This is a genomic window from Aeromicrobium jepli (assembly GCF_047246605.1).
Taxonomy (GTDB): Bacteria; Actinomycetota; Actinomycetes; order Propionibacteriales; family Nocardioidaceae; genus Aeromicrobium.
In genome coordinates this window covers 280,185-337,855 of record NZ_JBFOKO010000002.1, presented here as the reverse complement: position 1 = coordinate 337,855, position 57,671 = coordinate 280,185, and the positions used below count along the sequence as shown (strand labels likewise).

Sequence of the window (57,671 nt, the reverse complement as noted above, 5' to 3'; positions counted from 1 at the left end):
CTACTCGATCGAGGATCTCAAGCAGCTGATCCACGACCTCAAGAACGCCAACCCGTCGGCGCGCGTGCACGTCAAGCTCGTGTCCGAGGTCGGCGTGGGCACGGTCGCGGCCGGCGTGTCGAAGGCCAAGGCCGACGTCGTGCTCATCTCGGGCCACGACGGCGGCACCGGCGCCTCGCCGCTGACCAGCCTCAAGCACGCGGGCGGTCCGTGGGAGCTCGGCCTGGCCGAGACCCAGCAGACGCTGCTGCTCAACGGCCTGCGCGATCGCATCGTCGTCCAGGTCGACGGCCAACTCAAGACCGGTCGTGACGTCGTCATCGCGGCGCTGCTCGGCGGCGAGGAGTTCGGCTTCGCCACGGCTCCGCTCGTCGTCTCGGGCTGCATCATGATGCGCGTCTGCCACCTCGACACGTGCCCCGTGGGCGTCGCCACCCAGAACCGCTCGCTGCGCGAGAAGTTCTCGGGCAAGGCCGAGTACGTCGTGAACTTCTTCGAGTTCATCGCCCAGGAGGTGCGCGAGATCCTGGCCGAGCTGGGCTTCCGCAGCATCGACGAGGCGGTCGGCCACGTCGAGTGCCTCGACACGCGCGACGCGGTGGACCACTGGAAGGCCAGCACGCTGGACCTGTCGCCGGTGTTCTACCTGCCGCCGCTGCCCGAGGGCGCGTCGCTGCGGAACACCACGAAGCAGGACCACGGCCTGGACCGGGCGCTCGACGTCGAGCTCATCGAGCTCGCTGCCGACGCGCTGGAGAAGGGCGAGCCCGTCCGCGCGCAGCTCGAGATCCGCAACGTCAACCGCACGGTGGGCACGATGCTCGGTCACGAGGTCACGAAGCGCTACCGCGGCGCGGGCCTGCCCGACGACACGATCGACATCACGTTCGTGGGCTCGGCCGGGCAGTCGTTCGGCGCGTTCGTGCCGCGCGGCATCACGCTGCGCCTCGAGGGCGACGGCAACGACTACGTCGGCAAAGGCCTGTCCGGTGGCCGCATCATCGTGCGGCCGCAGCGCGAGAGCCAGTTCGCGGCCGAGGCGCAGATCGTCGCCGGCAACGTCATCGGCTTCGGCGCCACGGGCGGTGAGCTGTACCTGCGCGGCCGCGTGGGCGAGCGCTTCTGCGTCCGCAACTCCGGCGCGACGGCGGTCGTCGAGGGCGTGGGCGACCACGCGCTCGAGTACATGACCGGCGGCCGGGTCGTCATCCTCGGCCCCACGGGCCGCAACGTGGCGGCCGGCATGAGCGGCGGCTCGGCGTACGTGCTGGACCTCGACCACGACGTGGTCAACCGCGAGATGGTCGAGGTGCGCCCCGTGCCCGAGGCCACCGCCGACGAGCTGCAGGCGATCGTTCGCCGGCACCTCGAGGAGACGGGCTCGGCGGTCGCCGAGGCCCTGTTGGAGGACTGGTCCGCCAGCCTCACCCGATTCAGCGAGATCATGCCGGTCAACTACCGGCTGGTGCTCGAAGCCAAGGCCGCGGCCGAGTCCGAGGGACTCTCCGAGGACGACACGACTGCACGCATGATGGAGGTGGCCGCTCGTGGCTGATCCCCGAGGTTTCATGACCACGCCCCGCCGGACGGCCGAGCGCCGTCCCGTCGAGGAGCGCGTGAACGACTGGAACGAGGTGTACCCCGGTGGCATCGGCCGCGCCCTGCTGCCGATCATCACCGAGCAGGCCGGGCGCTGCATGGACTGCGGCATCCCGTTCTGCCACCAGGGCTGCCCCCTGGGCAACCTCATCCCCGAGTGGAACGACCTCGTCTGGCGCGACGACTGGGACGACGCGATCGATCGCCTGCACGCGACGAACAACTTCCCGGAGTTCACGGGCCGGCTGTGCCCCGCTCCGTGCGAGACCGCCTGCGTCGTGGGCATCAACCGCGACCCGGTGACGATCAAGAACGTCGAGGTCTCGATCATCGACAAGGCGTGGGAGCGCCACAACGTCAAGCCCCAGACGCCCGAGTGGCTGACGGGCAAGACGGTCGCCGTCGTCGGCTCGGGCCCCGCGGGGCTGGCCGTCGCGCAGCAGCTCACGCGCGCCGGTCACACGGTCGCGGTCTACGAGCGTGACGACAAGCCCGGCGGACTGCTGCGCTACGGCATCCCCGAGTTCAAGATGGAGAAGGTCCAGGTCGACCGCCGCATCCAGCAGATGCAGCGTGAGGGCACGGTGTTCCGCACCGGCGTCGCGGTGGGGGAGAGCCTCACCGGGCAGGCCCTGCGCGACCGGTACGACGCGGTCGTCCTCGCGATCGGCTCCACCGTCCGTCGCGACCTGCCCGCCCCGGGCCGTGAGCTCGCCGGCATCCACCAGGCCATGGAGTACCTGCCGCAGGCCAACCGCGTCGCGGTCGGCGAGACGGTCGAGGACCAGATCCTGGCCACCGGCAAGGACGTCGTCATCATCGGCGGCGGCGACACCGGCGCCGACTGCCTCGGCACGGCCATCCGCCAGGGTGCGAAGTCCGTGACCAGCCTGGAGATCATGCCGCGCCCGAGCGAGGAGCGGGCGGAGGCCCACCCGTGGCCGACGTACCCGATGATCTACCGGGTCGCGTCCGCGCACGAGGAGGGCGGCGAGCGCGTCTACGCCGTCTCCACGAAGGAGTTCGTGGGCGACGACGAGGGCCACGTCAGCGGCCTGCGCCTGACCGAGGTCGAGATGGTCGACGGCCGCTTCCAGGAGGTCGAGGGCACCGAGCGCGTCATCCCGGCGCAGCTCGTGCTGTTCGCGATGGGCTTCACCGGCCCCGAGAAGGAGGGCCTGGTCGAGCAGCTCGGCGTCGAGCTCGACGAGCGCGGCAACATCAAGCGCGACCTGGACTACATGTCCAGCGTCGAGGGCGTGTTCGTCGCCGGTGACGCCGGCCGCGGCCAGTCGCTCATCGTGTGGGCGATCGCCGAGGGCCGCGGTGCGGCCGCCGGCGTGGACGCCTGGCTGACGGGCTCGACGACGCTGCCGAAGCCGATCCCGCCGACGGCGCGACCGCTCACGGTCTGATCGGGACGCCCGCGGGCCATGAGGCCCGCGGGCGACTCGCGAGTACGTTCGGGACGGGACTAGGGTGGAACACGTGCGTAGAGCCAAGATCGTCTGCACCCTCGGACCCGCAACAGACACCGCTGAACGCATCCTCGAGCTGGCGATCGCCGGCATGGACGTCGCGCGGCTGAACATGAGCCACGGCGACGCCGACGAGCAGCTGCGCCGCCTCGAGCGCGTGCGCCGCGCCGCGGAGGCGACGGGCAAGGCCATCGCCGTCCTGGCCGACCTGCAGGGCCCCAAGATCCGCCTCGGGCGGTTCACCGACGGGCCGCACGAGCTGACGTTCGGCCACCGCTTCACGATCACCACGCGCGACGTCCCCGGCGACCGCGACGTGTGCTCCACGACGTATGCCGGACTGCCCGGCGACGTCGAGGTGGGCGACGAGATCCTCATCGACGACGGCAAGGTCCGCCTGCGCGCCGTCGAGGTCACCGAGACCGACGTCGTCACGACGGTCGAGGTCCCCGGCGAGGTCAGCAACAACAAGGGCATCAACCTGCCCGGCGTCGACGTCAGCGTCCCCGCGATGAGCGAGAAGGACATCGAGGACCTGCGCTGGGCCCTGCGCAACAACGTCGACTTCATCGCGCTGTCGTTCGTGCGCTCCGCCGCCGACGCCGACGACGTCCGCGCGATCATGGACGAGGAGGGCGTGCACCGCCCGATCATCGCAAAGATCGAGAAGCCGCAGGCCGTGGCGAACCTCGACGAGATCGTCGACGCGTTCGACGGGTTCATGGTCGCCCGCGGCGACCTGGGCGTCGAGCTGCCGCTCGAGGACGTGCCGATCGTGCAGAAGCTCATCATCGAGAAGGCGCGCCGCAATGCCAAGCCGGTCATCGTGGCGACCCAGATGCTGGACTCGATGATCTCGGCCCCGCGCCCCACGCGGGCGGAGGCCAGCGACGTCGCGAACGCCGTCCTCGACGGTGCGGACGCGGTCATGCTCTCGGGCGAGACCAGCGTCGGCCAGTTCCCGATCCAGACGGTGCGGATCATGGCGCGCATCGTGGCCTCGACCGAGGACCACGGCCTGCCGCGCATGGCCGCCTTCACGTGGCAGTCCAAGACCGTCACCGGCATCATCTGCCGGGCCGCCTCGCAGGTGGCCGAGTCCGTCGAGGCGCAGCAGATGATCGCCTTCACCACGACGGGCGACTCCGCTCGCCGGATGGCGCGCTACCGCTCGTCGATCCCGGTCCTGGCGTTCACGCCGCACGAGCTCGTGCGCAACCAGCTCGCCCTGACGTGGGGCGTCGAGACGTTCCTGACGCCCGAGATCAGCCACACCGACCAGATCGCCCTGCAGGTCGATCGCGAGCTGCTCGGCAAGAAGCGCGTCGAGGAGGGCTCGCGCGTCGTCATCGTCGCCGGCGCCCCTCCGGGCATCCCCGGCTCGACCAACGCGGTCCGCGTCCACAAGATGGGCGACGCGATCAACCGCGTCGTGGCCGCCTACGACCCGGACGAGCTCCCGCCGACCATCGCCTGACGGGGACGGATCCTTCGACCTTGCGCCCACCCAAGCGACCGATCTTGTGGCGTTCCGGCCCCGACATGGGCCGGAAGTGCACAGGTTCGGGGCTCGGGGGAGTGGGCCGGAGGTCGAAGGATCCGTCCCTGCGGTGCCGAGAGCGGGACTCGAACCCGCACGCCCTTACGGACAATGGTTTTTGAGACCATCGCGTCTACCATTCCGCCATCCCGGCGCACCTTCGTGCCCGATAACCTTACGGGGTGACCGCTGCACAAGAGCCCACTGCCCCCGCCCCGCGGGTCGTGATCGCCGAGGACGAGGCCCTCATCCGGATGGACCTGGCCGAGATGCTCGCCGAACAGGGATACGAGGTCGTGGGAGAGGCGGCCGAGGGACAGGCCGCCGTCGACCTGGCCCGTGAGCACCGGCCCGACCTGGTGATGATGGACGTGCAGATGCCCGGCGTCGACGGCATCACCGCCGCCTCGCAGATCGCCGCCGAGCGCATCGCCCCGGTCGTCATGCTGACGGCCTTCTCCCAGCGCGAGCTGGTCGAGCGGGCGCGCGACGCCGGCGCGATGGCGTACCTGGTCAAGCCGTTCTCCGCGTCCGACCTGGTGCCGGCGATCGAGATGGCGCGCAGCCGCTACGCCGAGCTGCGCGCGCTCGAGTCCGAGGTCGGCGACCTGCAGGAGCAGCTCGCCACCCGCAAGGTCGTGGAGCAGGCCAAGGCGGTGCTGCAGAAGGCCCTCGGGCTGAGCGAGCCGGACGCCTTCCGCTGGATCCAGAAGACGGCCATGGACGTGCGCATGTCGATGCGTCAGGTGGCCGAGGCCGTCATCGAGAACGGGCCGTCGTTGCAGGGGTGAACGTGGTGCGTCGCGGGTTACAAGTTGGCTACGAAACCCCGATGTGACGCAGGGTGCGAGACGTGGACACATAACCGGACTAGGTTCTTCATCACATCGTGCCGGGCGATCCGTCCCGTGCTCGGATCCCACTCAACGGAGGATTGATGAAGCGCTCCACCACGACGCTCCGTCTGGCCGCCCTGGCCAGTGCCAGCGCGCTCGTCATCGCTGCCTGCGGCGGCGGCGACGAAGGCTCTGACAGCAAGGACAAGGAAGTAGCGAAGGGTGACGGCGAGTTCGTCGTCGGCTCGCTGCTGCCCCAGACCGGCAGCCTGGCCTTCCTCGGCCCGCCGGAGTTCGCCGGCGTCGACCTCGCCGTCAAGGAGATCAACGAGGCCGGCGGCGTCCTGGGCAAGGACGCGCGCCACGTCAAGGGCGACTCGGGCGACACCGACTCCGGCATCGCGCCGACCGAGGCCGACAAGCTGATCAAGGCCAAGTCCGACGTCATCGTCGGCGCCGCCTCCTCGGGCGTGTCGATGACCGTCATCGACAAGATCCTGGGTGCCGGCGTCGTCCAGTACTCGCCGGCCAACACCTCGACCGACTTCGACGAGGGCAAGTACGGCAAGCCGGACCTCTACTTCCGCACCGCTCCGTCCGACGTCCTGCAGGGTGCCGTCATGGCGAACCTGCTGGTCGAGGACGGCCGCCAGAACGTCGCGATCCTGGCCCGCCAGGACTCGTACGGCGAGACGCTGGCCGAGCAGGTCAAGTCCGGCCTCGAGGCCGCCGGCTCCAAGGTCGCGGTCACGTCGTTCTACGGCGAGAAGGCCCCGTCGTACGACGCCCAGGTCGACGAGGTCGCGGCGTCCAAGCCCGACGCGGTCGTCCTGATCGCGTTCGACGAGACCAAGAAGATCGTCCCGCAGCTCGTCGGCAAGGGCGTCGGCCCGCAGGACGTCGCGACGTACTTCGTCGACGGCAACCTGGCCGACTACTCCGGCGACCCGTTCGCGGCCCAGCTCAAGGGCACGAAGGGCACGCTCCCGGGCGCCGAGGCGACGGACGACTTCCGCAAGCGCCTGCTCGAGGTCGACCCGAAGCTGAAGGACTACTCCTACGCGGCGGAGTCCTACGACGCGGTCGTCACGTCGGCCCTGGCCGCCATCAAGGCGGACAACGACTCCGGCGAGGCCATCGCCAAGGAGCTGCCGGGCATCACCAAGGGTGGCGAGAAGTGCACCACCTTCAAGCAGTGCGCCGACCTGCTCAAGGACGGCAAGGACATCGACTACGACGGTGTCTCCGGCCCGATCGAGATGAGCGACACCGGCAGCCCGACGTCGGCGTCGATCGGCATCTACCAGTACGACAACAAGGGCACGTACAAGTCCGTCAAGTACATCGCGGGCGAGATCTGAGTCGACGACCCAGTCGCACGTAGTACTGCGAAGGGCCCGGGGCATCGCCCCGGGCCCTTCGTCGTGCCCGGGGCCCCGAGGCCTCATGCGGCAGACACGACAGCGCCCCGGACCCTGATGGGTCCGGGGCGCTGTCGGTGGTGGGATCAGCCGGCCTGGCGGCCGAGCGTGCCCAGGTACAGCTCGATGACCTTGGGGTCGTTGGCCAGGTCGCGGCCGGTGCCGCTGTAGGCCGTGGTGCCCTGGTCGAGGACGTAGCCGCGGTCGCAGATCTGCAGGCAGCGACGCGCGTTCTGCTCGACCATGATGACCGAGACGCCGGCCTGGTTGATCTTGCGCGTCTGGACGAACACCTCGTCCTGCATGACGGGGGACAGGCCCGCGGAGGGCTCGTCCAGCAGCAGCACCGACGGGTCCATCATGAGCGCACGGCCCATGGCGACCATCTGGCGCTCGCCGCCCGAGAGCGAGCCCGCCCGCTGCTTGGCCCGCTGGCCGAGCGTCGGGAACAGGTCCGTCACGAACGCGAAGCGGTCCTTGAACTTCGACGGGTCCTGGTAGCAGCCCATCTCGAGGTTCTCCTCGATGGTCAGGCTGGGGAACACGTTGTTCGTCTGGGGGACGAAGCCGATGCCCTTGCTGACCAGGACGTCGGCGCGCTTGTTGGTGATCTCCTCACCCTTCAGCGTCACCGTGCCCGAGTGGATCTTCACCAGGCCGAACAGCGCCTTGAGCAGCGTCGACTTGCCGGCGCCGTTGGGGCCGATGATGCCGACCAGCTCGCCGGGCTGGCAGTACAGGTCCGCCCCGTTGAGGATGTTGACGCCCGGGAGGTAGCCGGCGATCAGGTTGTCGGCCCGCACGACGGCGCCTTCGGCACCCTCGCGGTGCTTGATGCGCTCGGACTCCGGCGTGCTGGGCGTGGGGGTGGCGTCGCTCATGAATCGGCCTCCTCGGCCTTGATCTCGGCCTCGACCTCGGCGGCGAGGTCGGACTCGTCGACCTCGCTCAGGTCGGTGTCGTGGTGGGCGCCCAGGTAGGCGTCGATGACGCGCTGGTCGGCCATGACGGCCTCCGGCGTGCCCTCGGCGACGATCTGGCCCTGGGCCATGACGATGACCCAGTCGGAGATGTCGCGGACCATGTCCATGTCGTGCTCGACGAACAGGACCGAGCGGCCCTCGTCGCGCAGCGACTTCACGTGGCCGAGCAGCGACTGCTTGAGGGCGGGGTTCACGCCGGCCATGGGCTCGTCGAGCATGATCAGCTCGGGGTCGACCATGAGGGCGCGCGCCATCTCGAGCAGCTTGCGCTGGCCGCCGGACAGCGAGCCGGCGAAGTCCTCGCGCTTCTTGTCGAGCTTGAACCGGGCGAGCAGCTCGTCGGCGCGCTGCGTGATCTCGTCCTCCTGGCCGCTCCACAGCGACTTCAGGATCGACGGGAAGAACCGCTCGCCGCGCTGGCCCGTGGCGCCCAGGCGCATGTTCTCGATGACCGTGAGCTTGGACAGCACCTTGGTCAGCTGGAACGTGCGCACCATGCCCAGGCGCGCCACCTTGTAGGCGGGCACCTTGGCCAGGGCGTTGTCGTTGAACGACCACTCGCCGGTGTCGGGCACGTCGAAGCCCGTCAGCAGGTTGAACAGCGTGGTCTTGCCCGCGCCGTTCGGCCCGATGAGGGCGGTGATGACGCCGCGCTGGATCTCGACGTGCTCGACGTCGACCGCCTTGAGGCCGCCGAACGTGCGCGTGATGTTGCTGCCCTTGACGATCGGGTCGGGCTTGGGCACGCCCGGGTCGTTGGGCAGGCTGCGGAGTGCCTCGCGGGCACTGGTGATGTCAACGGGCATCGAGCGCGATCTCCCTTCGGTCGCCGAAGATCCCCTGGGGTCGGTAGATCATCAGCAGCATGAGGCCGAGGCCCATGAGGATGTAGCGGATGAGGCTGGCCTGCGTGTCGGTCATGATCGCGGCCGGGATCAGCGGGTCGACACCGCTCGTGGCCTGGCTGAAGAACTCGCCCAGGCCACTGATGAGGAACCAGAAGATCATCGAGCCGACCACCGGGCCGAGCACGCGGGCCGCACCACCGATCAGCAGCGCCGTGTAGGCGAAGAAGGTCAGGTTGGTGCTGTAGTCCGACGGGACGACCGAGGCCTGCTTGAGGGCGTAGAAGATGCCGCCCAGGCCGCCGATCACGCCACCGAGCATGAGCGCCTGCATCTTGTAGAGGAAGACGTTCTTGCCCAGCGAGCGGACGGCGTCCTCGTCCTCGCGGATGGAGCGCAGGACGCGGCCCCACGGGCTGCGCATGAGCGCCCACACGAGCAGGCAGCACAGCGCGACGGTGATCCAGCCGACCGTCATGGCCCACAGGTCGTTGCGGCCCCACGAGGCGATGCCGATGTCGAGGCCGCCCGTGTAGGGGTTGAGGTTGTTCCACGTCTCGGTGAAGCCGTTGAGGCCGTTGGAGCCGCCGAACACCTCCTTGGTCTCGACGGCGCCGAACACGAGGCGCAGGATCTCGGCCGCCGCGATCGTCACGATGGCGAGGTAGTCCGCCCGCAGTCTCAGCGTCGGGACGCCGAGCACGAGGGCGAGCAGCAGCGAGGCGATCAGGCCGATCGCGACGCCGACCACGAGGGGCAGGTCCAGGCGGACCATCGCGACGGCGAGGCCGTACGCGCCGACCGCCATGAAGCCGGCCTGGCCGAAGTTCAGCAGGCCCGTGTAGCCGAAGTGGATGTTCAGGCCGATCGCGGCGAGGGCGAAGACGATCGCCTGCGGGCCGAAGGCGTTGGAGAACGCCGCATCGATGATGTTGCCGATGTCCATGGGTCAGCCGATCCTCTCCGCGCGGCCCAGGATGCCCTGCGGCCTGATGAGCAGGATGAGGATGAGCACGATGAGCGCGCCCACCTCCTTGATGGAGCTCGGAACGCCGAGCAGCGGGCCCACCTCGGTGATGATGCCGATGATGATCGAGCCCAGGACGGCGCCCCAGATGGTGCCGAGGCCGCCGAGGACGGTGGCGGCGAACACCATGAGCAGCAGCTGGTAGCCCATCATGAAGTTGACCTGGCTGTTGACGCCGAGCAGGACGCCGGCGAGCGCCGTGAGCGCCGTGCCGAGGATCCAGACGTTCGAGATGACGCCGTCGACGCGCATGCCGGAGGAGGCCGAGAGGGCCGTGTTGTCCGAGACGGCGCGCATCGCCTTGCCCAGGCGGGTGCGGGACATGATCGTCACCACGACGCCGATCGTCACGGCCGCGATCAGCATGATCACGATCTCCTTGTCCGACAGGTCGAACAGGCCGAAGTCGTGGGCGCGCTGCGAGGTGTACTCGGAGTAGGAGCGGGTGCTGGCGCCGAAGAAGTACTGGAACAGGTTGCGCAGCAGCAGGCCCAGACCGATCGAGACGATCATCATCGCGATGAGGCCGGTGCCGCGGTTGCGCAGCGGCCGCCACAGCCCTCGGTCCTGGACCCAGCCGAACACGCCGCCCGCGAGCACCGCGAGGACGCCGGCCAGGATCAGTGGCATCCCGATCGTGACGTTGAACAGGTAGGCCGCGACGCCGCCGAAGGTGATCAGCTCGCCGTGGGAGAAGTTGGTCAGGCCCGTCGTGCCGAAGATCAGCGAGAGGCCGAGGGCGGCCAGCGCGATGATGAGGCCGTACTTGACGCCCGACACGAGGCTGTCGACGAGCCGCTCGGCGAACGGCGTGGCCTCGACGACCTTGCCGTTCAGCGGAAACGCGACGTTGAGGCCGGACGTGAGGTTCACGTTGACGTCGAGGCTCTTCTTGCCCGTGAGCTTGACGCCCTCGGGAAGGGTCGACTCGTCGATCGAGACCTTGTACTTGCCCTTGCCGGGGATCGCGACGGCGGCGACGCCCTGGTCGTTCGTGACGGCCTCGCCGATCTCGGTGTCCGACTCGTCGGACACGGTCACCGTGACGCCGGGTACGGGGGGCGGGTTGTCGCCGGCCTTGCCGCCCTGCTGGTCGAGCAGGCGCACACGGATGGCGGCACCTGTGACGGGGGCGTCGGAGGCCGGCGCCGAGGCACTGGGTCCGGGGGTGGGGGACGTGGTCTCGGCCATGGCGGGGCTCGCGAGGAACACGAGGCCGGCGAGGATCACCGAGAGCAGCGCCGCTGTTCGCAGTCGCACACCATCTCCTGTCGCTGTCTGCGCGCCGGGTCGGCACGCCAGATTCGATCCCGTTGAGCATAGTCACGCAAAAGCCACCGTGGCGGCCAGATGAGACCCCCGCAGGTAACAGTTCGGTTTCGATTCCGAGTCGTGCGGGGCATACCGCTGGCAATCGTCTCGGGCGTACAGTTGGCCCGTCCCCGTCCGCTCCCCCCGGAGGTCCAGACCCATGGCCTTGCGGCAGCCCGTCGAGATCCGCGATGTCGAGGTCGACGACGCCCAGCAGCTCATCGACCTGTGGGAGGCCTGTGCCCAGGCCGCCGGCGACGAGGGGTCCGAGACCTACACGCAGCCGTCCCTGTGGCGCCGTCCCAGCGAGGAGGAGGCGCGCGCGGCGATCGAGTTCAACGCCAGCTCGCACCACCGCCGGCTGCTCGTGGCGTACGTGGGGGAGCGGCTCGTCGGCGCCGCCGCGGTCGACCTGACCACGCTCAACCCGATCTGCATGTCCAAGGTCGTCATCGTCTCGGACCTGCAGGTCGCGCCGTCGCACCGTCGCCGCTCGATCGCCTCGAACCTGCTCGCCGTGATCGCGGCGTACGCGTCCGAGCAGGACTGCGAGCTCGTGCTCGCCTCGGCCGCCGCCTACGCCAAGGACCCCAACCGCTACCTGACGAAGCTGGGCTTCAACCAGATCGCGGTCCTGCGCGCCATCCCGGTGGGCAAGCTCAACGCCCGCCTGGCCGCCAAGGCGTCCGGCTCGCGGGAGACCGGGCGCCTCATCGCGGTGCGCCGCTCGCTGCGCCGCCGCGCCGCCGTCCGCGGCTGACGTGTCGGACCGGCCCACTAGGGTCGGAGGCGTGACCCGACTCCTGCTGATCGACGGACATTCGGTGGCGTACCGCGCCTTCTTCGCCCTCCCGGTCGAGAACTTCGCGACCACCACGGGACAGAGCACGAACGCGGTGTTCGGCTTCACCTCCATGCTGATCAACGTGCTGCGCGACGAGCAGCCCACCCACGTCTGCGTCGCGTTCGACCTGTCACGCCAGTCCTTCCGCACCGAGGAGTACGCCGAGTACAAGGCGAACCGGTCCAAGTCGCCCGAGGAGTTCTCCGGCCAGGTCGCCCTGGTCAAGGAGGTGCTCGACGCCATGGACATCAAGCACGTCGACAAGGCCGGCTACGAGGCCGACGACATCATCGCCACGCTGGCCACGCGCGCCGAGGCTGCCGGCATGGAGGTCCTGGTGTGCTCCGGCGACCGCGACTCCCTGCAGCTGGTCACCGAGAAGGTCACGGTGCTGTACCCGCGCAAGGGCGTGTCCGACCTCGCGCGCATGACGCCCGAGGCCGTGCAGGAGAAGTACGGCGTCCTGCCCGAGTTCTACCCCGACATCGCCGCGCTGGTCGGCGAGTCCAGCGACAACCTGCCGGGCGTGCCCGGCGTCGGCCCCAAGACCGCGGCCAAGTGGATCAACTCGTACGGCACGCTCGAGGCGCTCGTCGCCGACGTCGACAAGGTCCCCGGCAAGGCGGGCCAGTCGCTGCGCGACCACCTCGACGACGTGCTGCGCAACCGCCGGCTCAACGCGCTCGTGCGCGACCTCGACCTGCCGCTCGGCCCGGCGGACCTCGAGCTCGACCTCGCGTTCGACCGCGAGAAGGTTCACACGGTCTTCGACTCGCTCGAGTTCACCGCCCTGCGCGAGCGGCTGTTCACCACGTTCCCGGGCGCCTCCGAGGAGGTCGAGGCCGAGGCCGGCTTCGACCTCGACGGCCGGGTCCTCGCCCCGGGCGAGGTCGGCGCGTGGCTCGCCGAGCACGCCACGGCGGTCGTCGGCCTGCACGTCCAGGGCTCGTGGGGCCGCGGCGGCGGCGACGTGATCGCGCTCGCGCTGGCCACCGACGAGGCGGCCGCGTGGATCGACGTGGCCACCCTGACGCCCGAGGACGATGCCGCGATCGCGGACTGGCTCGGCGACGCCGACCGCGGCAAGGTGCTGCACGACGCCAAGGGGCCCATGCTGGCGCTGGCCGAGCGCGGCTGGACGCTGCGCGGCCTCGCCGCCGACACGGCGCTGTCCGCGTACCTCGTGCGACCCGACCAGCGGGCGTACGACCTGGCCGACCTGTCGGTGCGGTACCTCAAGCGCGAGCTGCGCGACGACAGCGCCGCCTCGGGCCAGCTGTCGCTCGACACCGACGACGACGCCGAGATCGCGATGCTGCGGGCGCGTGCGGCGCTCGACCTCGCCGCCGCGCTGGCCACCGAGGTCGAGCAGGCGGGCGGCACCGAGCTGCTGGCCACCGTCGAGCTGCCGCTCGTGTCGACGCTCGCGCGCATGGAGCAGGCCGGCATCGCCGTCGACGACGCGGCCCTGCTCGAGCTCGAGTCCGAGTTCGCCGCCCGTGCCCAGGAGGCGGCCGAGGGCGCGTACGCGTCCATCGGTGGCAAGGAGATCAATCTCGGCTCGCCCAAGCAGCTGCAGGTCGTCCTCTTCGAGGACCTCGGCATGCCCAAGACCAAGCGCACCAAGACCGGCTACACGACCGACGCCGACTCGCTGCAGCAGCTGTACGTCAAGACCGGCCACCCCTTCCTGGAGCACCTGCTCGCGCACCGCGACGTCACGAAGCTGCGCCAGACCGTCGAGACGCTGCGCCGCTCGATCTCCGACGACGGCCGCATCCACACCACGTACGCGCAGACCATCGCCGCGACCGGCCGGCTCAGCTCGAACGACCCGAACCTGCAGAACATCCCGATCCGCACCGCCTCGGGCCGGCGCATCCGCGAGGCGTTCACGGTGGGCGAGGGGTACGCCGTCCTGCTCACGGCCGACTACAGCCAGATCGAGATGCGCATCATGGCGCACCTGTCCGAGGACGCCGACCTGATCGAGGCGTTCAACTCCGGCGAGGACTTCCACACGGTCACCGCCGCCAAGGTGTTCGACCGTGATCCCGAGGACATCGGCACCGAGCTGCGCGCCAAGATCAAGGCGATGAACTACGGGCTGGCCTACGGCCTTTCCGCCTACGGCCTGAGCCAGCAGCTGTCGATCTCCACCGGCGAGGCGTCCGCCCTCATGGACGACTACTTCCAGCGGTTCGGCGGCGTGCGCGACTACCTCAACGGGCTCGTCGCCGAGGCACGCCAGACGGGCTTCACCGAGACGATCATGGGCCGGCGCCGCTACCTGCCGGACCTGCAGAGCGACAACCGCCAGCGTCGCGAGATGGCCGAGCGGATGGCGCTCAACGCGCCCATCCAGGGCTCGGCCGCCGACATCATCAAGGTCGCGATGCTCAACGTCGAGCGCGCGATCGACGAGGCCGGGCTGACGTCACGGATGCTGCTGCAGGTGCACGACGAGCTCGTGCTCGAGGCGACGCAGGACGAGCTCGAGGGCCTGACCGGGCTCGTGCGCCGTGAGATGGCGGCCGCCGCCGACCTCTCGGTGCCGCTCGACGTCTCGGTCGGCGTGGGCCGCACGTGGCACGAGGCCGGCCACTGATCAGCTCTCGGGCTCGGTGACCTTGTCGCTCTTCGGGGCGGGGGAGCGGCGCAGCAGCGGCCACGCCAGCAGCAGTGCCGACAGCACGGCCGCGGTGATCGCCATCGTCGTCACGAGGCCGACGATGCCGATCGAGTTCGTGTACGCGACGCCGAAGACCACGGCGGCCGCGAGCCACACGAGGATCGCGACGCCGCCCTCGCGGCGCGCGAGCGCGTCGAACACGAGCAGGTAGACGATCGCCAGGAACGTGCCCGAGACGGCGAACAGCCACAGGTCGCCCTTGATCTCCTCGTACTGCTCGCCGCCCACGAGGATCAGCGCGAGGTCGGGCAGCACGGCCGTGCCGGCGACGACCGCGAGCCCCAGCAGTGCGACGAGACCGGCAGCTCGCAGGCGCGTCCGGTGGCTGGAGTCGCGGGCGAGGCTCGGGAAGAACACGACGCTGACGAACTGGGGCAGGAACAGCGTGGACTTCGTCAGGATCAGGCCCGAGGCGTACAGGCCGCTGTCGTGGGCCTCGAAGCCGCCACGGGCGATGAGCGCGTCGACGTTGCTGAACGCGAAGTAGGCCAGCAGGGTCGCGGCGGAGGTCACGGTCTCGAAGACGAGCGGCCGTCGGCTGTGCGGCTCCTCCTCGGCGTTCGACGTGAGCAGGCCGGCGCCGAGCAGCACGGGCAGCCAGGCTCCGATCGCCAGGCCCGCCATCGCGCTGGTCGCCGAGGCGTCGACGAGCAGGCCGGCGACGCCGCCGATCAGGCGACCGAAGCCGTTGCCGACGAACAGAACGGCCAGGCGCTGCCAGCGGGCCGTGCCCTGAGCGACGCCCATGAGGGCGCCGGTCAGCGTGAGCGGGACGATCATGGCGCCGCAGAGCACGACGGCCCACATCGAGCTGAAGTTGAAGGCGGGGGTCAGGACGACCGTGGTGGCCGCAGCCGCGGCGCCGACGGCCAGCGAGACCGCGAGCGAGACCCGCGAGGCGGTGTGGACGATCGAGAGCGTGTGCTGCGGGGCGACCGAGATGCGCCGGGCGATGGCCGCCTGCAGGGCGAGCGCGACGACGTTCGCCATGAGGATCAGGCTCAGCAGGGCGGTCAGGGCGCCGAACTCCGCGGGGACCAGCAGGCGGGCGGCGACCAGGTTGAAGCCGTACGTGGCGACGTTCATCACCATCATGGCCACGGCGACCACCGACATGCTGGTCATGGCCTTCTGCTGAGTACGCACCCACGGCACAATAGTCGGGAATTCGACTCTGTGACGGAGGGGCCGCTCATGTGTCCATCGCGGCCGCTCGAGGCACGCCGGGCTGCTCTGCGACCCCTGTTGCTGCTGTGGATCGTCGGGCTCGCGGGACTCGCGTTGGGCCCCGCGCTGGCCCCCGGATACGTGCTCAGCTACGACATGGTCTGGGTTCCCGACCTGTCCGTCACCCGTCCCGACACGTGGGGTCTGGGCAGTGGCCTGCCCCGCGCCGTGCCGTCCGACGGGGTCGTCGCGCTGCTGGGCGTCGTCCTGCCGCAGCAACTGGTGCAGAAGGCCCTGCTGATGGCCGCGCTGGTCGGCGCCGGGACCGGTGGCGCGGTCCTCGCGCGCGACCTCGGCCGGCCCGCCCAGTGGGCCGCCGCGACGCTCCTGGTCTGGAACCCGTTCGTCGCCGAGCGGCTCGGGCTCGGCCACTGGCCACTGCTGCTGGCCTACGCCGCCATGCCGTGGCTCGTCGTGGCCGTGCGCGATCGCCGGTTCGCCGCCGGGACGCTGCTGCTCGCGGTGACCGCCATGACACCGGCCTCCGGGGTGATGGCCGTCGTCGCGGTCCTCGTGCTGGGCCGCCTCCGCGACGCCTGGCGCTGGCTGCTGCTCGCGCTGGCCGTGAACGCGCCCTGGATCATCGCGTCACTCGTCTCGACCGCGCCGCTGACGAGCGATCCCGCCGGGGTCGACGTGTTCGCCGCGCGCGGCGGCGGATCCACACCGGTCTGGCTCGAGGTCGCGACCCTGGGGGGCGTCTGGAACGCAGACGTCCGCCCGCCCACGCGCGAGACCCTCGCGGCGACGATGCTGTCCGCACTGTTCCTCACGATGGTCGTCGCCGGCTGGGTCCTGCTGTGGCGGCGCGGTCTCCGCGACGTCCGTCCCGTGCTCGTGCTGGCCGCGATCGGGTTCGGCGTCGCCCTCGTGGGGGCCGCTGTGCCCTCCGCGGTCGGCGCGGTCGTCGAGGTCGTCCCGGGTGCCGGGCTGGTCCGTGACGGCTCGAGGTGGGTCCTGCTCCTGGCGCCGGCCGTCGCCCTCGGCCTGGCCGCGTCGGTGCAGTGGCTGACCGAGCGGTCCGCCACGACGGCCGTCGGCTGGCTGCTCGCGCTCGTGGCGCCGGTCGCGCTCGTGCCTGACCTGGCGTGGGGGCTCGCGGGCCGGCTCGACACGGTGGACTACCCGGCGGAGTGGGACCGCACGGCGGCCGCGCTGGAGCGCGAGGACGGTCCGGGCGACCTGCTGTCGCTGCCCTTCTCGCCGTTCCGGGCCCCGGCGTGGAATGACCACCGTCCCGTGCTGGACCCGGCCGGTCGCTACTTCGACCGCGTGACCGTCACGGACGACACGCTGCGCGTCGGCGACGTCGAGATCGCGGGCGAGGACCCGCGTGCGGCACGGTTGCGGCCTGCCGTCGAGGCGGGGGAGTGGGACGAGGTCGCCGCGGAGGGCGTCGGCTACGTCGTGCTGGACACCTCCGCACCGGGTGCGGACGAGGCGGCCGCGCACCTCGACGGTCTCGACGAGGTTGCCACCGAGGGGACGCTGCGGCTGTATGCGGTGCCCGGCGCGACGGATGACCCCAGCGACGGCGCGCGCGTGGCGGCCGTCGTCGCGGGCTGGGTGCTGGCGGGAGCCGCCGTGCTTGGCGCCGTCGTCGTCGCCGCGCGAAGGGTCAGGCCAGCCCGAGCGAGAACGTGAGCAGCCAGACGGCGGCCACGCCCAGCAGGACGGGGTCGCGCAGGACGACGTCGCAGTCGGCTCCGACATGCTCGGCCGAGATTCTGAGAAGGGTGTACAGCGATGTGATGTCCGCTATACTCGGCAGTAAGTTGAAGTCTGAGAGAGGACACCCCTGTGGGAAGCATCACTGGTGGCATCGCCGCCCTCGCGGTCGGAGTGCTGATGGCCGGCGCGACGGCCTTCGCGGTCGTTCAGACGCAGTCGAGCGCTGGGTCCGAGCCGGTCGAGGCTGCGAACGTCAGCTACGGCAACAACTGATCCAGACGTAAGAGAAGGGGCGCCGACCTGGTCGGCGCCCCTTTCGTCGTGCCCGGGCGGGCTCAGGCGTGCTGGGGGACGACCAGGCCGGTGACCTCGACGAGGGTCGCGAAGTGCCCCATCGCGTTGTCCCAGCTGAACTGGTGCGACATCGCTAGGGCGCCGGCACCGAGGCGCTTGCGCTCATCGTCGTTCTCGACGAGGTCGCGCAGCGCGGCCGTGAACTCCTCGGGCGTGTCGACGAGGACGCCCGAGACGCCGTCCTCGATCGACTCGCGCGGACCGCCGGCGGACCGGTAGGCCACGGTGGGCGTCGAGTGCGCGCCGGCCTCGCCGATGACGATGCCCCAGCCCTCCTTGAGCGAGGGCAGCGCCATGACCCACGAGGCGGCCAGCACCTCGTGCTTGACCTCCTCGGTCACGAAGCCGTGGAAGGTGACGTGGTCGATGACGCCCCGCTCGAGGGCGTAGCCCACGAGGTCGTCGTGCCACCAGCCGTCGCCGACGAGGTCGAGGTGCAGGTCGGGGTGGTCCGGCAGCATCTCGGCCAGCGCGTCGATCGCGTGCTCGACCTGTTTGTGGGGCACGAGGCGGCCCACGACGACGATGCGCGGGGTGCTCGAGCGGCCGGCCGGCACGTACGGCGCGGGGTCGCTGCCGTTGTGCACGATCGCGATGCGCTCGTGGGCGACGCCGAGGGCCACCAGCTCGTCGCGGCTGGCGGTGGAGACGGTGACGTACTGGCAGCGGCGGTACAGCACGGGGGAGAGGCGGCTCTCGATCCACCAGCCGACCTTGCCGATGAGGCCGGGGTAGACGACGGGCCACTGCTCGCGGTGGACGTGGTGCACCAGCAGGATCACGGGGCGTCGCGTGACGAGCCGGGTGAAGAACGGCAGTCCGTTCTGGACGTCGACGACCAGGTCGACCCTCCCGTACCGGCGGAACAGCAGCCGCAGCAGGACCTGCAGGTAGACCCCGAGCTTGGAGCCGCGCCGCACGAAGCGGACGCCGTCGACGACCTCGTCGCGCGGGGCCTGGTCGTGCTCGGCGCAGGCGATCGTGACGCGGTGTCCGCGGGCCACCAGGCCGCGCGCCATCGCCTCGACGTAGCGCTCGGATCCGCCCCCCTCGGGGTTGCGGGTGTCACGCCAGTTGCACATCAGCACATGCACTCGCGGACCCCTCCCTTCCGACATTTTTCGGACCGCATCGGAACAGCCTACCCGTGAGTCACAACACATTGAGTATGTTCTCTCGGGTGACCACCGACCCGAGTGCTCCGACGCTGCGGCGTGCCTGGCGACTGTTCAACGCGTTCCGCGTCGAGCAGACCGATCCGGACCACTTCTACGGCACCCTCGCCGCCGACTCCGTCGCGCAGGTGGGGCAGTTCGCCGACGTCTCGGGTGCGTGGGTGCTGGACGTCGGCGGGGGTCCGGGGTACTTCGCGCAGGGCTTCCGCGAGGCCGGGGCCCGGTACACCGCGCTCGACGCCGACCTCGGCGAGCTCTCGGGGCTGGGCGAGCCCGAGCCCGGCACCGTCCTGGGCAGCGGCATGGAGCTGCCGTTCGCCGACGGCAGCTTCGACATCACCTACTCGTCCAACGTCCTCGAGCACGTGCCCGAGCCGTGGCGCATGGCCGACGAGATGGTGCGCGTCACCAAGCCGGGGGGACTGGTCTTCCTCTCCTACACGCTGTGGTGGGGGCCGTGGGGCGGCCACGAGACGGCGCCGTGGCACTACCTCGGCGGTCACCGCGCCGCGCGCCGCTACGAGCGCACGCACGGTCACCCGCCCAAGAACGTCTTCGGCGAGTCCCTCTTCCCGGTGACGGCCGCCGCCGGGATCGAGTGGGCCCGGCGCCGCCGTGGCGTCGAGGTGCTGGCGGTCATGCCCCGCTACCTCCCGCGCTGGAGCTGGTGGATCCTCAGGGTGCCCGGCCTGAGGGAGGTGCTCACGTGGAACCTGGCGATCGTTCTTCGCCGAGCCACGGACTGAGGCTCCTCGCCGGCTGCGGCCTGCTGACGGCCCTGGCGTTCCTGCAGTCCCCCGGTTGGACGGTCACCGACACGAAGCTGGACCTCGTCGTCCACCCCGGGCGCTTCCTGTCCCGGGCGTTGGAGATGTGGGACCCGGTCGGCTATCTCGGGCAGGTTCAGAACCAGGCGTACGGCTACCTCTTCCCGATGGGGCCGTTCTTCTGGCTGGGCGACGCGATCTCGCTGCCGCCGTGGGTGATCCAGCGCCTGTGGTGGGCGCTGCTGCTGTGCCTGGCGTTCACCGGCTTCGTGGCGCTGGCGCGCGCCCTGCGCATCGGCGGCTCGACCACGGCGCTCATCGGCGGCTTCGTCTACGCGCTGTCGCCGCGCATCCTCACCGTCATCGGTCCCAGCTCGGTCGAGGTCTGGCCCATGGCGCTCGCGCCGTGGGTGCTCGTGCCGCTCGTGCTGGGGATGCGCCAGGGCAGCGCGCGCCGCGCCGCGGTGCTCAGTGCGCTCGCGGTCGCCTGCGTCGGCGGCGTCAACGCGGCCGCCACGTTCGCGGTGATCCCGCTCGCGGGCTTGTGGCTGCTCATGAACAAGGGGCCCCGCCGCACCACGATGCTGCTGTGGTGGCCTCCGCTCGTGCTGCTCGGCACGCTGTGGTGGATCGGGCCGCTGTTCCTCCTCGGCCGCTACAGCCCGCCGTTCCTCGACTTCATCGAGAGCGCCTCCGTCACGACGCGGCTCGCCTCGATCGACGGCGCCCTGCGCGGCGTGACGAACTGGGTGCCGATCGTCTCGGGCCAGGCTCGCGCCGGCGTCGTGTACTTCACCGAGCCGCTCGTCGTCGCGCACGCGGGCATCATCGTGGTCCTGGGCCTCGTCGGCCTGACCCTGCGGGGCCTGCCCGCGCGGCGGTTCCTCGTCGCCGGCATGTTCCTGGGCCTCGTCATGGTCACGCTCGGGCACACCGGTCCGGTGCACGGGCTCTGGGCCCACGACTTCCAGGAGCTCCTCGACGGCGTCCTCGCGCCGCTGCGCAACACGCACAAGTACGACCTTCTGATCCGCATCCCGGTCATGCTGGGCGTCGTCCACGCGCTGCACGTCCTGGCCCGCCGGCTCACGGAGCGCCCCGCCCGCCTGGGGCTCGGCCTCGCCCTCGGGTCGGTCCTCGTCGGTGCGACGTTCCCGGCCTGGGCAGACCGGCTCACCCCGCGCGGCACATTCGACGGAATCCCGCAGTACTGGCAAGAGACGACCGACTGGGTCTCAGACAATGCCGCTCCGGGTCGCGGCGCGTTGCTGTTGCCGTCCTCCGCCTTCCCCGACTATCTCTGGGGCAGCACGGGCGATGAGCCCATCCAGCCGCTGTCGACCGGGAGATGGATCATCCGCAACAGCATCCCGCTGACGCCCGCCGGCACGATCCGCGCGCTCGACGCCATCACCGACAGCGTCTCCACCGGGCGCGCCGACTCCGCGCTCGCGAACAACCTGGCCCGCACCGGCGTCGGCTACGTCGTGGTCCGCAACGACCTGCAGGTACAGATCTCCGAGGGTCGCAACGCGGTCATCCGCGAGTCGCTGCAGCGCTCGCCCGGCATCGAGCTGGTCGCCTCGTTCGGCCCGAAGGTCGGCGGCACCGGCTTTGCGATGATCGACGGCAAGCGCTCGTACGCCCGCGGTGGCTGGGCCAGCCGCGCCCCCGCCGTCGAGATCTACCGCGTCAACACGCGTGCGATCGACCGGGTGCGTCCGGTCACTGTCGCCGGTTCGGCGGCCGATGTGCTTGGACTGCGTTCGATGGGCGTCGTCACCGGCGACACCGTCCTCGCGAACGACCAGGGCGACCAACCGGTCGAGCGGTTCGTGTTGACGGATGGGCTGCGAGAGCAGGAGGCCGCCTTCGGAGCGGTCGACCGTGTTCGCTCCGCGACGAAGCTGCCAGGCCAGAGATGGAGCCTGGATCGCCCGGTCCACGACTACCTCGCGCGGGGACAGGAGGAGTGGCTCACCACCGCGACGCTGGGGGGTGCAACGACGCTGCGCGCGTCCTCGGCGCAGTCGCAGGCCGACGCGCTGCGTCCTCGCCGCACCGACTCATCGCCGTGGGCGGCCTTCGACGGCTCGGAGCTGACGGCGTGGCGCGCTGACGCGAAGCGGGGCTGGATCGAGATCGGCCTCGACCGCGCCCGCACGGTTTCGCAGGTGACGCTGCGTGGAGGCCTTCCAGACGGTGAGTTGCAGACCGCCACGGTCGTGCTCGACGGCGAGCGTCAAGAGGTGACTCTCGAGGGCAACGAGCCGGCCTCCCTGCCACTCGGCCTGGCCAAGACTGTCCGCATCGAGGTGCGTCGTGACGCGGGCGAGGCGCAGCTGTCCGACGTCGATCTGACCGGTGTGCGCATCGAGCGCCGGCTCGAGCTGCCCACGATGCCGGCTGCCTGGTCCGATCCGGACGAGGTCGTGCTGGGGCTGGGGACCGTGCGCCGCCCCGGTTGCGTCGAGTTCAGCGACACCTTGCGCTGTCGCGCCGGCCAGGAGGACCTCTCCGAGGACGCCGGCGGTATCGAGCGCGGCTTCACGCTCCAGGATCGGCACGAGTGGAACGTAAGCGCGTCGATGCGCGCCGTGGCGTCCGAGGGCCTGGAACGCCTTGCGCAGCGTGGCCGCGACGTGCAGGTCACGACCTCGTCGTCCATCACGGGCGACCCGGGTTCGTCGTCTGTGCAGATGCTCGATGGCTCGCCGGACACGGCCTGGACCGCCGACCCCGCCGACACGAATCCGACCATCCGGCTGACCTGGAAGCGCCCAGTCCGGGTCTCGGAGATCGAGCTGGAGACCCCCGTGAGCCAGCCGGCGTCGTCCGCCTCGCGAGTGATCGTGCGCACCGGTGACCTCCGCCTCAGCGCCACGGTGGCGAACGGCGTGGCGACGCTGCCCGAGCCCATCACGACGAGCGAGCTCTCGGTCTCGTTGATCTCCGCCGAGGACGCGCGGGACTTCCGCAGCGACGGGACGTTCGAGACCCTGCCCGTCGGGATCGCCGAGCTGACGATCGGTGACACTGTCCCGCGACTGGACACGGGGGCAACGGTCGACCTGACGTGCGGGTCGAGCTCGCCGCTGTCGATCAACGACGGGCAGGTGCCGGTCGAGGGCCGCACCACGCTCCGTCGCCTGCTCCGCGGCGAGTCCTTCAACGTGACGTCGTGCGATCCCGTCGAGACACCCGCCGGTCGCCAGCAGGTCGACCTGACGCCCCTCGCGTCCGTCGTGCCGGAGTCCGTGCGAATGAGCCGCGCCGACGCGCTCGCCTCGGACGCGCCGTTCAGCCTCGAGGTGACCCGTGGCAACAGCAACCCCGCGTGGTCGGATAACGCCGGAGGAGAGCCGGCCGTGGTGAACGGCTGGCAGCAGGGCTTCTGGACGTCGCAGCGGGCCGAACCCGAGTTCACTGCGTCGCAGACCTACACGGCGGCCTTGGGGGTCGGCGCGGGTGCGGCGGCTCTGCTGCTGGTGACAGCGCTGCTCGCTGGCGGACGCAACCGGATAGCGACGGCCCGCAGCTGGGCTCCGCGATGGGCCGTTGGAGCGCTGCTCCTGCTGACGGGGCTGACGTTCGCTGGGATCGGTGGCTTGGCGGCAGGCACGATCGGCTTCGCGCTCGCGTCGTGTCGTCGGCCATGGGCACCCACCGCCGTCGTGGCGGTGTCCATGGGCGCGTCGGTCGTCGTCGCGGTGACGGACGGAGAGATCGTCTCGACCGGTGCCGCTCAGGCGTTGGCGGCTGTCTGCCTCGGTGCCGTGGCGCGGGCCGCGCTGGCGCGGCGGTGAACGGCGTCGATCACAGGCTTCTCGACGAAGCGGTAGAGGACCTCCGACACCACGAGGCTCACGGCGAGCACGAGGAGGAAGAGCGGCACGACGGGCGCGTTGAACAGCTCGTACCCGACGGCGTTCAGCACGAGCTCGAGCACGATGACGTGGGTGCAGAACAGCGCGTACGACGTGTGGCCGAGGTGGCGGAACCACGGGTGTGACAGCACGCGCGCGGCGCCGTCGTTCGTGGCGAACACGCACGGTGCGACGACGAGCACGGCGATCGCCGCATAGAAGACGTGTCGCAGCACGAGCTCGGACGCCGAGTGCGCCACGAGCAGCGGAGAGCCGCCGATAGGCGTCGAGATGACGAAGAACAGGCCCAGCGCGAGCAGCCAGCACGCCGTGCGGTCGGCGGCCCATCGACGCAGCGCCGCGGTGAACCGGCTCGCGCCGCCGTCGATCTCGACGATCGACAGCGCGATCCCGAGCGCGAACCACAGGAAGTACGACGGCAGCCAGCGGGACGCGAGGCTCTCGCCCTGCGCCGTCGTGACGCCGAGGTAGACGACGCCGAGGACGCCGAGGGCCAGCAGGAGCAGGATCGTCGAGACCGGCCGCCACGTCTGGGCGAGCCAGGCGGCGCCGATCAGGGGCAGCACGATGTAGAAGGAGACCTCGACCGAGAGGCTCCACATCTGCGTGAGGCCGAACGGCAGCTGCGGGTTCACGAAGAAGTCGGTGAGCGTGAGGTTGAGCGCGAAGCGACGCCAGCCCAGTCCGTCGTTCGTGTCGAGCAGCAGGAACGCGGCGACGACGGCGATGAGGTAGACGGGCAGGATGCGCCCGGCGCGCTTGAGCGCGTAGGCGCCGACGGGGTCGGTGGGCGTCCCGTGGCGACTGCGCCGCAGGTGAGAACGAGACAGCAGGAACCCCGAAAGCACAAAGAAGATCGCGACGCCGACCTCGAGTCGCTGCGTCGCCGTGCCCCACGTGCCGCGCGTGTAGACGCCCGCCCAGAAGCAGCAGTGCGTCGCGACGACCATGATGGCCGCGACAGCGCGGATGGAGTCCAGTTGCGCGAAGCGGTTCGTGCTCGTGGTGAGCGGTGTCGTCACGGAGCCACCTCCAACTCGCTGCCGATCCGGACCGCTTCGGGACACGCGGTCGTCGTTCCGCCGATGGAGAGATCGATGCGATCGAACCGCCCCCGCGATCGGAACGTCAAGGCGTGGCGCCCCGCCGGTACTCGCAGCGTGTGTCCTTCGGTTCCGGCGGACACGAAGACGGTAGCCGACGCGTCGAACGTGGCGGTGACGGTCACCCAGAACGGGAAGTCGAACGTCTTGTAGGGCAGGCGGATGCGTCCCGAGCCCGTGATGCACCGCGTGTCCACAAGGTCGACGTCGTTGTCGGCCTTCGGGCGGGCGGGCACGGGGTTGCCCCACGCGTCGAGGATGTCGAGATCCACGCCGGCCTCGACGGCGTCGATGAGCCCGGGCGAGGGCGCGAAGAGGTGTCCAGGGGCGTTGTAGGGATACAGCGTCCCGAGGACGACATTCGGCGGCGCGCTGACGTTCGCGACCGTGAGTGGTGCGCCCGCGGCCTCCGCGTTGCCCACGGCGCCGGTGACGAACTGTCGTGCCGGGAAGTCGGTGTGCCACGGACTGACGTAGGCCAGCGTGCTGGCAAGCGAGGACGCAACGTAGGCGAGTGCGATCGCTGCCACGGCCGTGGGAGGGACGTCCAGCGGTGCGCGATTGCGGCGGCGACGGACCAGCGGCAGTCCCGGGACGGCCATGACGGAGACGGCGAGGGCCAGCACGAAGTAGGGAAGCACGTCACCCCAGTAGCGAGGTTCGAGTCCGACGAGGGAGGAGAAGCGCGAGCTCCGCAGAGAGGCGACCGACGCGAACGTCACTGCTACCGGCGGCGCGAGGAAGATGAGGGGCAACCACGCGTTGCGCCAGCGATGGATCGCGAACGCGAACGCACCGACGACGACCGTGAGCGCGGCGGCCACCGCGAAGTCCGGGGCTCCCGAGAGCTGGCGAGGGAAGCCGCCGAGATCCACCCACGACCAAGGTCCGCCGAGCAGTCCCGGGATCAGGTTGCGAAGGATGAGGCTCTCGAACACTCCGGCGAAGTCCGGCACGCCGGACGACCCGCTCGTGCCGGCGGAGTCCTCGCGCAGGTACGCCCAGACGACGAGCGCCCCGATGGCTACGTAGAGCGCCCAGATCCGCCACCACCCCTTGGCCGCTTCGAGCAACCGGCGACCGGGATGTCCCGGTCCCGTGGCATACGAGGCTGTGAAGAGTCCGAGAACCGCGGTCACGATCAACGACTTGGCGTAGAAGCCGGCGATGAAGATGAGCGCAATGCCGGCGATGACCAGCCAGCGCGTCCTACGGGTACGCAGGTATTCGATGTGGCTGCCGATGAGGACGAAGAGAAACGCCTGCACCGCGACCACGTTGATCGCGACGGCCCACCACATCACCGCGGGAACGAGGAACGGAGAGAAGAGATAGAACGTGAGGGGCACCAGGATGCGCGGGGTCGACCCGAACACGCGGACGAGCATCCACCAGCAGGCGATTGCGCCTGCGGCGTAGAGCAGCACGATCTGCAATGCGGCCGGCCACCACGCGAAACCGCCGACAGAACCGGCGATGGTCGCGAGTCCGAGTCCCAGCGGCATGAACTGCACGTCGTATCGCGAGAAGTACCAGTCGAGGTCGTTCTCCCCGCGAGCGACGGACGACAGGAACACGAAGTCGTCCTCGTAGTACCAGGACCCCGAGACTGCCCAGGCCTTGATGACGATGCTGACGGCGATGAGCACCAGAGCCACCGAGGTGACCGGAAAAACTGCTGGGGCATCAGGGGCTGCCGTGACCGGGCGCTCCTCGACGGTGGTGTCTGTCACATCGGAAGCCTACTCGGTGGTAGCGTGTGCCCGATCACAGACTGGGAAGGGAGCCCCTGGTGGGTAAGAAGTTCGGAATCGTCGTGTTGGGTCTGGGCGCGTTCGTGCTCGTGCTCGGCCTGCTGTCCAAGTTCTACATGTACGACCGTCTGGCCGTGGTTCCGCTGAACCAGACCACCACCAGCACGTCGGAGACGCTGCCCGGTGCCGACGCCGAATACCTCGACGTCGACAACGACCTGACGATCACCAACGGCCCGCTGCGCTCGGTGCGCGTCGTGACCGGTGACGTCGACCTGTCGAAGGAGGCGTCCGACGAGCTCGACGAGGACGTCGCGGTGTGGAACAGCTACGTGTGCACCGACACGCCCGACTTCGACTGCTCGGGCACCGAGACGCCGCTGGCGGGCTCGAACGACACGGTCGCCTTCCAGCGCAACTCGGCCGAGACGGTCCGCTGGGACGGCGCCGTCAGCGAGGCGAGCGGCGAGACGGACGAGGACCCCTTCGAGGGCCTGTACTTCAAGTTCCCGTTCGACACGCAGAAGAAGACGTACCAGTTCTGGGACGGCACGCTGAAGAAGGCGACGCCGGCCGAGTTCGAGGAGGAGACCGAGATCAAGGGTCTCAAGGTCTACAAGTTCGTCCAGGAGATCGCGCCGCAGAAGTCCGGCGAGATCACCGTCCCGGGCAACCTCGTGGGTCGCAAGGCCAGTGACAGCGTCAAGGCCGACCGCATCTACTCCAACACCCGCACCCTGTACGTCGAGCCGGTCACCGGCGCGATCATCAAGGGCGGCGAGTCGCAGGACTCGTACCTCGAAGTCGACGGCGAGCGTGGTGCCACGACCACCAAGGCCACGCTCGAGTACACGGACGACTACGTGCAGGAGAACGTCGACGACTACAAGAGCAAGGCGATGCTGCTCAGCCTGATCAACACGACGATCCCGCTCGTGGGCATCATCGGCGGCCTCGTGCTGATCCTGATCGGCGCGCTGCTGTACGTCCGGGCCTCGCGCCGTCGCGAGGACGCGGACTCGGCGGAGTACGCCACCGTCTGAACCACGTCGCCTTTCCGTCTGACGCCGCCCCCGCTCCGGGGGCGGCGTCGGTCGTTACAGTGACGCCATGTCGCCCTCCGCCGCCGACCTGTGCCGCTTCGTCGATGCCTCGCCGACCCCGTTCCACGTCGTCGCCACGGCGGCCGCCGAGCTGGAGCGAGCGGGCTTCGCCCGGCTGTCCGAGGAGCAGGCCTGGCCGCGCGAGGCGGGCGCCTACTACGTCGTCCGCGGCGGCTCGCTCGTCGCCTGGCGCACCCCGGGGGAGGGTGGTCCGAGCGCCGGCTTCCGCGTGGTGGGCGGCCACACCGACAGCCCGAACCTGCGGCTCAAGCAGCACCACGACGCGTCCCGCCAGGACCTGGGCGTCCTCGCGCTTGAGCCGTACGGGGGCCCGATCCTGTCCACCTGGCTCGACCGCGACCTGACGATCGCCGGCCGCCTCGTCACCCGCGACGGCGCCGAGCACCTCGTCGACGCCGGGCGTCCCGTCGTGCGGGTGCCGAACCTCGCGATCCACCTCGACCGCGACCAGGCGGGCGCGCCCGACCGCCAGCGGCACCTCGACGGCCTGTGGTCGATCGAGCCCGCCGCGTTCCTGCCGTGGCTGGCCACCGAGTCCGGGGTCGACCCCGCCGCGGTCGTGGGCTTCGACCTCATGACGGCCGACACGCTGCCCTCGGGCCCGGTCGGGGCTCACGACGACTTCGTCGCCGCCCCGCGACTCGACAACCAGGCGACGTGCTTCGCCGGGCTGCGGGCGCTCGTCGAGGCCGAGCCGGCCGCGCACGGCCAGCTGCTCGCCCTGTTCGACCACGAGGAGGTGGGCAGCACCTCCGAGCGCGGCGCCCAGTCGGACCTGCTGTCGACCGTCCTCGAGCGGATCGTGCTGGCGGCCGGGGGAGGCCGCGAGGAGTACCACCGGATGATCGCCGCCTCGGTCTGCGCGTCGGGCGACATGGCGCACGCGACCCACCCCAACCACGTCGAGCGGCACGAGCCGCTGCACCGGATCACCCTCGGCGGGGGACCGGTGCTCAAGGTCAACCAGAACCTGCGGTACGCCACGGACGGCCGGGGCACCGCCGCGTTCGCCGAGGCCTGCGAGCGCGCCGAGGTGCCGCTGCAGCGCTACGTGCACCGCGCCGACCTGCCGTGCGGCTCCACGATCGGCCCGCTCAGCGCCGCCCGCACGGGCATGCTCACGGTCGACGTGGGAGCGCCCCAGCTGGCGATGCACTCGGCCCGCGAGCTCATGGCGGCGGCGGACGTCGACCTCTACGTGCGGGCCCTAGAGGCGTTCCTGGGTGAGTGAGGAGAGAGTTCGACGCGCGGTTTTACGGGAGGGCCCCCGTGTCGTAGACTGAGAGATGCGCTGTGGGTTCGGCCTGCCCGGATTCCGGCGTGGATCCTGTCCAACTTCAATTCCATCCATCCATCGGAGCCCCTCTACATGACTTCTGGCCTCGCTTCTGCGGCCCCGCAGGTTGCGGTCAACGACATCGGCACCGAGGAAGACTTCCTCGCGGCGATCGATCAGACCATCAAGTACTTCAACGACGGCGACATCGTCGACGGCACCATCGTCAAGGTGGACCGCGACGAGGTGCTGCTCGACATCGGCTACAAGACCGAGGGCGTCATCCCCTCGCGTGAGCTGTCCATCAAGCACGACGTCGACCCGAACGAGGTCGTCCAGGTGGGCGACTCGGTCGAGGCCCTGGTCCTCCAGAAGGAGGACAAGGAAGGCCGTCTCATCCTGAGCAAGAAGCGCGCCCAGTACGAGCGCGCCTGGGGCGACATCGAGAAGATCAAGGACGAGGACGGCGTCGTCGAGGGCACCGTCATCGAGGTCGTCAAGGGCGGCCTGATCATGGACATCGGCCTGCGCGGCTTCCTGCCCGCGTCGCTCGTCGAGATGCGCCGCGTGCGCGACCTGGACCCGTACATCGGCCAGAAGCTCGAGGCGAAGATCATCGAGCTCGACAAGAACCGCAACAACGTGGTCCTGTCGCGCCGTGCCTGGCTCGAGCAGACGCAGTCCGCCGTGCGCCAGAACTTCCTCAACGAGCTCAAGAAGGGCCAGGTCCGCAAGGGCGTCATCAGCTCGATCGTCAACTTCGGCGCCTTCGTCGATCTCGGCGGCGTCGACGGACTGGTCCACGTCTCGGAGCTGTCGTGGAAGCACATCGACCACCCGAACGAGGTCGTCCAGGTCGGCGACGAGGTCACGGTCGAGGTCCTCGAGGTCGATCTCGAGCGCGAGCGCGTGTCGCTGTCGCTCAAGGCGACCCAGGAGGATCCGTGGCAGCACTTCGCCCGGACCCACCAGATCGGCCAGATCGTGCCCGGCAAGGTCACCAAGCTCGTCCCGTTCGGCGCGTTCGTGCGTGTCGAGGAGGGCATCGAGGGCCTCGTGCACATCTCCGAGCTGGCCGAGCGTCACGTCGAGATCCCCGAGCAGGTCGTCCAGATCGGCGACCAGGTCATGGTCAAGATCATCGACATCGACCTCGAGCGTCGCCGCATCTCGCTGTCGCTCAAGCAGGCCAACGAGACCGAGGTCGCGAGCGACGACAGCTTCGACCCGACGCTCTACGGCATGGCCTCGTCCTACGACGAGCAGGGCAACTACATCTACCCCGACGGCTTCGATCCCGAGACGGGTGAGTGGCAGGAGGGCTTCGAGGAGGCTCGCGCCACCTGGGAGCGTCAGTACGCCGAGGCGCACGAGCGCTGGGAGGCCCACAAGAAGCAGGTCGCGGAGGCCGAGAAGGCCAACCTCGAGGCCGGCAACCTGGGCGAGTACACCTCCGCTCCGTCGAACGACGACCAGAGCGCCGGTGGCTCGCTGGCGTCCGACGAGGCGCTGCAGGCCCTGCGTGAGAAGCTGACCGGCGGCGAGTGATCTCCGCCTGAGACGCGAACGAGGCCCCGACCTGATCGTCGGGGCCTCGTTCTTTTCGTCGGCGGCGGTCAGGAGTCCTGGACGGCACCGAACGGGTCGCGCGCGTGACTGCGGGGAGTGGGGCGGACGCCGAGTCCGTCGTGGGCGATGGTCGACCACAGACCGGCCGCCGAGACGGCGGCGATCGCGGCCAGCAGGAGCAGGAGGATGATCATGGCAACAATCCTGCGCTCAGTGGTATCCTGCCAACAGTGGCGGGAATGACAGGTCCCGTCGATAACCCGCCAAGGAGCCGTCATGACGAAGGTCGCGATGATCGTGTCCGCCAACGCCGAGCCGTTCGGCATCGGCGTGCTGGCCGAGGTGTGGGGCGAGCAGTACCACCCGGACGACGGCAACCCGGTCTTCGACTTCGTCGCGTGCACCCCCGAGCCGGGCATCGTCAGCGGCTCCTCGGGCTTCGGCTTCGTCATCACGCACGGCCTCGAGGCCGTCGCCGACGCGGACCTCGTGGCCCTCGCCGCCAAGCGCGACTACCGGACCGAGGATCCGCGCGTGAGCCAGGCGCTGCGTGAGGCGCACGACCGCGGCGCCACGATCGTCGCCTCGTGCACCGCCTCGTTCCAGCTCGGCCACGCCGGCCTGCTGGACGGACGGCGCTGCACCACCCACTGGCGCTACGGCGCGGAGCTCGCCGAGACGTTCCCGGAGGCGATCGTCGACACCGACGTCCTCTACGTCGAGGACGGACCGATCGTGACCGGGGCCGGATCGGCCGCCGGGATCGACGCCAACCTGCACCTCATGCGCCAGTGGTACGGCGCCCGGGTCGCGGCCACGACGGCCCGGCGCATCGTCGTGCCGCCGCACCGCGACGGGGGACAGGCGCAGTTCGTCCGGGCTCCCATGCCCGTCGTCGAGGCCGAGACGCTCGCCCCCGTGCTCGACTGGGCCGAGGAGCACCTCGCCGAGCCGCTCACGGTCGCCGCGCTCGCGCGCCGCGCGCACATGTCCGAGCGCACGTTCGCGCGCCGCTTCCGCGACGAGACCGGCACGACGCCGTGGCAGTGGCTGCTGGGCCGCCGCGTCGCCATGGCCGAGGAGCTGCTCGAGACGACCGACCTGCCGATCGAGCAGATCGCGCAGCGCGTCGGGTTCGGCAACGCCGCGACGCTGCGGCACCACTTCGGTGCCGTCCGTGGCACGAGCCCGCAGGCGTACCGGCGCTCGTTCAGTTGCGTCGAGTCCGCCTGAGCGCTCACAGCTCGGTGCGGCGCACCTTGCCGGTCGCCGTGCGCGGGAGCGCCTCGACGCGCTCGTACTGCTTCGGCCGCTTGGGCGGGGCGAGCCGCTCCAGCGCGGCGGACCGCAGCTGCTCCTCGGAGGCCTCGCCCACCCAGGCGGCGCACACGCGCTGGCCCCACCGCTCGTCGGGGCGCCCGAAGACGGCGATCTCGGTGACGCCCGGGACCTCGACGAGGGCCGCCTCGACCTCGGCGGGGTAGACGTTCACCCCGCCGCTGATGATCAGGTCGGTGCGGCGGGCGTCGAGGTACACGAAGCCGTCCTCGTCGATCCGGCCGAGGTCGCCGACGGTGAACGCGGCACCGTGCTCGGTCGTGCGCCAGGCCTGCGCCGTCCGCTCGGGATCGCCCCAGTACTCGAACCGGCCCCACGGCGGGACGACGCACCACAGCTCGTCCTCGTCGTCGACGAGCATGACCCGGCCGGGCCGGGCGCGGCCGACGGACCCGGGGTGCGCGGACCACTCCGGTGCCGGGCAGGCGGTGAACTGGCCCTCGGTCGATCCGTAGAACTCCCACACGACGTCCGTGCCGAACACCGCGTGCGTGCCGCGCCGCACCGGCTCGGGGCACGGTGCGCCCGCGTGCGCGACGAGCCGGAAGCAGGACAGGTCCGGCGCCGGCGCGGTCCGCAGGTGCTCGAGGAGTCGCTGCAGGTGCGCGGGGACGCAGAACATCGTCGTGGGGCGGACCCGCTCGACCGCCTCGCAGAACCCCTCCGGGGTGAAGGCCGACAGCACGCACACGGCCCCGCCCGCCAGCACCGTGCCGAGCGCGAACCGCAGGGGAGCGGAGTGGTAGAGCGGCGAGACGACGAGGTTGACGTCGGTCGCCGCGAAGCCCCACAGCTCGCGCTCCTCGAGCACGGCCGACCGCGCGTCGTCCTCGTCCCAGAACCCCGACCACACGCCCTTGGGGCGGCCCGTGGTGCCGGAGGTGAAGTGCATGGGACGGCAGCGCGGCGCCGGGTCGAGCTCGAGGGCCTCCTCGCCGAGCAGCTCGTCGAGTCGGGCGAGCGAGTCCAGCACGAGCGCGGGGGACACGTCCTCGAGGATCGGCCCACGCTCGTGCGGCGTCAGCCGGGGGTCGAGCGGCACCGGGACTCGCCCCGTCCCCAGGCACGCCCAGACGGCCGCGAGCAGCTCGACGCCGTTGGGCAGGGCGACGACGACGCGGTCGCCCTCGGCGACGCCACGGCGGGCCAGCCCGGCCGCCATCCGGCCGGCGAGGGCGCGCAGCACGTCGGCCGGGACGACCTCGGGGGAGGAGCCGTATGACATCGGTCACCGCCTCAGGCGTGAGTTCGGGAAAGGCTCTGGGATCTGCGCCGCCAGTATGGTTGACTGGCGAACGGCCGTTCCCCCGACCCCCGTTTGGTATCGATGACCCACGCTCGAAAGCCCGGAAGCCGGCGCAAGCCGGTGGTCCGAGACCCGTGGTACGTCCGCGCGCGTCGTCACGGCGGCATCGCCGCCGGTGTCGCGTCCCTGGGAGTCGCCGCGGTCGCCACGCTCGGCTCCTCGCCCGCCACCGTCGCCACGGTGGCCACCGCCGCCGATGTGGCGCCGGCCTCGCAGGGTGACATCGTCACCGAGGCGCTGGACGGCTCCGCCCCCGCCCGCGCCAGCCGCAGCAGCGTCGAGCGTGCTCCGCTGCCGTCGAGCGTCAAGGCCGAGGCCCGCGTCGAGGGCACGATGTACGCCCAGAAGACCGTCCCGGTCCGCGCCGACTCCGACCCGGACTCGCCCGTCCTGGCCACGATCGGCAAGGGCAAGACCGTCCAGGTCACCGGCACCACGCGCGGCGGCTGGACCGAGATCATCCACAACGACCTCTCGCGCTGGGTCGCCACGAAGCTCATCGACGACAGCGAGCCCAAGCTCGGCCCCACCGAGGGCACGATCTCGCAGGCGCCCTGCGCGCGCGGCTCGTCGGTCGAGTCCGGCCTGCAGCCCGACACCGTGCGCGTCTACCGCGCCGTGTGCGCGCGCTTCCCGCAGGTCGCCAGCTACGGCGGCGTCGCCGGCCGTGGTGAGCACGCCACGGGCCACTCGCTGGACATCATGGTCCGCGGCCAGCTGGGCTGGGAGATCGCCGCGTTCCTGCAGGCCAACCGCGTCGCGCTCGGCGTCGACTACCTCATCTACGAGCAGCGCATCTGGACCGTCCAGCGCGGCGGCGAGGGCTGGCGCGGCATGAGCGACCGGGGCGGTGACACGGCCAACCACTACGACCACGTCCACGTCACGACCGTCGGCAGCGCCGGCACTCTGTGAGGACGTCCTGATGGCCCGGCGCGTCGGGCTGACCGGCGGCATCGCGTCCGGCAAGAGCACCGTCAGCCGGCGCCTGGCCGAGCTGGGCGCCGTCGTGATCGACTACGACCGGCTGGCCCGTGAGATCGTCGAGCCCGGCAGCCCGGCGCTCGCGCTCATCGCCCAGCGGTTCGGGCCCGAGGCGATCACCGCGGACGGCTCCATGGACCGCGCCCACGTCGGCTCGATCGTCTTCGCCGACCCGGCCGCCCTCAAGGACCTCGAGGCCATCACGCACCCGGCGATCCGCGACCTGGCCGCCGCCCGCGAGGCCGCCGCGGCACCCGACGCCGTCGTGGTGCACGACAACCCGCTGCTCGTCGAGATGGGCGCCGCCGCCGCGTGCGACGTCGTGATCGTCGTCGACGCCCCCGAGGACGTGCAGGTCGCCCGCATGGTCGGGGACCGCGGCATGACCGAGGCCGACGCCCGGGCACGCATCGCCGCCCAGGCGACGCGCGAGCAGCGGCTCGCGGCCGCCGACGTCGTCATCGACAACACCGGCACCCTGGAGCAGCTGACCGCCCGCGTCGACGAGGTCTGGTCGTCGCTGCGCTCGGCGACCCGTCGCTGACGAGCCGCAGCGGCATCGCCGCGACAACGGGTGTCCGCTCGCGCAGACTCGAGTCATGCCCCGCACGATTATGGTGGCCGGTGCGTCCGGCTTCGTCGGATCCCGGCTCGTCCGTCGCCTCGAGGCGGCCGGCCACGACGTCCGGGCCATGACCCGACGCCCCGAGGCCTATCGCGGCGCGGGGACGCCAGTGCAGGCGGACGTCCACGACCGCACCAGCCTCGTGGCGGCGATGGAGGGCGTCGAGGTCGCGTACTACCTCGTGCACCTGCTGGGCTCGCCGGACTTCGAGGAGCAGGATGCGCAGGCCGCCGAGAGCTTCGGCCGGGCCGCGTTCGACGCGGGCGTGCAGCAGATCGTCTACCTCGGTGGGCTGGGACGGGACGACGACGAGCTGTCGGCGCACCTGCGGTCCCGTCGGGAGGTCGAGGCGATCCTGGGCCAGGCCGGCGTGCCGGTCACCGCGGTGCGAGCCGGGATCATCGTCGGGCACGGTGGCGCGTCGTGGGAGATCATCCGGCAGCTGGTCGACGTCCTCCCGGGCGTGGTGGCGCCGTCGTGGCTCCGCACCCGGACGCAGCCCGTCGCGCTGGAGGACGTCGTGCGCTACCTCGCGGAGGTCATCGACGATCCCGAGGCATGCGGCCAGGTGATCGAGATCGGCGGGCCGGAGACGCTGACGTACCTGGAGATGCTGCAGCGCGCCGCCAACGTCCAGGGCAAGCAGCTCCCCGCGATCGGACTGCCGGGCGTGGCGTCCGCCTTCGTCCCCCCGGCCCTGTCGACGCCCGTCGTGGCGCTGCTCACCGACGTCGACGTGACCACGGCCGCCAGCCTCGTGGAGTCGATGGGCAACGAGACCGTGGTCAGCGGGACCACGTCGTTCGCGGTCGTCCCCGAGGACTTCCTGCGCTACGACGACGCGGTCCGCTCGGCGATCCTCGAGCGCGACGGGGCAGCGGGCACATGAGTGCGCCCGGGCCGACGAGGTGAGGACCTCGTCGACCCGGGCGTCGGTGTGGGCCGGGGACGCTGCTGCGGACGCCCCCGGCCGGCTAGGCGGCCAGCTCGGGATCGGCGATCTCGCGCAGGCGGGCGATGGCCTGGCGCTCGACCTGGCGCACGCGCTCGGCCGAGATGCCGTGGCGCTTGCCGATGTCGGCCAGCTTCTGCTGGCGTCCGTCGAGCAGGCCGTAGCGGGCCTTGACGATGTCGGCCTCGCGGGCGTCGAGACGGTCGACGAGCGCCAGCAGCTGGTCGCGGGCGTCGTGGTCGAGCATCTCCAGGTCCGGACCGGGCGCGCTGTCGCGGGCGATCAGGTCGCCCAGGCTCGTGTCGCCGTCGTCGTCGACGGGGGAGTCCAGGCTGACGTGGTCACGGCCCCAGGACAGCAGGTCGATGACGCGCTCGACGTCCATGCCCAGCTCCTCGGCGATCTCGGCCGGGTCCGGGTCGTAGCCCAGCTGGCGCTCGAGGTTGCGGCGGGCGCCGGAGACCTGGTTGAGCTCCTCCACGACGTGGACGGGCAGCCGCACGACGCGGGCCTGCTGCGCCACACCGCGGGTGATGGCCTGGCGGACCCACCACGTGGCGTAGGTCGAGAACTTGAAGCCCTTCGCGTAGTCGAACTTCTCGACCGCGCGGATCAGGCCGGTGTTGCCCTCCTGGATGAGGTCGAGCATCGGCATCTGCGCGCGGCCGTACTTGCGCGCGATCGACACGACGAGGCGCAGGTTGGCCTGCACGAACTCCTGGACGGCCCGGTCGCCCTCCTCGGCGATCCATTCGAGCTCCTCGCGCGTGGCGCGCTTGGGCGCGCCGCCCTTGGCGCGGCCGATCCGTCCGGTCTCGAGCAGGTGACGTGCGTACAGTCCTGCCTCGATCGTGCGGCTCAGCTCGACCTCGCGCTCGGCGTCGAGCAGCGGGGTGCGCGCGATCTCGGACAGGTACATGCCGACGCTGTCCTTGCCCTCGAATTCACGGTCTTCCACAGTGATTCCTCCTGACGGTGGCTTCACCGGGTACAACGACCGGAATCGGCTGAGGATTCCGTTCTCAGGAGTTTCTTGGTTTCGCGTCGGTCACACCCGCGGTGTCGATGATCCACGCCAGCTCCCAGGCCCGCTGGCGCCATGCGGCGTACCGGCCGCTGACGCCGCCGTGGCCGGCGGACATCTCCGTGCGCAACAGTACCTCGCGCTCCGCACCGGTCACCTCGCGAAGGCGCGCGACCCACTTCGCCGGCTCGACGTAGAGCACGCGCGTGTCGTTGAGCGACGTCGCCGCGAGGATCCTCGGGTACTGCTGGTCGGTGACGTTCTCGTACGGGGCGTAGCCCTTCATGTACGCGTAGACGTCGGGGTCGTGCAGCGGGTCGCCCCACTCGTCCCACTCGATGACGGTCAGCGGCAGGGACGGGTCGAGGATCGACGTGAGCGGGTCGACGAACGGCACGTCGGCGAAGATGCCGGCGAACGCGTCGGGGGCGAGGTTGGCGACGGCGCCCATGAGCAGGCCGCCCGCGCTGCCGCCCTCGGCGACGAGACGGTCGGCCGACGTCCAGCCCTCGGCGACGAGATGGCGCGCGCACGCGATGAAGTCCGTGAAGGTGTTGCGCTTGGCCAGCTGCTTGCCGTCGTCGTACCAGCGCCGGCCCATCTCGCCGCCACCGCGCACGTGCGCCACGGCGTACACGAAGCCGCGGTCGAGCAGGCTCAGCCGCGAGATCGAGAAGTCGGGGTCGAGGCTGATCTCGTACGAGCCGTAGCCGTAGATCAGGCCGGGTGCCGAGCCGTCGCGCGGCGTGCCGCGCCGGCACACGATCGACAGCGGGACGAGGGCGCCGTCGTCCGCGCGGACCCACGCGCGGTGCTGCTCGTAGTCGGCCGGGTCGAAGTCGCCCAGGACGGGTGCGCGGCGGCGCAGGATCCGCTCGCCGGTGGCGGGGTCGAGGTCCCAGATCGTGGCCGGCTCGACGTAGGACGTGTAGCCGATGCGCAGGTAGCGCGGGTCCCACTCGGCGTTGCCGCCCAGGCCGCACGTGAACAGCTCGGCGTCGAAGTCCAGCTCGCGCGGCTCGCCGATCGCGTCGCCGTCGATGGGCATGAGCGCGAGGCGCGTCGTGGCGTCGCGGCGGTACGAGAGCACGAGGTGGCGCGCGAACGCGTCGACCGCCTCGAGGCGGACCTCGTCGGAGCCGGGGACGAGGACGCGCGTCGCGGTGGGGTCCTCCAGCGGCGCGATGGCCAGCTCGAAGTTGACGGCGCCGTCGTTGTGCAGGATCGCGAGGTGGTCGCGGCCGCCCGCGACGACGTGCTCGACGGAGTAGTCGACGCCCTCGCGGCGCGGCCACACGACGGCGAACTCGCCCGTGGGATCCTGCGCGTCGAGCAGCCGCACCTCGGACGTCACCTTGGAGCCGACGGCGATCACGAGGAAGCGCTCGGAGCTGCTGCGGCCGACCCCGACGAAGAAGCGCTCGTCGGGCTCCTCGAACACGAGGACGTCCTCGGCGTCGCCGCCGACCTCGTGCCGCCACACGCGGTGCGGCCGCCAGGCGTCGTCGACGGTGACGTAGAACAGGTAGCGGCCGTCGGCCGACCAGGTCGCGCCCGGCGCGGTGTCGGTGATCGTGTCGGCGAGCTCCTCGCCGGTGGAGAGCCGCCGGATGCGGATCGTGTACCGCTCGTCGCCGGCCGTGTCGGCGGACCAGGCCAGCAGGTCGCCGTCGTCGGAGATGCTGAACGCGCCGAGCGAGAAGAAGTCGTGACCCTCGGCCTCGGCGTTCGCGTCGAGCAGGACCTCCTCGCCCGCGGGGACCGTCCCCGGCGCGACCGCCGGCGGCTCCCAGTCGTCCGGGCCGGCCAGCGGCGCACGGCAGCGGATCGAGTACTGGCTGCCCTCGACGGTGCGCGTGTAGTACCACCAGCGGTCGTGGCGCAGCGGCACCGACATGTCGGTCTCGAGGGTGCGGTCCTTGATCTCGGTGAACAGCTGCTCGCGCAGGTCCGCCAGGTGCGCCGTCGTGTCCTCGGCCCACGCGTTCTCGGCCTCGAGGTAGGCGATCGTCGCCGGGTCCTCCTTGTCGCGCAGCCAGTCGTACGCGTCGACGACGGTGTCGCCGTGGTGGGTCCGCTCCTGGGGGCGGCGCGGGGCGTGGGGGACGGCGGGCCGGGCGTCGGTCATTCCTCGACCGTACCGGCCGGCTCCGACCGCGTCGTGCGATGCCCGGGAACGAGCTCGGGGTCGTCGGCGCGCAGGGTCCGGACGGGTCCGACGGGCGTGTGGCGGGTCTCGAACCGGACCGTCACCAGGCCCAGCCCGCGGCCCCACACCCAGCCGTCGCCGTGCTCGGCGTGGTGGACGTCCTGGCCGGGCGACCACTCCTGCCGTGGCGGCGGATCGGCCGGCGTGGGGAGCAGGTCCTCGGCCTCCTCGGGCAGCTCGGCGTCGTCGGTGGCGAACAGGTCGTCTTGGACCCAGTCGGCGAGGCCGCTGACGCCGACGCCCAGCAGCCGCAGGCCGCCGCCGGTGTCCGTCGCGTCGAGCAGGCGGCGCGCGGTCTGGGCGATGACGCGCGGCTGATCCGTGGGCGCGGCCAGCGTGAGCGAGCGGGTGTGCGTGCTGAAGTCGTGGTACCGGACCTTGAGCGTGATCGTCCGGCCGGACAGGCCGGCCTTGCGCAGGCGTGCGGCGGTCCTGCGCGCGAGCGCGTCGCAGATCAGGCCGAGCTCGCCGCGGTCGACGATGTCGGTCTCGAAGGTGTCCTCGGTGCTGACGGACTTGTTCTCGCGGTGCGAGCTCACGGCACGGTCGTCGATCCCGCGCGAGAGCCGGTGCAGCGAAGCACCGGCCGCCTGGCCGAGCAGGTCGACGAGCTCGGCCTCGGAGTGGCGCCACACGTCGCCGACCCGCGTGATGCCGACGTGGTGCAGGCGCGCGGCGGTGGCCGGGCCGACGCCCGCGATGACGGTGACGGGCATGGGCTCGAGCAGGTCGCGCTCGGTGCCGGGGGCGACGATGAACGAGCCGTCGGGCTTGTCGATCTCGGTGGCGATCTTGGCCATGAGCTTGGACGTCGCGACGCCGACCGAGGCGGTGAGCCCCTCCGTCACGCGCGTGACGTCGGCGCGCAGGCGGTCGACGAGCTCCGGCACCGCGGCCGGGTCGAAGTCCTCGCGGGCCGCGAGGTCGACGAACGCCTCGTCGAGCGAGAGCGGCTCGACGGCGGGGGAGAGCTCGCGCAGCAGGCCCATGACGAGCCCCGAGGCCTCGCGGTAGGCGTCGAAGCGGCCGGACAGGAACGCGGCGTGCGGGCAGCGGGACCGCGCCTCGGCCATGCTCATCGCCGAGCGGACCCCGAACCGGCGGGCCTCGTACGACGCCGTGGAGACGACGCCGCGATGGCCGACGCCGCCGACGATCACGGGCTTGCCGCGCAGGGAAGGCTTGTCCCGTTGCTCGACCGACGCGAAGAACGCGTCCAGATCCAGGTGCAGGATCGAGGCCGTCGGACGCATGGGCCCCATTGTCGCGGGTCGGGCCGCACGTTGACGGTGCCCCGGCCGAACGGCCGGGGCACCGTCGTGTCCGCGCGCGTCTCGACGGTGGCGCCGGCGCTGTCCGTAACGCTGCTGTGAACTTTCGGTCACGCCCGGCGGCGTCCGGCCGGGCAGGGCCTACGCTGGCGACCGTGTCCACCCCCGTCGCTCCCGCGCCGCGCCTCCTGCGCGCCGGCCTGGTGACCCTGTGGGGGATGCTCCTGGCGGTCGGCGCCCACGTGGCGGGCAGCGGCGAGGCGCCGCCGGCCGTCGCGCTCGTTCCGGTCGCCGCCGGTGTCGCCGCACTCACGTGGTGGGCGACGGCACACCGGATCAGGTTCGCCGGCGCGCTCGTCCTGCTGGCCCTGCCGCAGCTGGCCGTCCACGCCCTGTCCGGCTACGTCCACGGGCACCAGGTGCTGCCGACGTCGGCCGCGATGGTCGCCGCGCACCTCGCCGGCGTCGCGCTGATGGCCGCCGGCGTGGCCGGTGCCGAGCGCCTCTGGTGGGCGGCCTGGCGCCGCGTCGCCGTCGTCGTCGGACCGGTGCGCTCGCGCCCGCGCCCCGTGACCCGCCCCGTCGCGCCGTCCCCGCCGCCCCTCGTCACGAGCCTGCTCGACCACGTCGTCGTGCGCCGCGGCCCGCCCTTCTCCCGGGTCGTGAGCGTCCCGGTCACCCGCGCCTGCGGGTGACCTCGTCCCGCCCGTTCCGGGCGGTCATGAACACAGGAGAAGACCATGTCCACCACCCACCGTGCCGCCCGTGTGGCGGCCCTCGCCCTCGGCTCCGGCGCGCTCGTCCTCGCGGGTGCCGGCACCGCCTCGGCCCACGTGTCGGTCACGCCCTCGTCCACGGCGGCGGGCTCGTACAGCGTGCTGACCTTCTCGGTCGGTCACGGCTGCGAGGCCTCGCCGACGACGCGCCTGGCGATCCAGATCCCGGAGTCGATCATCGCCGTCACCCCGACGGTCAACCCCAACTGGACCGTCGAGAAGAAGATGGCGAAGCTCGCGTCCTCGACGCAGGACAGCCACGGCGAGGCGGCCACCGAGCGCGTCGCGGAGGTCGTCTACACCGCGAAGCAGCCGTTGCCGGACGGCCTGCGCGACGCCGTCGCGCTGCAGCTGCCGCTGCCCGACGAGGAGGGGGAGAAGGTCGTCTTCCCCGTCATCCAGACCTGCGAGAAGGGCGAGACCGCCTGGACGCAGACGTACGAGGAGGGTGAGGACGAGCCCGAGTCGCCGGCCCCGTTCATCGAGACGACCGCCGCGACCGATGACGGTCACGGCCACGGCACGTCGGACTCCGCGGACGAGGACGCCGACGAGGCCGGGACCGGCACCGACGCGCTCGGCTGGGCCGGCGTCGTGCTCGGCGCCCTCGGCCTGGCCGCCGGCGGATTCGCGCTGGGGCGCACGCGGAAGCGCGCGTGACCTTCGCCCTCGGCGCCCGGGGAGCGCGGCTGCTGGCCGCGCTCTCCGGGCTCCTGCTCCTCGTGGGCTGGCCGCTCCCGGCCGAGGCCCACGCGTCCGCGATCGGCAGCACGCCGAGCGACGGACAGGTGCTGGCCTCGCCACCCTCCGAGCTCACGGTGACGTTCAGCGAGCCCGTGACGCTCGCGCGCACGGACAACGCGCTGCTGGACGCGCGGGGCGAGGAGCAGCCCGCGACCTTCACCGTCACGGGCAGCGTCCTGCGCATCACGCCGGAGCAGCCGCTGGCGACCGGCTCGCATGTCGTGACGTGGCGGGTCGTCTCGGCCGACTCCCATCCCGTGACGGGCGGGTTCACGTTCGCCGTCGGCGAGGCCACGCCGGGCGCGGTCGCGGTGCCGGCCTCGCAGGCCCAGCGTGAGCTCAACCTCGTGCGGACGGTCGTCGAGGGGCTGCGGTACGCGGGCGTGCTCGGCCTCGCCGGCCTCGTCGCGTTCTGCGCCTTCATCGCGCCCGCGGGGGTGCGACGCGACGGCGACGTGGACCGCCGGACGGGCCGGTTCACGGTCGGACTCGCCGCGCTCGCGGTCCTCGCCTCGCTCGGCCTCGTGCCGGTCATCGCCCTGTGGGAGGCGGGTGGACCGCTGTCGTCGGTGCTGGGACCGGAGGCGTGGCGGGACGGACTGGGCTCGTCGGCGGGTGTGGCCGTCCTGCTCACCGCCGCCGGCGCGGCCGCCGCGCTGTGGGGCCGGACGCGCCCCGGCGCCGTCGCTGCGGCGGGCATCGCGCTGCTGCTCGCCTCGCTGCTGCCGGTCGGGCACACCCGCAGCTACGGCCCCGCGTGGCTCGTCCTGGCCGCCGATCTCGTCCATGTCGGGGCCGGCGCCCTGTGGTGGGGCGGCCTGCTGGGCCTGGGCGTCGTCCTGGCCGCCTCGTCGCTGCGGCCGGTCGAGCGCGCCGCCGCCGTCGCCCGGTTCTCCTCCGTGGCCGTCGTCGTGCTCGTGGCCCTCGCGGTCGCCGGTGCCGTCCTGTTCTGGCGCATCGCCGGCTCGCTCCCCGCCCTGTGGGAGAGCGCGTACGGACGCGCCGTCCTGGTCAAGGTGGCGCTGCTGGCGCCGGTCGTCGTCCTCGCCGCGTGGAACCGGCTCGAGCTGGTGCCGCGGCTCCGGGGGCGCGAGACCGCCGCGGCGGCGCGGCTGCTGCGCAGGACCGTCGCCGCCGAGGCGCTCGCTCTGGCGGCCGTCCTCGTCGCGACCGGCGCGCTCGTCGGCCAGACGCCCCCGGCCCGCGCCGACGTCGTGCGCGCCGGCGTCCCGACCGTGCAGCGCTCCGACCTGGAGCTGGGGGAGTCCCATCGCCTCCGGGTCGTGGTCTCGCCCGTGCGCCGCGGCACCAACGCCGTGCAGGTGGCGCTCGTCGACACGAACGGCCGAGAGGTCGACCTCGACGCGGTGCCCCGCCTGCAGGTCTCGTCGGACGACGCCGGCGTCGGCGCCATGAACCGCCCGCTGTCGCGCACCGCCCCGGGCCGGTGGGAGGGCACCCTCGACCTGCCCCTGCCGGGCACGTGGAAGCTGGCCGTCGCGGTGCGGCTGTCGCGGTTCGACGAGCCCGTCGTCTTCGCGGAGGTGGAGGTCCCATGACGACCTGTGCAGCTCGGCTCGCCGCCGTCGTCGCCCTCGCGTCGGTCGGCGTCCTCGGGCCGGTCGTGCCGGCCCACGCGGACGTGACGGTCGACGCCGCGGTCCCCCAGGGCGACGGCACGACCGCCCTCGTCCTGGCCCTGCGGGACGGCTGCGGGTCGTCCGCCACGACCGGCCTGTCGGTCGAGGTGCCGGCAGGGTCGGCCCTCGTCGGCGCGACGGCGCCCGAGGGCTGGAGCGTCCGGCTCGACGGACCGCTCCTCGAGGCCGACGGACCCGGAGTGCCGCCGGGCGACGTGGCCGAGGTCATCCTCACGGCGCGCATCGGCGCCGAGCCCGGCGACACGGTGGACCTCGCCGTCCGCCAGCGCTGCGCCGACGGGTCCGCGCCCGCGCCGGCGACGACCGGGTTCGAGGCGACCGCCGAGGTCGTCGACCCGGGCCTCGCCGTGCGCGAGGCGGCCGACGTGCCGCCCGGCGCGGGACCGCGCGAGATCGCGGTCGCGGTGGGCCTCGTCACGGCTCTCGCCGCCGGTGCCGGAGCCTGGCTCGCGCGCCGCGCGCGTCGCCGCTGACGTCCGCTCGTCCACAGTCCGGGGCCGTGGCCACCGGCCGTCCACAGCGCGCGCGACGGCCCTTCTGCCGAGCCGCTCGGGCCGAGAGGGTCGAGGCATGACCCAGCACGAGGCGCCCTACCGCGCCACCACCCACGAGGACCTGCTCAACACCCTGCCCGCGATGTTCGGGTTCGTCCCGCGCGAGAGCGTCATCGGACTGTGCGTCCACGGCGAGCGCAGCCGGTTCGGCTTCCGGCTGCGGCACGACCTGCCCGACCCGGGCGGCGAGACGGACCTCGCCACGGGACTCGCGCCGCACCTGCTGCGCGCCGGCGCGGACGGCTTCCTGGTGCTGGCGGTGTCCGCCGACGCCGAGCGGGCGCGGGCGATGGTGCTCGCGCTGCGGGACGCGCTGCCGCCCGAGCGGTGCCGGCTCGTGCTCTGGGCCGACGACCAGCGGGTCTGGTCGGACGCGCCCGGCGCCCCGCCCGAGGGCGAGCCCTACCGGCTCAGCGAGCACCACGAGGCGCGCGTGCGGGCGGTCGCGGCCGGCCGGGTCATCCTCGACGACCGTGCGGCGCTGTACGCGGAGGTCGCCGGACCCCGGGGCGAGCGGCTGCGCTGGCTCGACGCCGCGCACGACGAGGCGATCGACGCGTTCGTCGCGCGGGCACTCCGGCCCGACGCGGGCGACGTGCCCGCCGTCGAGCGTGCTCGGGTGGCCTCGCTCGTCGACCGCGCGCTGGCGGGGGAGCGGCTCACCGACGGCGACCGCGTCGAGATCGCAGTCCTGGTCGCCGCGGTCAGCGTCCGGGACGCCGAGTGGGTGCGGATCGACCGGGACAACGCCCTCGGGATGCACGCCGTCTGGGCGTCGGTCAGCCGCACGGCGGTGCCCGACTTCGCGTCCGCGCCCTTGTCGCTCGCTGGCTTCGCCGCGTGGCAGGCGGGGGACGGTGCGCGGGCCGCCGTGGCGCTGGAGGAGGCGCTGCGCCTCGACCCCGACTACACGATGGCGCGGCTGCTGATGGAGCTGCTGCAGTCGGGGCTGCACCCGGACCGGTGGCACGCCCCGGAGCTCAGCGCATGAGGCGGGGGTGCCGCTCGCTCGGCGCGCGAGGTGCCCGCTCCTGCCCATACGCTGGGCGCCATGGGACAGGACGTCGAAGCCCGCGAGTTCACCGGTGAGGACCGGGCCCGCTACCGCGCGAAGGTCCGGCGCAACCTGGACGTCCTCGCGGCGATGCTGGGGCAGCAGGACTTCTCCGTGCCCGACCCGCACGTGGGCGTCGAGATCGAGTTCAACCTGATCGACGAGGCCGGCGACCCCGCGCTGCGCAACCTCGAGACGCTCGACGCGATCGCCACCGAGGACTTCCAGACCGAGCTGGGCCGGTTCAACGTCGAGATCAACGTGCCGCCGTCGCCTGTCGCCGGCCGGGGGCTGGCGGACATGGCCGAGCGCATGCGCGACGACCTCAACGCGGCCCAGAGCAAGGCGCAGAGTGTCGACACGGGGCTGCTCATGATCGGCATCCTGCCGACGCTGGACGCACGGCACCTCACCCGCGAGACGATCTCGGAGAACCCGCGCTACCACCTGCTGTCGGACCAGATCCTGACCGCGCGCGGCGAGGACATCCACATCGTCATCAACGGCGTCGAGCGGCTGCGGACCACGATCGACACGATCATCGCCGAGGCGGCCTGCACCAGCACCCAGCTGCACCTGCAGGTCGAGCCGGACGACTTCGCGCCGACGTGGAACGCGGCGCAGGCCATCGCCGGCGTCCAGACCGCGGTCGGGGCGAACTCGCCGTTCCTGCTGGGCAAGCGGTTGTGGCACGAGACCCGGATCGCGCTGTTCGAGCAGGCCACCGACACCCGCACCGACGAGCTCAAGGCCCAGGGCGTCCGCCCGCGGGTGTGGTTCGGCGACCGGTGGATCACCTCGGTGTTCGACCTGTTCGAGGAGAACTCCCGCTACTTCCCGGCGCTGCTGCCGATCGTCGAGGACGAGGACCCGGTCGCCGAGATCGAGGCCGGCCGGATCCCCATGCTGCCCGAGCTGCGCCTGCACAACGGCACGATCTGGCGCTGGAACCGCCCGATCTACGACGTCGTCGACGGCAAGCCGCACCTGCGCGTCGAGAACCGCCTGCTGCCCGCCGGCCCGACCGTGCCCGACACGGTCGCCAACGCGGCCCTGTTCTACGGGCTCGTCACCGCGCTGACCGAGCAGGAGCGCCCGGTGTGGAGCCAGCTGCCGTTCAAGGCGGCCGAGGAGGGCTTCCACGCGGCGGCCAAGGCGGGCATCGAGGCCGAGGTGTTCTGGCCCGGCGTGGGGACCGGGCCCGTGCGCGAGCTGGTCCTGCAGCACCTGCTGCCGCTGGCGCACGTGGGGCTCGAGCGCCGTGGCGTGGACTCCGCCGTGATCGACCAGTACCTGCAGATCATCGAGCGTCGCTGCGCGACGGGCCGCAACGGGGCGACGTGGCTCATCTCGCAGTTCGACCGCACGCACGAGAAGGGCCGGGACGTCTTGGACACGATGCGCGCGGTCACGCGCCGTTACGCCGAGCACATGCACGAGGGGGAGCCGGTCCACACCTGGTCCGTCGGCTGACCGGTTCGCGGGTAGGGTTGGGCGCCGTGGCACACTGGTGCCAGAGGTTGACCGCAGGCCTCATTGTCATGCCCCGAAACGACGTTGTGAGGTTGATGTTCCGGTGACTCGTGCCGCCCAGACCGAAGAGGCAGCGAACACGAAGAAGGCGCCCGCCACGGCAACGAAGAAGGCTCCTGCCAAGAAGGCCGCGGCCAAGAAGGCGCCCGCCAAGAAGGCCGCCGCGAAGAAGACCGCGGCCAAGAAGGTCGCCGACGACGTCGTGCTCACCGACGAGGTCGACCTCGCCGACGTGCTCGAGACGCCGGCCCCCGCCGCCGTCGACGCCGACGGCAAGAAGGTGCTTCCGGACATCGCCGACGAGGTCTTCGAGAAGGACCTGGCCACCGATCCGACCCTCAAGGAGGACGAGGAGGCCAGCTTCACGCTCTCCAGCGCGGACGACACCGACGAGCCCGCCGTCCAGGTGACGGTCGCGGGAGCCACGGCCGACCCGGTCAAGGACTACCTCAAGCAGATCGGCAAGGTCGCGCTGCTGACCGCGGCCGAGGAGGTCGAGCTCGCCAAGCGCATCGAGGCGGGCCTGTTCGCCGAGGAGAAGCTCGCCAAGTCCAAGCGCGTCGCGGACAAGCTCCGCGAGGAGCTCGAGTGGATCATCATCGACGGCCGCCGCGCCAAGAACCACCTGCTCGAGGCCAACCTGCGTCTCGTCGTCTCGCTCGCCAAGCGCTACACGGGCCGCGGCATGCTCTTCCTGGACCTGATCCAGGAGGGCAACCTCGGCCTCATCCGCGCGGTCGAGAAGTTCGACTACACCAAGGGCTTCAAGTTCTCGACGTACGCCACGTGGTGGATCCGCCAGGCGATCACCCGCGCCATGGCCGACCAAGCGCGCACGATCCGCATCCCGGTCCACATGGTCGAGGTCATCAACAAGCTGGCCCGTGTCCAGCGCCAGATGCTGCAGGACCTGGGCCGCGAGCCCACGCCCGAGGAGCTGGCGGTCGAGCTGGACATGACGCCCGAGAAGGTCGTCGAGGTCCAGAAGTACGGCCGTGAGCCCATCTCCCTCCACACGCCGCTGGGCGAGGACGGCGACAGCGAGTTCGGTGACCTCATCGAGGACTCCGAGGCGATCGTCCCGGCCGACGCCGTGTCGTTCACCCTCCTGCAGGAGCAGCTGCACGCGGTGCTGGACACGCTCAGCGAGCGCGAGTCCGGCGTCGTGTCGATGCGCTTCGGCCTGACCGACGGCCAGCCCAAGACCCTCGACGAGATCGGCAAGGTCTACGGCGTCACGCGCGAGCGCATCCGCCAGATCGAGTCCAAGACGATGAGCAAGCTGCGTCACCCCTCGCGCTCGCAGGTCCTGCGCGACTACCTCGACTGATCATCAGGTTTCCAGAACGCCCGCCCGGCACCGCCGGGCGGGCGTTCTGCTTTCTGGTGGTCGAGTGCCTGCGAGGAACGACCCGGTGTATCGAGACCACGTAACGAGCTGATCTCGATCACCGGCTGGGCGCTCTCGGGTCGCGCGAGCGCCGAGACCGGGCCTCAGCGCAGGCGGCGGCGGACCGCGCGCGCCGCGCGGCGCAGCAGCGGGGGAGGACCGGCGTCCGAGCGCACCGCCGGCGGGTAGCCGGGATCGGCGGCAACGGCGTCGACCGCGGCGTCGAACCGCTCGACCCCGCCGTCGGGGCCGAAGCCGTGCCGCAGGCCGTGACGGCAGAGGAACGCGGCGTACGTCTCCCAGCGCTCGCGGTGGCCGTCGACGAGCGCCGACCAGTCGGCCTCGGCGTACAGGTCCGGAGCCGAGATGGACTCGGGGTCGCGCTCGTCGAGCCGGACGAACGGGATCCGGTGGTACCGGGCCAGCTCGAGCGTGCGCGAGTCGTGCGCCAGCAGGACGGCGGGCGTGCCCGAGACGAGCGAGACGATCGTGCCGTGGATGCGCGTGCCGAACCCGAAGTGCCGGCGCCGCAGCTCCTCCTGCCACGCGGGGATGCTCAGCGGGAAGACGGTGCGGCCGGGCGCGAACACCGGGTGCTCGGGGTGCAGCGGCAGCAGGGGGTCGTCGCCCGGCAGGGGAGTGCCCCGCAGCAGCAGCCTCAGCGTGCGGTGGTCCTGGCCGAAGTAGGTCAGGTGCGGGTGCCGGCGCAGCGCGTTGCGCAGGACCGGCCCCATCTGCGTGACGTAGGGCGAGATCGTGATGGCGATCGGGTCGTCGTCGGCGATCGCGGCGGGCAGTCGCAGCGGCAGGTCGGGCCCGTGCAGGAACATCGAGGGGCAGCCAATCACGTCCACGCGGTCCTCCTCGAAGCCGAGGCCGACGAGGTACTCCTTCGTGAAGTCGCCGCGGACGCCGATCGAGGGGCCGCGCTCCAGGACGGCGCGCACGAAGCGTCGCGTGGCGCGGTCGACGGCCTCGCGCTCCGCGCGCGGGGCGTTGCCGTCGAGGTCGGCCTGGGCGCCGACGCCCAGGACGGTGAAGCCGGTGGTCAGCTGCTCGATCGCGGCGGCCTGCCGGTCGAGGGCCTTGAGGTTCGAGGCGCGGAAGTGGTTGGCCAGCGGGAACACGACGTGGTCGAACTCGCGGTTCACCCTGGCGGGGTCGGCGAACCAGGGGCCCGTGGGGGCCGCGGTGACCTCGTCGCCGGGGTGCGTCATGAGCCGCTCGGAGGCGTAGCTGAACGCCAGGTTGCCGACGTTGTTGCCGATCAGGTTGCGGTCCAGGACCGTGGCGGCGTCGGCCGGTTCGAGCGCGGGATGGTGAACCTTCAGCAGAATGCGCGCCACGCGGCCACTCTACCGGCGCGCCCCTGCCGCCCGCGCTCACGCGACGGCAGATGCTGATGGGTTAGTCTGATGCGACTGTTCTCAACGCCTCGGGGAGTTTCTCTGTGATCGTCAGCCATCGACTTCGGCTCGCGAGCGTCGCTGCGATCGGAGCCCTCGTGCTGCCGCTCGTGGCCGCCACGTCGACCTTCGGCGCCGACGAGGCTCCCGCCGCCGAGCCCGCCGCGGTCCAGACGCCCGAGCCCCAGGCCGAGCCGCAGGCGCAGGTCGCTCCGCAGGCGACCGCCGCCGCGGCGGCCACCAAGGGCCGGCCGTACGGCTCCGCCTACCCGATCGACGTCGAGGCGAACTTCTCGCGCCCGTACTTCGACCAGGGCGCCTCGAACCGCGACTACTCGCTGCTCAACGACCTCGAGCGCCTCATCCGGGGCTCGTACAAGACCCCCGCGGGCAAGTACAAGTCCAAGAAGATGCGCCGCTCCACGTGGGTGTACGCGGGCAACTCGCGCATGGAGGACTCCGTGCGCGTCGGCCGCGAGCTCGTCCGCGCCGCCAAGGCCGGCGTCAACGTGCGCTTCATCCACCCCGATGCGCACCACTCGCCGGCGTCGAAGAAGCTGCGCAAGCAGCTCAACGCCACGAAGTACGGCAGGTACAAGGCCTGCGGCCGCGGCAAGTCGATGGCGTGCCTGTCGCGCGTCAGCGGCGCGATCATGCACTCCAAGATCGTGATGGTCAGCGACACCTACACCCGCAGCGGCCGCCCGGCCCGCGGCGTCGTCTGGACCGGCTCGTCCAACTTCGGCGGCCGCAGCGCCGAGCGCACGTTCAACAACGGCACCACGATCTACAACGACAAGAAGCTCTGGTACCAGATGCGCGGCGTCTGGAACGACATGTGGGCCGAGCGCAACATCGGTCGCGACTACATGCGCTACATCGCGAAGCGCAAGAGCCGCTACGGCTACCGCACCGCCGGGCGTGACGGCTACAGCGGGGCGTACGCCAGCCGCGGCATCCTGTACTCCAACCTGGCGAACTACACGGTCCACGTCTCGCCGCTGCGCGCGACGCCCACCAACGGCCGGGACCCGATCCTCAACATGCTCAACCGGATCGTCCCCGACGACCAGTGCCGCATCCGCGTGATGGAGAACCGCTTCAAGTACCGCCGCATCGCGCTGGCGTACAAGCTCGCGGCGCTCAACAACGGCGGCTGCCGGATCTCGATCGTCGCGTTCAAGGACGACTGGAAGAAGAACTACCGCGAGCACTGCTTCCAGCTGCTGCGCGTGTGCAAGCCGATCCTCGACGTCCTCAAGACGTCGCGCACCGAGGTCGACGCCGCGTACGCGCAGATCCACGACAAGACGATCCTGGTCGACGCGAAGCTCAAGCCGAACGCCCTCAACCCCGAGGAGCGCCTGCCCAACGGCCGCGCCTGGCCGCGCTCCGGCTCGCGCGTGAAGCTCACGCTCTCGGGCTCGGCGAACCTCACGGGCTCGAACCTCGTGGCCAGCGACGAGATCACCACGATCACGACCGACCCGGACGTGTACGACTCCTACGTCGAGCACTGGCGCGCGGTCACCCAGACGAAGGCCTACGGCGTCTTCAAGTACTGAGCCGCACACGACGACGGCCCGGTCCCCGTGAGGGGGCCGGGCCGTCGTGGTCTCGGAGGGTGGGTCAGACCGACAGCTTGTCGCTCTCGTCGCGGTACGCGACGGCGATCTCGCGCAGTCGGGGCTCGTGCTGGCGGGCGTGGTGTCCACAGAACACCAGGTCGGCACCGGACGCGAGCTCGACACGGACAAGAGCCTGCGCACCACAGCGGTCGCAGCGGTCGGCTGAGGTCAGGGCGGGGAACTCGGCGGTTGCCGTCACGGTGTCCTCGTTTCGTCGGTGATCGAACATCTCCATCCATACTCTCTCACCGCGCCAAGGGCACGCCGACGCGCTGGGTCCCGCGTGTCCGTGCTGGACGGCTGGCTCGGCTCGATACCGTGGAGGCCGGGGGACCGGACCAGGAGGAACAGGACCATTTCGACGTACGACGCGCGCAACCTGCTCGTTCTCGAGGGACTCGAGGCGGTGCGCAAGCGCCCCGGCATGTACATCGGCTCGACCGACACGCGCGGGCTCATGCACTGCCTGTGGGAGATCATCGACAACTCCGTCGACGAGGCGCTGGGTGGGCACTGCACCAACATCGAGGTGCTGCTGCACGCCGACAGCTCCGTCGAGGTCCGCGACAACGGCCGCGGCGTCCCCGTCGACGTCGAGCCCAAGACCGGCCTGACCGGCGTCGAGGTCGTCTACACGAAGCTGCACGCGGGCGGCAAGTTCGGCGGCGGCTCCTACAACGCCACGGGCGGCCTCCACGGCGTCGGCGCCTCCGTCGTGAACGCGCTGTCCGCGCGCCTCGACGTCGAGGTCGACAAGGGCGGCGCCACGTGGGCCATGTCGTTCCGGCGCGGCGTCCCCGGCACGTTCAAGGGCGACCACGTCGACGCCGACTTCACGCCCGACAACACGCTGCACAAGGTCGGCAAGGTCGCCAAGGCCCGCACCGGCACGCGCGTGCGCTACTGGGCCGACCCGCAGATCTTCATCAAGGGCGCGCAGTTCTCGTACGACGACCTCGTCGCGCGCGCCCGCCAGACCTCGTTCCTGGTCCCCGGCCTGCGCATCGTCATCCGCGACGAGCGCGGCGAGGAGCCCCAGGAGGAGGAGTTCCTGCACGAGGGCGGCATCTCCGAGTTCTGCGACTTCCTCGCGCCCGACGCCCCCGTGAGCGACGTCGTCCGCATCCAGGGCGAGGACACGTTCGTCGAGACCGTGCCCGTGCTGGACACGAAGGGGCACATGACGCCGCAGGACGTCGAGCGCACGCTGGGCGTCGACATCGCGCTGCGCTGGGGCACCGACTACGACACCGTCATGAAGTCGTTCGTCAACATCATCGCCACGCCCAAGGGCGGCACGCACGTCTCGGGCTTCGAGCGCGGCCTGACGAAGGTCTTCAACGAGGTCCTGCGCAACACGCGCCTGCTCAAGAACGGCGACCCGGACGTCATCAAGGACGACGTGCTCGAGGGCATGACGGCCGTCGTCACGGTCAACCTGGCCGAGCCGCAGTTCGAGGGCCAGACCAAGGAGGTCCTCGGCACGCCTCCGGTGACGCGCATCGTCAACAAGATCGTCACCCGCGAGCTGAAGTCGTTCCTGACGTCCACCAAGACGGCCGAGAAGGCCAAGGCCCGCCAGGTCATGGAGAAGGTCGTCGGCGCCTCGCGCACGCGTCTGGCCGCGCGCCAGCACCGCGACACGCAGCGCCGCAAGAACGCCCTCGAGTCCAGCGCGCTGCCCGCGAAGCTGGCCGACTGCCGCAGCAACGACGTCGACCGCTCCGAGCTGTTCATCGTCGAGGGCGACTCGGCGCTCGGCACGGCGAAGTCCGCGCGCGACGCCGAGTTCCAGGCCCTGCTGCCGATCCGTGGCAAGATCCTCAACGTCCAGAAGGCCAGCATCGGCGACATGCTCAAGAACGCCGAGTGCTCGTCGATCATCCAGGTCGTCGGTGCCGGCTCGGGCCGCACGTTCGACCTCGACGCCGCCCGGTACGGCCGCGTGATCTTCATGGCGGACGCCGACTCCGACGGCGCCCACATCCGCTGCCTGCTGGCGACGCTGTTCTTCCGCTACATGCGCCCGCTCGTGGAGGCCGGTCGCGTCTACACGGCCGTCCCGCCGCTGCACCGCATCGAGCTGGTCAACCCCAAGAAGGGGCAGGACAAGTACATCTACACGTACTCCGACCCCGAGCTGCAGCGCAAGCTCGCCGAGCTGAAGAAGAAGGGCATCCGCTGGAAGGACGCCCCGCAGCGCTACAAGGGCCTCGGCGAGATGGACGCCGACCAGCTGGCCGAGACCACGATGGACCCGCGCCACCGCACGCTGCGCCGCCTCACGGTGGACGACGCCGAGGCCGCGGCCGAGGTCTTCGAGCTGCTCATGGGCAACGAGGTCCCGCCGCGCAAGGAGTTCATCATCCAGGGCGCCTACGAGATCGACGCCGACCTGATCGACGCCTGACCGGGCTGCCTGTCGTGACGCACGTGTCCGAGACTCACGGTCGGCACAGTCGTGGATGATCTCGTCCAAGGGCGATTAGACGCCTTCGCGCTCGAGGTGGCCCGGGAATGTGAGGGACACGCGACCATCAACCGCGGCGAGCTGTCCGGCATCAGGTTTCTCGACGTGGAACCCACGTCGACGAGGGCCCTGCGTTTTTCTTGGATCGAGTACGGCGGCGATGGAGACGGTGCGCTGCAGCTCCAGGCGGGCCATCACGGCGGACGCTGGGAGCTCGAGGCGACGATGGAGGACGTGCAGTTTATCGAGGATGTTGCGCGAGCGGTCATAGCCGGACGCGTTGTCGAGACCTTCGGCCCGAAGCGCTCCCTCGTGGAGGTCACTCTCCTCAACGGCGAGGTCGTGCGCGAGACGGGCTATGACGCAGTGCGCGGCCTGATCCCGATGCCGGGTTGGCGACGGAGGGGTCGCAGAGTCGTCTACGCGCCGTACCGGCACTGAGCACCCAGTCGCGTGGTGGTGAGCGGTCAACGGAATCCGACCCGTATTCGGTTGACCAGCTACCGGCGGGCGCGGGGAAGGGTTGACAGCTCACTGCCTCCCACGCGGGCGGGTCGCCGCGGCCTCATCCGACGGGGATGAGGCTCGGTCGAGCCCGTTCGCGTGTACTGGGTGCGCTGGACCTGCCGCGGACTCCACCTCGCGTCCCCGGCGCGGGCAGGAGGAGGACCGAGCCATGCTGTTGCGCCCCGATTTCGGCTTCACGTTCGCGCGACCGGGCCTGATGAGGACCGCCGCCGGCGCGGCCGTGATCGCCGGCACCGGTGCCGCGACGGCCCGCGCGATGAGCCGCCGGTCGAAGCGCAAGGCACTCGAGCAGCCGGCCGCTCCGGCACCGGGAGCGGGGGACGCCCTCGTCGCGAGGCTGCAGGAGCTGGCGTCGCTCCACGACGCCGGCGATCTCACCGACGACGAGTTCACGCGCGCGAAGGCCCGGCTGCTGGCTTGACGTTCCGTGGGGGTTCCCCGGCACGCACGAACGGGGGAGAGGATGGGCTCATGCGGAGCCTGGACCTCACCTCGCCGGTCGTCGCGGCGCCGATGGCCGGCGGGCCGACCACCCCGGAGCTGCTGCGTGCCGTCGCCGGCGCCGGATCCCTCGGGTTCGTCCCGGCGGGCTACCGGTCGGCGGCGCAGCTGGCCGACGACGTCGCCGAGGCGCGCACCGTGGCGGGGGACGTCGGCGTCAACCTGTTCGTCCCCGAGCGTGAGCCCGTCGACCTGGAGGCGGTGCGGCGCTACCGCGACCTGATCGCCGCCGAGGTGGAGGCGCTGGGCGCCGCGGTGGGGCCGGTGGTCGAGCACGACGACGACGACTGGGACGCGAAGGTCGACCTCCTGGTCCGTGACCCGGTCCCGTGGGTCAGCTTCACGTTCGGCCTGCCCGACGCCTCGGTCGTGTCGCGCCTGCGCAGGGCCGGCTCGCGGCTGCTCCTGACGGTCACCGACGCCGACGAGGCCCGGGCGGCCGCGGAGCTCGACCCCGACGGACTGATCGTCCAGTCGGCGGCGGCCGGCGGTCATCGCGGGACGTTCGACCAGCGCCGGGCTCCCGGGACGGACGACCTCAGGACGCTCGTCGGCGCGGTCCGCGCGGCGACCGGCGTCCCGGTCGTCGCCGCCGGGGGACTGTCCGACGCCTCCGCGATCCGCGACGTCCTCGACGCCGGTGCCGAGGCGGTGGCGGTCGGCACCGCGCTGCTGCGGACCGACGAGGCCGGGACGAGGCCCACGCACCGTGAGGCGCTCGCGGACCCCGCGTCGACGAGTTCCACGATGCGCGCGTTCACCGGCCGGGTCGCTCGCGGGATCCGCACGGCGTTCAGCGACCGGTACGAGGACCAGCCCCGCCGGCCTACCCGGCCGTGCACCACCTGACGTCGCCGATGCGGCGCTGGGCGGCGCAGCACGCCGATCGCGACCACCTGCACCTCTGGGCCGGAACCGGCTTCCGGGAGGCCCGGCCGGTTCCGGCGGGCGAGGTGCTGGCGGCGCTGGCTCCCTGACGCCCGTCAGTCGACGGGGGTCAGCAGGCCCGAGTCGACGTCGTAGATGAAGCCGCCGACCTCGACCGAGTCCGGGACGAGCGGGTGGCTCTTGACCTTGTGCACGTCGGCGCGCACGGTGGCCTGCTGGTCCTCGATCACGCCGATCGACATCCACGAGGCGTCGGTACCGGTGAACCCGGCGATGCGCTCCTTGACCTGGTCCTCGGTCGACGAGGCCATGGCGCAGCGCGTGTGCTCGATCACCAGGACGCGCTTGACCTGCAGCAGGCTCACGCCCAGCACGATCGCGACGAGCACCTGGTCCGTCACACGGCCGCCGGGGTTGCGCAGGATCTTGGCGTCGCCCTCCTTGAGGCCGATCATGGCGAGGGGATCGATGCGCGAGTCCATGCAGGTCACCATGAGGACGCCTGCGCGGGCGATGCCGTCGAAACCTCCCTCGTGGTCCTCGGCGTAGCGACGGTTGGCTTCCAGAAGGTCATCGAAAGTGGTGGTCACGAGGAAAACGTAGCGCGACGGCGCAGGAGCAGCAGGGCGAGGGCGGCGCCGGCGAACGCGGCCACCGCGGCGCCCGCGAACACCGCCTGCAGCTGCGCGATGCCGGCGCCCCGCATCGCGGTGGTGTACGCCTTGCACGACGAGGAGGCGCCGGGACACAGCTCCTCGATCGGCGGCAGGTCGGCGACGGCTCCGTGGAACGCCTGCAACCCCAGGGTGGTCAGCACCGAGATGCCGATCAGCATGCCGATCATGCGGGCGACGACGACGAGCGCGCTCGCGAGTCCGTGGACCTCGTCGGCGGTGTGCTCCAGCAGGGCGGCGTTGACCGGCGCGATCGCGAGGCCGAAGCCCAGGCCGCACGCGGCCAGCACGACCGTGGAGGCGACGGGCGACTCCAGGGCCTCGGCGTCCCAGTTCGCCATGACGACGAAGCAGGCGCCCGCGAGGACCAGGCCGGCGGCGGTGAGCGGTCCGGCGGCCCAGCGACGCAGCAGCCAGCCGCCCAGCACGGCGCCGACCGGCAGCGCGACGAGGAACCGGACGAGGACGAGCGCCGCCTCGAGCTGGTCGCCGGGGGCGATCGTCAGGCGGGCGAAGAACGGGATGTCGACCAGCGCCGCGATGAGCGCCGCGCCCACGAAGAACGAGACGACGACGGCGCCCCACGCGGGCCGGGCCGCCAGCGCGCCGCGGGGGACGAGCGGGTTCGCCGCACGTCGCCCGCGCCACACGAACAGGGCCAGGGCCACGACCGCGAGCGGCAGGAGGACGACGGCGTCCTCAGAGAGCGCCGCCGCCTCGGGCTCGGCGCTGGCGAAGGTCACGATGATCGCGCCCAGCGCGACGGTGAGCGCCGCGGCGCCCCACAGGTCCGTCTCGCGGGCGATCTCGGCCCACCCACGCCAGTCCAGCAGCGGGCGCGCCGCCGTGGCCTGGCGCACGGCGAACAGCGCGAGCAGCGCGTAGCCGGCCAGGGCGAGCGGCGTGAGCCAGCGGGACTCGCCGGTGACGGGCAGGAACGCGAGGCCGCTCGTGACACCGGTGGTGAGGGACTCCGGCTCGAGCATGACGAGCAGCAGGCATCCGCCCGCCGAGAGCGCCAGCACGAGGCCGATCAGGTCGGGGCGCACGGCGCCGGGGGCCGGCCGGTGGCGCAGCAGCGCGGCGGCGATGACGAGGCCGACGATCGCGTTGAGCCAGAAGATGTCGTGCCACGTGCCGAACGCCAGGATCGCGGCGCCCCACAGCGGGCCCACGACGCTGCCCAGCTCCTGGACGGCGCCCACGATGCCGAGCGGCAGGCCGCGCCGCTCGGCGGGCCAGGTGTCAGCGATCAGGGCGAGGGTCGGCGGGATCAGCCCGCCGCCGCCGATACCCTGGACGAGCCGGCCCAGGACGATCGTGGTGAGGTCGTACCCCGCGGCGGTGATCACCGAGCCGATCGCGAAGACGACGAGGCAGCCCAGCAGGACGGGCACGCGGCCGCGCAGGTCCGACACGCGCCCGATGAGCGGCAGCACCGCGACGTAGCCGAGCAGGAAGCCCGAGACGATGGGCGCGGCGCGCTGGAGGTCGTCGACCGTCAGGCCGGCGGCCGTCATCATGTCCGGCAGCGCCAGCACGACGACGTACGTGTCGGCCGCAGCGAAGCCGATCGCGACCGCGGCGAGCGCCAGCAGGCCTCGCGAGGCCAGCTCCCGGGTCGCCACGTCGTCAGGGAGCGGTGATGTCCGCGGGCTCGTCGCGCGGATCG

Annotated in this window: 49 protein-coding genes and 1 tRNA gene (2 of these 50 cut by a window edge); 31 read left to right on the top strand and 19 right to left on the bottom strand. The window is 71.4% G+C overall.

What is annotated here, in order from left to right:
* The 3 genes from gltB to pyk form a co-directional block, all read left to right on the top strand.
* On the top strand, positions 1-1,555 hold the end of the coding sequence (gltB, locus tag AB3M81_RS05295) for a glutamate synthase large subunit (RefSeq protein ID WP_412902857.1). It extends 2,981 nt beyond the left edge of the window; only the last 1,555 of its 4,536 coding nucleotides appear in the window; its start codon lies beyond the left edge, outside the window; the stop codon is at positions 1,553-1,555.
* Positions 1,548-3,014 (top strand): glutamate synthase subunit beta, encoded by a 1,467-nt coding sequence (locus tag AB3M81_RS05290; RefSeq protein WP_412902856.1) that lies wholly within the window; start codon positions 1,548-1,550, stop codon positions 3,012-3,014. Before gltB ends, AB3M81_RS05290 begins: the two co-directional genes overlap by 8 nt.
* Before the next feature lie 73 nt (positions 3,015-3,087).
* A complete protein-coding gene (gene pyk / locus AB3M81_RS05285) occupies positions 3,088-4,554 on the top strand; it encodes a pyruvate kinase (RefSeq protein WP_412902855.1) in 1,467 nt (488 codons plus the stop codon).
* A gap of 134 nt (positions 4,555-4,688) precedes the next feature.
* On the opposite strand, the gene AB3M81_RS05280 is transcribed toward pyk, so the two are convergent.
* Positions 4,689-4,771 (bottom strand) — tRNA-Leu (locus AB3M81_RS05280).
* Positions 4,772-4,799: 28 nt separating this feature from the next.
* On the opposite strand from AB3M81_RS05280, the gene AB3M81_RS05275 reads away from it, so the two are divergent.
* Complete coding sequence (locus AB3M81_RS05275; RefSeq protein ID WP_412902854.1) at positions 4,800-5,408, top strand: ANTAR domain-containing response regulator; 609 nt, start codon at positions 4,800-4,802, stop codon at positions 5,406-5,408.
* A gap of 146 nt (positions 5,409-5,554) precedes the next feature.
* Positions 5,555-6,814 carry an ABC transporter substrate-binding protein gene (locus AB3M81_RS05270; RefSeq protein ID WP_412902853.1) on the top strand — a complete coding sequence of 420 codons (1,260 nt, stop codon included), beginning with the start codon at positions 5,555-5,557 and terminating at the stop codon, positions 6,812-6,814.
* Between the two features lie 146 nt (positions 6,815-6,960).
* Here AB3M81_RS05270 and AB3M81_RS05265 read toward each other — a convergent pair whose 3' ends face one another.
* The 4 genes from AB3M81_RS05265 to AB3M81_RS05250 are packed head-to-tail and all read right to left on the bottom strand — an operon-like array spanning position 6,961 to position 10,989.
* A complete protein-coding gene (locus AB3M81_RS05265; RefSeq protein WP_412902852.1) occupies positions 6,961-7,755 on the bottom strand; it encodes an ABC transporter ATP-binding protein in 795 nt (264 codons plus the stop codon).
* Positions 7,752-8,663 carry an ABC transporter ATP-binding protein gene (locus AB3M81_RS05260; protein ID WP_412902851.1) on the bottom strand — a complete coding sequence of 304 codons (912 nt, stop codon included), beginning with the start codon at positions 8,661-8,663 and terminating at the stop codon, positions 7,752-7,754. Before AB3M81_RS05260 ends, AB3M81_RS05265 begins: the two co-directional genes overlap by 4 nt.
* Positions 8,653-9,648 (bottom strand): branched-chain amino acid ABC transporter permease, encoded by a 996-nt coding sequence (locus tag AB3M81_RS05255; RefSeq protein ID WP_412902850.1) that lies wholly within the window; start codon positions 9,646-9,648, stop codon positions 8,653-8,655. The genes AB3M81_RS05260 and AB3M81_RS05255 overlap by 11 nt, the downstream gene beginning before the upstream one ends.
* Positions 9,649-9,651: 3 nt before the next feature.
* Entirely contained in the window at positions 9,652-10,989 is a 1,338-nt protein-coding gene (locus AB3M81_RS05250; protein WP_412902849.1) for a branched-chain amino acid ABC transporter permease, read from the bottom strand.
* A gap of 211 nt (positions 10,990-11,200) precedes the next feature.
* Here AB3M81_RS05250 and AB3M81_RS05245 point away from each other — a divergent pair, with 211 nt between their 5' ends.
* Positions 11,201-11,800 (top strand): GNAT family N-acetyltransferase, encoded by a 600-nt coding sequence (locus AB3M81_RS05245; RefSeq protein ID WP_412902848.1) that lies wholly within the window; start codon positions 11,201-11,203, stop codon positions 11,798-11,800.
* A 31-nt stretch (positions 11,801-11,831) separates the two neighbouring features.
* A complete protein-coding gene (gene polA, locus AB3M81_RS05240) occupies positions 11,832-14,492 on the top strand; it encodes a DNA polymerase I (RefSeq protein WP_412902847.1) in 2,661 nt (886 codons plus the stop codon).
* Here the strand turns inward: polA and AB3M81_RS05235 are convergent, their stop codons facing one another.
* Complete coding sequence (locus AB3M81_RS05235; protein WP_412902846.1) at positions 14,493-15,722, bottom strand: lipopolysaccharide biosynthesis protein; 1,230 nt, start codon at positions 15,720-15,722, stop codon at positions 14,493-14,495.
* 99 nt (positions 15,723-15,821) lie between these two features.
* Here AB3M81_RS05235 and AB3M81_RS05230 point away from each other — a divergent pair, with 99 nt between their 5' ends.
* On the top strand, positions 15,822-17,447 hold the full coding sequence (locus tag AB3M81_RS05230; protein WP_412902845.1) for an MmpA family trehalose lipid delivery protein: 1,626 nt from the start codon (positions 15,822-15,824) through the stop codon (positions 17,445-17,447).
* A 156-nt stretch (positions 17,448-17,603) separates the two neighbouring features.
* Positions 17,604-17,747, top strand: a complete 144-nt coding sequence (locus tag AB3M81_RS05225) for a hypothetical protein (protein ID WP_412902844.1) — start codon at positions 17,604-17,606, stop codon at positions 17,745-17,747.
* Positions 17,748-17,809: 62 nt separating this feature from the next.
* Here the strand turns inward: AB3M81_RS05225 and AB3M81_RS05220 are convergent, their stop codons facing one another.
* The gene (locus AB3M81_RS05220; RefSeq protein ID WP_412902843.1) at positions 17,810-18,910 is read right to left on the bottom strand and encodes a glycosyltransferase family 4 protein; all 1,101 of its coding nucleotides are present in this window, start codon (positions 18,908-18,910) and stop codon (positions 17,810-17,812) included.
* Between the two features lie 98 nt (positions 18,911-19,008).
* Between AB3M81_RS05220 and AB3M81_RS05215 the strand changes: the two genes are divergently transcribed.
* Positions 19,009-19,749, top strand: a complete 741-nt coding sequence (locus AB3M81_RS05215; RefSeq protein WP_412902842.1) for a class I SAM-dependent methyltransferase — start codon at positions 19,009-19,011, stop codon at positions 19,747-19,749.
* Complete coding sequence (locus AB3M81_RS05210; RefSeq protein ID WP_412902841.1) at positions 19,710-23,576, top strand: alpha-(1->3)-arabinofuranosyltransferase domain-containing protein; 3,867 nt, start codon at positions 19,710-19,712, stop codon at positions 23,574-23,576. Before AB3M81_RS05215 ends, AB3M81_RS05210 begins: the two co-directional genes overlap by 40 nt.
* Here AB3M81_RS05210 and AB3M81_RS05205 read toward each other — a convergent pair.
* Both AB3M81_RS05205 and AB3M81_RS05200 read right to left on the bottom strand, forming a co-directional pair.
* A complete protein-coding gene (locus AB3M81_RS05205; protein WP_412902840.1) occupies positions 23,516-24,679 on the bottom strand; it encodes an acyltransferase family protein in 1,164 nt (387 codons plus the stop codon). The two genes, AB3M81_RS05210 and AB3M81_RS05205, sit on opposite strands and share 61 nt — an antisense overlap.
* Complete coding sequence (locus AB3M81_RS05200; RefSeq protein ID WP_412902839.1) at positions 24,676-26,265, bottom strand: hypothetical protein; 1,590 nt, start codon at positions 26,263-26,265, stop codon at positions 24,676-24,678. The genes AB3M81_RS05205 and AB3M81_RS05200 overlap by 4 nt, the downstream gene beginning before the upstream one ends.
* Before the next feature lie 287 nt (positions 26,266-26,552).
* Here AB3M81_RS05200 and pgfA point away from each other — a divergent pair, with 287 nt between their 5' ends.
* The 3 genes from pgfA (at position 26,553) to rpsA (ending at position 30,462) form a co-directional block, all read left to right on the top strand.
* The gene (gene pgfA, locus AB3M81_RS05195; protein ID WP_412902838.1) at positions 26,553-27,557 is read left to right on the top strand and encodes a cell envelope lipid trafficking protein PgfA; all 1,005 of its coding nucleotides are present in this window, start codon (positions 26,553-26,555) and stop codon (positions 27,555-27,557) included.
* Positions 27,558-27,624: 67 nt separating this feature from the next.
* A complete protein-coding gene (locus tag AB3M81_RS05190; RefSeq protein WP_412902837.1) occupies positions 27,625-28,869 on the top strand; it encodes a M18 family aminopeptidase in 1,245 nt (414 codons plus the stop codon).
* Between the two features lie 138 nt (positions 28,870-29,007).
* Positions 29,008-30,462: a 30S ribosomal protein S1 gene (gene rpsA, locus AB3M81_RS05185; protein WP_412902836.1), complete on the top strand. Its 1,455-nt coding sequence runs from the start codon at positions 29,008-29,010 to the stop codon at positions 30,460-30,462.
* A gap of 68 nt (positions 30,463-30,530) precedes the next feature.
* Here the strand turns inward: rpsA and AB3M81_RS05180 are convergent, their stop codons facing one another.
* Positions 30,531-30,677, bottom strand: a complete 147-nt coding sequence (locus AB3M81_RS05180) for a hypothetical protein (protein WP_412902835.1) — start codon at positions 30,675-30,677, stop codon at positions 30,531-30,533.
* Positions 30,678-30,759: 82 nt separating this feature from the next.
* On the opposite strand from AB3M81_RS05180, the gene AB3M81_RS05175 reads away from it, so the two are divergent.
* On the top strand, positions 30,760-31,716 hold the full coding sequence (locus tag AB3M81_RS05175) for a GlxA family transcriptional regulator (RefSeq protein WP_412902834.1): 957 nt from the start codon (positions 30,760-30,762) through the stop codon (positions 31,714-31,716).
* Positions 31,717-31,720: 4 nt separating this feature from the next.
* Here the strand turns inward: AB3M81_RS05175 and AB3M81_RS05170 are convergent, their stop codons facing one another.
* Complete coding sequence (locus AB3M81_RS05170; RefSeq protein WP_412902833.1) at positions 31,721-33,046, bottom strand: class I adenylate-forming enzyme family protein; 1,326 nt, start codon at positions 33,044-33,046, stop codon at positions 31,721-31,723.
* A 102-nt stretch (positions 33,047-33,148) separates the two neighbouring features.
* On the opposite strand from AB3M81_RS05170, the gene AB3M81_RS05165 reads away from it, so the two are divergent.
* The 3 genes from AB3M81_RS05165 to AB3M81_RS05155 are packed head-to-tail and all read left to right on the top strand — an operon-like array spanning position 33,149 to position 35,625.
* Positions 33,149-34,042, top strand: coding sequence for an SH3 domain-containing protein (locus AB3M81_RS05165; protein ID WP_412902832.1), 894 nt, complete (start codon positions 33,149-33,151; stop codon positions 34,040-34,042).
* A 10-nt stretch (positions 34,043-34,052) separates the two neighbouring features.
* The gene (coaE, locus tag AB3M81_RS05160; RefSeq protein WP_412902831.1) at positions 34,053-34,655 is read left to right on the top strand and encodes a dephospho-CoA kinase; all 603 of its coding nucleotides are present in this window, start codon (positions 34,053-34,055) and stop codon (positions 34,653-34,655) included.
* A gap of 55 nt (positions 34,656-34,710) precedes the next feature.
* Positions 34,711-35,625, top strand: coding sequence for an NmrA family NAD(P)-binding protein (locus AB3M81_RS05155; protein ID WP_412902830.1), 915 nt, complete (start codon positions 34,711-34,713; stop codon positions 35,623-35,625).
* An 85-nt stretch (positions 35,626-35,710) separates the two neighbouring features.
* Here the strand turns inward: AB3M81_RS05155 and AB3M81_RS05150 are convergent, their stop codons facing one another.
* From AB3M81_RS05150 to AB3M81_RS05140, 3 genes are all read right to left on the bottom strand, one after another.
* The gene (locus tag AB3M81_RS05150; RefSeq protein WP_412903132.1) at positions 35,711-36,607 is read right to left on the bottom strand and encodes a sigma-70 family RNA polymerase sigma factor; all 897 of its coding nucleotides are present in this window, start codon (positions 36,605-36,607) and stop codon (positions 35,711-35,713) included.
* A gap of 103 nt (positions 36,608-36,710) precedes the next feature.
* Positions 36,711-38,840 (bottom strand): S9 family peptidase, encoded by a 2,130-nt coding sequence (locus AB3M81_RS05145; protein WP_412902829.1) that lies wholly within the window; start codon positions 38,838-38,840, stop codon positions 36,711-36,713.
* Positions 38,837-40,174 (bottom strand): DNA polymerase IV, encoded by a 1,338-nt coding sequence (locus AB3M81_RS05140; RefSeq protein WP_412902828.1) that lies wholly within the window; start codon positions 40,172-40,174, stop codon positions 38,837-38,839. The genes AB3M81_RS05145 and AB3M81_RS05140 overlap by 4 nt, the downstream gene beginning before the upstream one ends.
* Before the next feature lie 173 nt (positions 40,175-40,347).
* Here AB3M81_RS05140 and AB3M81_RS05135 point away from each other — a divergent pair, with 173 nt between their 5' ends.
* From AB3M81_RS05135 to AB3M81_RS05105, 7 genes are all read left to right on the top strand, one after another.
* The gene (locus AB3M81_RS05135; RefSeq protein ID WP_412902827.1) at positions 40,348-40,887 is read left to right on the top strand and encodes a hypothetical protein; all 540 of its coding nucleotides are present in this window, start codon (positions 40,348-40,350) and stop codon (positions 40,885-40,887) included.
* Positions 40,888-40,932: 45 nt separating this feature from the next.
* The gene (locus AB3M81_RS05130) at positions 40,933-41,628 is read left to right on the top strand and encodes a YcnI family copper-binding membrane protein (protein WP_412902826.1); all 696 of its coding nucleotides are present in this window, start codon (positions 40,933-40,935) and stop codon (positions 41,626-41,628) included.
* Positions 41,625-43,271, top strand: coding sequence for a copper resistance CopC/CopD family protein (locus AB3M81_RS05125; protein ID WP_412902825.1), 1,647 nt, complete (start codon positions 41,625-41,627; stop codon positions 43,269-43,271). Before AB3M81_RS05130 ends, AB3M81_RS05125 begins: the two co-directional genes overlap by 4 nt.
* Positions 43,268-43,846, top strand: coding sequence for a hypothetical protein (locus AB3M81_RS05120; RefSeq protein WP_412902824.1), 579 nt, complete (start codon positions 43,268-43,270; stop codon positions 43,844-43,846). The genes AB3M81_RS05125 and AB3M81_RS05120 overlap by 4 nt, the downstream gene beginning before the upstream one ends.
* Before the next feature lie 97 nt (positions 43,847-43,943).
* On the top strand, positions 43,944-44,918 hold the full coding sequence (locus tag AB3M81_RS05115; protein WP_412902823.1) for a DUF4192 domain-containing protein: 975 nt from the start codon (positions 43,944-43,946) through the stop codon (positions 44,916-44,918).
* 60 nt (positions 44,919-44,978) lie between these two features.
* Complete coding sequence (locus AB3M81_RS05110) at positions 44,979-46,454, top strand: glutamate-cysteine ligase family protein (protein ID WP_412902822.1); 1,476 nt, start codon at positions 44,979-44,981, stop codon at positions 46,452-46,454.
* Between the two features lie 103 nt (positions 46,455-46,557).
* Complete coding sequence (locus AB3M81_RS05105) at positions 46,558-47,844, top strand: RNA polymerase sigma factor (protein ID WP_412902821.1); 1,287 nt, start codon at positions 46,558-46,560, stop codon at positions 47,842-47,844.
* Between the two features lie 164 nt (positions 47,845-48,008).
* Here AB3M81_RS05105 and AB3M81_RS05100 read toward each other — a convergent pair whose 3' ends face one another.
* Entirely contained in the window at positions 48,009-49,250 is a 1,242-nt protein-coding gene (locus tag AB3M81_RS05100) for a polysaccharide pyruvyl transferase family protein (RefSeq protein WP_412902820.1), read from the bottom strand.
* 104 nt (positions 49,251-49,354) lie between these two features.
* On the opposite strand from AB3M81_RS05100, the gene AB3M81_RS05095 reads away from it, so the two are divergent.
* A complete protein-coding gene (locus AB3M81_RS05095; protein WP_412902819.1) occupies positions 49,355-50,875 on the top strand; it encodes a phospholipase D-like domain-containing protein in 1,521 nt (506 codons plus the stop codon).
* A 64-nt stretch (positions 50,876-50,939) separates the two neighbouring features.
* Here the strand turns inward: AB3M81_RS05095 and AB3M81_RS05090 are convergent, their stop codons facing one another.
* A complete protein-coding gene (locus tag AB3M81_RS05090; protein WP_412903131.1) occupies positions 50,940-51,167 on the bottom strand; it encodes a DUF7455 domain-containing protein in 228 nt (75 codons plus the stop codon).
* Positions 51,168-51,251: 84 nt separating this feature from the next.
* Here AB3M81_RS05090 and AB3M81_RS05085 point away from each other — a divergent pair, with 84 nt between their 5' ends.
* The 5 genes from AB3M81_RS05085 (at position 51,252) to AB3M81_RS05065 (ending at position 55,414) form a co-directional block, all read left to right on the top strand.
* On the top strand, positions 51,252-53,348 hold the full coding sequence (locus AB3M81_RS05085; RefSeq protein ID WP_412903130.1) for a DNA gyrase/topoisomerase IV subunit B: 2,097 nt from the start codon (positions 51,252-51,254) through the stop codon (positions 53,346-53,348).
* Positions 53,349-53,399: 51 nt separating this feature from the next.
* On the top strand, positions 53,400-53,849 hold the full coding sequence (locus AB3M81_RS05080; protein WP_412902818.1) for a hypothetical protein: 450 nt from the start codon (positions 53,400-53,402) through the stop codon (positions 53,847-53,849).
* A gap of 235 nt (positions 53,850-54,084) precedes the next feature.
* Complete coding sequence (locus tag AB3M81_RS05075) at positions 54,085-54,357, top strand: SHOCT domain-containing protein (protein ID WP_412902817.1); 273 nt, start codon at positions 54,085-54,087, stop codon at positions 54,355-54,357.
* 50 nt (positions 54,358-54,407) lie between these two features.
* Complete coding sequence (locus tag AB3M81_RS05070) at positions 54,408-55,286, top strand: NAD(P)H-dependent flavin oxidoreductase (RefSeq protein ID WP_412902816.1); 879 nt, start codon at positions 54,408-54,410, stop codon at positions 55,284-55,286.
* A complete protein-coding gene (locus AB3M81_RS05065; protein ID WP_412902815.1) occupies positions 55,274-55,414 on the top strand; it encodes a hypothetical protein in 141 nt (46 codons plus the stop codon). Before AB3M81_RS05070 ends, AB3M81_RS05065 begins: the two co-directional genes overlap by 13 nt.
* A 6-nt stretch (positions 55,415-55,420) precedes the next feature.
* Here the strand turns inward: AB3M81_RS05065 and AB3M81_RS05060 are convergent, their stop codons facing one another.
* The 3 genes in view from AB3M81_RS05060 to AB3M81_RS05050 are tightly spaced (at most 4 nt apart) and all read right to left on the bottom strand, a layout consistent with a single transcriptional unit that may run on beyond the window.
* Positions 55,421-55,915 carry a beta-class carbonic anhydrase gene (locus AB3M81_RS05060; RefSeq protein WP_412902814.1) on the bottom strand — a complete coding sequence of 165 codons (495 nt, stop codon included), beginning with the start codon at positions 55,913-55,915 and terminating at the stop codon, positions 55,421-55,423.
* Entirely contained in the window at positions 55,912-57,627 is a 1,716-nt protein-coding gene (locus AB3M81_RS05055) for an MFS transporter (protein ID WP_412902813.1), read from the bottom strand. Before AB3M81_RS05055 ends, AB3M81_RS05060 begins: the two co-directional genes overlap by 4 nt.
* A gap of 4 nt (positions 57,628-57,631) precedes the next feature.
* On the bottom strand, positions 57,632-57,671 hold the 3' portion of the coding sequence (locus AB3M81_RS05050) for an LppX_LprAFG lipoprotein (RefSeq protein WP_412902812.1). 650 nt of this gene lie beyond the right edge of the window; the window shows 40 of its 690 coding nt (coding positions 651-690); its start codon lies off the right edge, out of view; it ends in the stop codon at positions 57,632-57,634.

Excerpts from the sequence above, each read along its gene's own strand:
- AB3M81_RS05270 (WP_412902853.1), top strand. The coding sequence starts at position 5,555 with ATGAAGCGCTCCACCACGACGCTCCGTCTGGCCGCCCTGGCCAGTGCC.
- AB3M81_RS05265 (WP_412902852.1), bottom strand. The coding sequence starts at position 7,755 with ATGAGCGACGCCACCCCCACGCCCAGCACGCCGGAGTCCGAGCGCATC.
- AB3M81_RS05260 (WP_412902851.1), bottom strand. The coding sequence starts at position 8,663 with ATGCCCGTTGACATCACCAGTGCCCGCGAGGCACTCCGCAGCCTGCCC.
- AB3M81_RS05255 (WP_412902850.1), bottom strand. The coding sequence starts at position 9,648 with ATGGACATCGGCAACATCATCGATGCGGCGTTCTCCAACGCCTTCGGC.
- AB3M81_RS05245 (WP_412902848.1), top strand. The coding sequence starts at position 11,201 with ATGGCCTTGCGGCAGCCCGTCGAGATCCGCGATGTCGAGGTCGACGAC.
- AB3M81_RS05220 (WP_412902843.1), bottom strand. The coding sequence starts at position 18,910 with ATGTGCAACTGGCGTGACACCCGCAACCCCGAGGGGGGCGGATCCGAG.
- AB3M81_RS05200 (WP_412902839.1), bottom strand. The coding sequence starts at position 26,265 with ATGCCGCTGGGACTCGGACTCGCGACCATCGCCGGTTCTGTCGGCGGT.
- AB3M81_RS05190 (WP_412902837.1), top strand. The coding sequence starts at position 27,625 with ATGTCGCCCTCCGCCGCCGACCTGTGCCGCTTCGTCGATGCCTCGCCG.
- rpsA (WP_412902836.1), top strand. The coding sequence starts at position 29,008 with ATGACTTCTGGCCTCGCTTCTGCGGCCCCGCAGGTTGCGGTCAACGAC.
- AB3M81_RS05180 (WP_412902835.1), bottom strand. The coding sequence starts at position 30,677 with ATGATCATCCTCCTGCTCCTGCTGGCCGCGATCGCCGCCGTCTCGGCG.
- AB3M81_RS05175 (WP_412902834.1), top strand. The coding sequence starts at position 30,760 with ATGACGAAGGTCGCGATGATCGTGTCCGCCAACGCCGAGCCGTTCGGC.
- AB3M81_RS05170 (WP_412902833.1), bottom strand. The coding sequence starts at position 33,046 with ATGTCATACGGCTCCTCCCCCGAGGTCGTCCCGGCCGACGTGCTGCGC.
- AB3M81_RS05165 (WP_412902832.1), top strand. The coding sequence starts at position 33,149 with ATGACCCACGCTCGAAAGCCCGGAAGCCGGCGCAAGCCGGTGGTCCGA.
- coaE (WP_412902831.1), top strand. The coding sequence starts at position 34,053 with ATGGCCCGGCGCGTCGGGCTGACCGGCGGCATCGCGTCCGGCAAGAGC.
- AB3M81_RS05155 (WP_412902830.1), top strand. The coding sequence starts at position 34,711 with ATGCCCCGCACGATTATGGTGGCCGGTGCGTCCGGCTTCGTCGGATCC.
- AB3M81_RS05150 (WP_412903132.1), bottom strand. The coding sequence starts at position 36,607 with ATGTACCTGTCCGAGATCGCGCGCACCCCGCTGCTCGACGCCGAGCGC.
- AB3M81_RS05145 (WP_412902829.1), bottom strand. The coding sequence starts at position 38,840 with ATGACCGACGCCCGGCCCGCCGTCCCCCACGCCCCGCGCCGCCCCCAG.
- AB3M81_RS05140 (WP_412902828.1), bottom strand. The coding sequence starts at position 40,174 with ATGCGTCCGACGGCCTCGATCCTGCACCTGGATCTGGACGCGTTCTTC.
- AB3M81_RS05130 (WP_412902826.1), top strand. The coding sequence starts at position 40,933 with ATGTCCACCACCCACCGTGCCGCCCGTGTGGCGGCCCTCGCCCTCGGC.
- AB3M81_RS05120 (WP_412902824.1), top strand. The coding sequence starts at position 43,268 with ATGACGACCTGTGCAGCTCGGCTCGCCGCCGTCGTCGCCCTCGCGTCG.
- AB3M81_RS05115 (WP_412902823.1), top strand. The coding sequence starts at position 43,944 with ATGACCCAGCACGAGGCGCCCTACCGCGCCACCACCCACGAGGACCTG.
- AB3M81_RS05110 (WP_412902822.1), top strand. The coding sequence starts at position 44,979 with ATGGGACAGGACGTCGAAGCCCGCGAGTTCACCGGTGAGGACCGGGCC.
- AB3M81_RS05090 (WP_412903131.1), bottom strand. The coding sequence starts at position 51,167 with ATGTTCGATCACCGACGAAACGAGGACACCGTGACGGCAACCGCCGAG.
- AB3M81_RS05075 (WP_412902817.1), top strand. The coding sequence starts at position 54,085 with ATGCTGTTGCGCCCCGATTTCGGCTTCACGTTCGCGCGACCGGGCCTG.
- AB3M81_RS05070 (WP_412902816.1), top strand. The coding sequence starts at position 54,408 with ATGCGGAGCCTGGACCTCACCTCGCCGGTCGTCGCGGCGCCGATGGCC.